General features: G+C 58.7%; 44 protein-coding genes and 7 pseudogenes (2 of these 51 running past the window's edge). 31 read left to right on the forward strand and 20 right to left on the reverse strand.

The genetic code is table 11. The annotated features are described in order from the left end of the window. The 4 genes and pseudogenes from KUF59_RS06405 to istB all read left to right on the forward strand — a co-directional run. Positions 1 to 1,616 carry the 3' portion of a prolyl oligopeptidase family serine peptidase gene (locus KUF59_RS06405; protein WP_258768867.1) on the forward strand. 475 nt of this gene lie to the left of the window's left edge, so 1,616 of the gene's 2,091 nt are visible here — the last part of the coding sequence; its start codon lies beyond the left edge, outside the window; its stop codon occupies positions 1,614 to 1,616. 82 nt (positions 1,617 to 1,698) lie between these two features. Continuing rightward, positions 1,699 to 1,908, forward strand: coding sequence for a hypothetical protein (locus tag KUF59_RS06410; protein WP_258768868.1), 210 nt, complete (start codon positions 1,699 to 1,701; stop codon positions 1,906 to 1,908). Between the two features lie 643 nt (positions 1,909 to 2,551). Beyond that, the gene (locus KUF59_RS06415; protein ID WP_258768869.1) at positions 2,552 to 4,258 is read left to right on the forward strand and encodes an outer membrane beta-barrel protein; all 1,707 of its coding nucleotides are present in this window, start codon (positions 2,552 to 2,554) and stop codon (positions 4,256 to 4,258) included. A gap of 476 nt (positions 4,259 to 4,734) precedes the next feature. Then, positions 4,735 to 5,294, forward strand: a pseudogene (gene istB / locus KUF59_RS06420) (IS21-like element helper ATPase IstB); the annotation flags it as partial. A 229-nt stretch (positions 5,295 to 5,523) separates the two neighbouring features. On the opposite strand, the pseudogene KUF59_RS06425 reads toward istB, so the two are convergent. Then, positions 5,524 to 5,634 (reverse strand): annotated as a pseudogene (locus KUF59_RS06425) (transposase); the annotation flags it as partial. Between the two features lie 81 nt (positions 5,635 to 5,715). Next, the gene (locus KUF59_RS06430) at positions 5,716 to 8,445 is read right to left on the reverse strand and encodes a DUF5695 domain-containing protein (RefSeq protein ID WP_258768870.1); all 2,730 of its coding nucleotides are present in this window, start codon (positions 8,443 to 8,445) and stop codon (positions 5,716 to 5,718) included. Positions 8,446 to 9,272: 827 nt separating this feature from the next. On the opposite strand from KUF59_RS06430, the gene KUF59_RS06440 reads away from it, so the two are divergent. Next, entirely contained in the window at positions 9,273 to 9,779 is a 507-nt protein-coding gene (locus KUF59_RS06440; protein ID WP_258768872.1) for a GNAT family N-acetyltransferase, read from the forward strand. Between the two features lie 318 nt (positions 9,780 to 10,097). Here KUF59_RS06440 and KUF59_RS06445 read toward each other — a convergent pair. From KUF59_RS06445 to KUF59_RS06455, 3 genes and pseudogenes are all read right to left on the reverse strand, one after another. After that, positions 10,098 to 10,294, reverse strand: a pseudogene (locus tag KUF59_RS06445) (IS3 family transposase); the annotation flags it as partial. 629 nt (positions 10,295 to 10,923) lie between these two features. Beyond that, a pseudogene (locus KUF59_RS44230) lies at positions 10,924 to 11,260 on the reverse strand (IS481 family transposase); the annotation flags it as partial. A 295-nt stretch (positions 11,261 to 11,555) separates the two neighbouring features. Then, the gene (locus KUF59_RS06455; RefSeq protein WP_258768873.1) at positions 11,556 to 11,744 is read right to left on the reverse strand and encodes a hypothetical protein; all 189 of its coding nucleotides are present in this window, start codon (positions 11,742 to 11,744) and stop codon (positions 11,556 to 11,558) included. Positions 11,745 to 12,458: 714 nt separating this feature from the next. Between KUF59_RS06455 and KUF59_RS06460 the strand changes: the two genes are divergently transcribed. Then, a complete protein-coding gene (locus KUF59_RS06460; protein WP_258768874.1) occupies positions 12,459 to 12,770 on the forward strand; it encodes a hypothetical protein in 312 nt (103 codons plus the stop codon). A 360-nt stretch (positions 12,771 to 13,130) separates the two neighbouring features. Here KUF59_RS06460 and KUF59_RS44235 read toward each other — a convergent pair whose 3' ends face one another. Next, positions 13,131 to 13,271, reverse strand: a complete 141-nt coding sequence (locus KUF59_RS44235) for a hypothetical protein (RefSeq protein WP_408918069.1) — start codon at positions 13,269 to 13,271, stop codon at positions 13,131 to 13,133. 393 nt (positions 13,272 to 13,664) lie between these two features. On the opposite strand from KUF59_RS44235, the gene KUF59_RS44240 reads away from it, so the two are divergent. Beyond that, on the forward strand, positions 13,665 to 13,901 hold the full coding sequence (locus KUF59_RS44240; RefSeq protein WP_408918070.1) for a hypothetical protein: 237 nt from the start codon (positions 13,665 to 13,667) through the stop codon (positions 13,899 to 13,901). Between the two features lie 61 nt (positions 13,902 to 13,962). Here KUF59_RS44240 and KUF59_RS06470 read toward each other — a convergent pair whose 3' ends face one another. Continuing rightward, a complete protein-coding gene (locus KUF59_RS06470) occupies positions 13,963 to 14,784 on the reverse strand; it encodes a nodulate formation efficiency C protein (RefSeq protein ID WP_258768875.1) in 822 nt (273 codons plus the stop codon). Between the two features lie 1,571 nt (positions 14,785 to 16,355). Here KUF59_RS06470 and KUF59_RS06475 point away from each other — a divergent pair. The 3 genes from KUF59_RS06475 to KUF59_RS06485 all read left to right on the forward strand — a co-directional run bounded on the left by KUF59_RS06475 (position 16,356) and on the right by KUF59_RS06485 (position 20,721). Beyond that, entirely contained in the window at positions 16,356 to 17,375 is a 1,020-nt protein-coding gene (locus KUF59_RS06475; RefSeq protein WP_258768876.1) for a patatin-like phospholipase family protein, read from the forward strand. A gap of 3 nt (positions 17,376 to 17,378) precedes the next feature. Continuing rightward, the gene (locus KUF59_RS06480; RefSeq protein ID WP_258769958.1) at positions 17,379 to 18,833 is read left to right on the forward strand and encodes a GntP family permease; all 1,455 of its coding nucleotides are present in this window, start codon (positions 17,379 to 17,381) and stop codon (positions 18,831 to 18,833) included. Between the two features lie 1,120 nt (positions 18,834 to 19,953). Next, entirely contained in the window at positions 19,954 to 20,721 is a 768-nt protein-coding gene (locus tag KUF59_RS06485; protein WP_258768878.1) for an outer membrane protein, read from the forward strand. A 322-nt stretch (positions 20,722 to 21,043) separates the two neighbouring features. Here KUF59_RS06485 and KUF59_RS06490 read toward each other — a convergent pair whose 3' ends face one another. The 3 genes from KUF59_RS06490 to KUF59_RS06500 all read right to left on the reverse strand — a co-directional run bounded on the left by KUF59_RS06490 (position 21,044) and on the right by KUF59_RS06500 (position 23,246). Continuing rightward, the gene (locus KUF59_RS06490; protein WP_258768880.1) at positions 21,044 to 21,679 is read right to left on the reverse strand and encodes a response regulator transcription factor; all 636 of its coding nucleotides are present in this window, start codon (positions 21,677 to 21,679) and stop codon (positions 21,044 to 21,046) included. Between the two features lie 159 nt (positions 21,680 to 21,838). Beyond that, a complete protein-coding gene (locus KUF59_RS06495; protein WP_258768882.1) occupies positions 21,839 to 22,468 on the reverse strand; it encodes a response regulator in 630 nt (209 codons plus the stop codon). A gap of 280 nt (positions 22,469 to 22,748) precedes the next feature. Then, positions 22,749 to 23,246, reverse strand: a complete 498-nt coding sequence (locus KUF59_RS06500; RefSeq protein ID WP_258768883.1) for a sensor histidine kinase — start codon at positions 23,244 to 23,246, stop codon at positions 22,749 to 22,751. Positions 23,247 to 23,771: 525 nt separating this feature from the next. On the opposite strand from KUF59_RS06500, the gene KUF59_RS06505 reads away from it, so the two are divergent. After that, a complete protein-coding gene (locus KUF59_RS06505) occupies positions 23,772 to 23,978 on the forward strand; it encodes a hypothetical protein (protein ID WP_258768885.1) in 207 nt (68 codons plus the stop codon). A gap of 109 nt (positions 23,979 to 24,087) precedes the next feature. On the opposite strand, the gene KUF59_RS06510 is transcribed toward KUF59_RS06505, so the two are convergent. Further along, on the reverse strand, positions 24,088 to 24,459 hold the full coding sequence (locus tag KUF59_RS06510) for a hypothetical protein (RefSeq protein WP_258768887.1): 372 nt from the start codon (positions 24,457 to 24,459) through the stop codon (positions 24,088 to 24,090). On the opposite strand from KUF59_RS06510, the gene KUF59_RS44245 reads away from it, so the two are divergent. After that, entirely contained in the window at positions 24,346 to 24,729 is a 384-nt protein-coding gene (locus tag KUF59_RS44245; RefSeq protein ID WP_408918071.1) for a hypothetical protein, read from the forward strand. The genes KUF59_RS06510 and KUF59_RS44245 overlap by 114 nt on opposite strands. Positions 24,730 to 24,964: 235 nt before the next feature. Here KUF59_RS44245 and KUF59_RS06515 read toward each other — a convergent pair whose 3' ends face one another. Continuing rightward, positions 24,965 to 25,621 (reverse strand): nodulation protein NolW, encoded by a 657-nt coding sequence (locus tag KUF59_RS06515; protein WP_258768889.1) that lies wholly within the window; start codon positions 25,619 to 25,621, stop codon positions 24,965 to 24,967. A 189-nt stretch (positions 25,622 to 25,810) separates the two neighbouring features. Here KUF59_RS06515 and KUF59_RS06520 point away from each other — a divergent pair, with 189 nt between their 5' ends. From KUF59_RS06520 to KUF59_RS06570, 11 genes are all read left to right on the forward strand, one after another. Continuing rightward, positions 25,811 to 26,326, forward strand: a complete 516-nt coding sequence (locus KUF59_RS06520; RefSeq protein ID WP_258768891.1) for a nodulation protein NolB — start codon at positions 25,811 to 25,813, stop codon at positions 26,324 to 26,326. A gap of 9 nt (positions 26,327 to 26,335) precedes the next feature. Continuing rightward, complete coding sequence (gene sctJ / locus KUF59_RS06525; protein WP_258768897.1) at positions 26,336 to 27,202, forward strand: type III secretion system inner membrane ring lipoprotein SctJ; 867 nt, start codon at positions 26,336 to 26,338, stop codon at positions 27,200 to 27,202. A 181-nt stretch (positions 27,203 to 27,383) separates the two neighbouring features. Further along, the gene (locus KUF59_RS06530; protein WP_309500935.1) at positions 27,384 to 27,842 is read left to right on the forward strand and encodes a nodulation protein NolU; all 459 of its coding nucleotides are present in this window, start codon (positions 27,384 to 27,386) and stop codon (positions 27,840 to 27,842) included. Continuing rightward, on the forward strand, positions 27,839 to 28,462 hold the full coding sequence (sctL, locus tag KUF59_RS06535) for a type III secretion system stator protein SctL (RefSeq protein ID WP_258768901.1): 624 nt from the start codon (positions 27,839 to 27,841) through the stop codon (positions 28,460 to 28,462). Before KUF59_RS06530 ends, sctL begins: the two co-directional genes overlap by 4 nt. 44 nt (positions 28,463 to 28,506) lie before the next feature. After that, complete coding sequence (gene sctN / locus KUF59_RS06540) at positions 28,507 to 29,817, forward strand: type III secretion system ATPase SctN (RefSeq protein WP_258768905.1); 1,311 nt, start codon at positions 28,507 to 28,509, stop codon at positions 29,815 to 29,817. Continuing rightward, entirely contained in the window at positions 29,793 to 30,326 is a 534-nt protein-coding gene (locus KUF59_RS06545; RefSeq protein WP_258768907.1) for an efflux RND transporter periplasmic adaptor subunit, read from the forward strand. Before sctN ends, KUF59_RS06545 begins: the two co-directional genes overlap by 25 nt. A gap of 233 nt (positions 30,327 to 30,559) precedes the next feature. Continuing rightward, positions 30,560 to 31,438, forward strand: coding sequence for a type III secretion system cytoplasmic ring protein SctQ (sctQ, locus tag KUF59_RS06550; RefSeq protein ID WP_309500936.1), 879 nt, complete (start codon positions 30,560 to 30,562; stop codon positions 31,436 to 31,438). Then, entirely contained in the window at positions 31,431 to 32,096 is a 666-nt protein-coding gene (sctR, locus tag KUF59_RS06555) for a type III secretion system export apparatus subunit SctR (protein WP_258768917.1), read from the forward strand. Before sctQ ends, sctR begins: the two co-directional genes overlap by 8 nt. A gap of 2 nt (positions 32,097 to 32,098) precedes the next feature. Beyond that, the gene (locus KUF59_RS06560) at positions 32,099 to 32,374 is read left to right on the forward strand and encodes an EscS/YscS/HrcS family type III secretion system export apparatus protein (RefSeq protein WP_258768918.1); all 276 of its coding nucleotides are present in this window, start codon (positions 32,099 to 32,101) and stop codon (positions 32,372 to 32,374) included. Between the two features lie 11 nt (positions 32,375 to 32,385). After that, entirely contained in the window at positions 32,386 to 33,207 is an 822-nt protein-coding gene (sctT, locus tag KUF59_RS06565) for a type III secretion system export apparatus subunit SctT (RefSeq protein ID WP_258768919.1), read from the forward strand. After that, entirely contained in the window at positions 33,204 to 34,241 is a 1,038-nt protein-coding gene (locus KUF59_RS06570; RefSeq protein ID WP_258768921.1) for an EscU/YscU/HrcU family type III secretion system export apparatus switch protein, read from the forward strand. The genes sctT and KUF59_RS06570 overlap by 4 nt, the downstream gene beginning before the upstream one ends. A 42-nt stretch (positions 34,242 to 34,283) precedes the next feature. Here the strand turns inward: KUF59_RS06570 and KUF59_RS06575 are convergent, their stop codons facing one another. From KUF59_RS06575 to KUF59_RS06585, 3 genes are read right to left on the reverse strand one after another with little or no spacing between them, the layout of a single operon-like run. Further along, positions 34,284 to 34,949: a CpaD family pilus assembly lipoprotein gene (locus KUF59_RS06575; protein WP_258768923.1), complete on the reverse strand. Its 666-nt coding sequence runs from the start codon at positions 34,947 to 34,949 to the stop codon at positions 34,284 to 34,286. A 10-nt stretch (positions 34,950 to 34,959) separates the two neighbouring features. Continuing rightward, positions 34,960 to 36,426, reverse strand: coding sequence for a type II and III secretion system protein family protein (locus KUF59_RS06580; protein ID WP_408918072.1), 1,467 nt, complete (start codon positions 36,424 to 36,426; stop codon positions 34,960 to 34,962). 28 nt (positions 36,427 to 36,454) lie between these two features. Then, the gene (locus tag KUF59_RS06585; protein WP_258768925.1) at positions 36,455 to 37,144 is read right to left on the reverse strand and encodes a response regulator transcription factor; all 690 of its coding nucleotides are present in this window, start codon (positions 37,142 to 37,144) and stop codon (positions 36,455 to 36,457) included. A 2,656-nt stretch (positions 37,145 to 39,800) separates the two neighbouring features. Between KUF59_RS06585 and KUF59_RS06590 the strand changes: the two genes are divergently transcribed. Next, entirely contained in the window at positions 39,801 to 40,136 is a 336-nt protein-coding gene (locus tag KUF59_RS06590; RefSeq protein ID WP_408918073.1) for a hypothetical protein, read from the forward strand. Between the two features lie 170 nt (positions 40,137 to 40,306). On the opposite strand, the gene KUF59_RS06595 is transcribed toward KUF59_RS06590, so the two are convergent. Both KUF59_RS06595 and KUF59_RS06600 read right to left on the reverse strand, forming a co-directional pair. Further along, on the reverse strand, positions 40,307 to 40,873 hold the full coding sequence (locus KUF59_RS06595) for a peroxiredoxin (protein ID WP_258769963.1): 567 nt from the start codon (positions 40,871 to 40,873) through the stop codon (positions 40,307 to 40,309). Between the two features lie 256 nt (positions 40,874 to 41,129). After that, positions 41,130 to 41,335 (reverse strand): annotated as a pseudogene (locus tag KUF59_RS06600) (transcription termination factor Rho); the annotation flags it as partial. 3 nt (positions 41,336 to 41,338) lie between these two features. Between KUF59_RS06600 and KUF59_RS43985 the strand changes: the two are divergent. The 6 genes and pseudogenes from KUF59_RS43985 to KUF59_RS44250 all read left to right on the forward strand — a co-directional run. Then, positions 41,339 to 41,437 (forward strand): annotated as a pseudogene (locus KUF59_RS43985) (TIGR00701 family protein); the annotation flags it as partial. Positions 41,438 to 42,378: 941 nt separating this feature from the next. Next, positions 42,379 to 43,863, forward strand: coding sequence for a coproporphyrinogen-III oxidase family protein (locus KUF59_RS06605; RefSeq protein WP_258768926.1), 1,485 nt, complete (start codon positions 42,379 to 42,381; stop codon positions 43,861 to 43,863). 9 nt (positions 43,864 to 43,872) lie between these two features. Next, on the forward strand, positions 43,873 to 45,063 hold the full coding sequence (locus KUF59_RS06610; RefSeq protein ID WP_258768927.1) for a hypothetical protein: 1,191 nt from the start codon (positions 43,873 to 43,875) through the stop codon (positions 45,061 to 45,063). Positions 45,064 to 45,138: 75 nt separating this feature from the next. Beyond that, positions 45,139 to 45,648: a GNAT family N-acetyltransferase gene (locus KUF59_RS06615; RefSeq protein WP_258768928.1), complete on the forward strand. Its 510-nt coding sequence runs from the start codon at positions 45,139 to 45,141 to the stop codon at positions 45,646 to 45,648. Between the two features lie 545 nt (positions 45,649 to 46,193). After that, positions 46,194 to 46,841 (forward strand): hypothetical protein, encoded by a 648-nt coding sequence (locus tag KUF59_RS06620; RefSeq protein WP_258768929.1) that lies wholly within the window; start codon positions 46,194 to 46,196, stop codon positions 46,839 to 46,841. A gap of 361 nt (positions 46,842 to 47,202) precedes the next feature. After that, positions 47,203 to 47,672 (forward strand): annotated as a pseudogene (locus tag KUF59_RS44250) (MFS transporter); the annotation flags it as partial. Between the two features lie 1,150 nt (positions 47,673 to 48,822). Here KUF59_RS44250 and KUF59_RS06630 read toward each other — a convergent pair. The 3 genes from KUF59_RS06630 to cysD form a co-directional block, all read right to left on the reverse strand. After that, positions 48,823 to 50,988, reverse strand: coding sequence for an anthranilate synthase component I (locus KUF59_RS06630; protein ID WP_258768930.1), 2,166 nt, complete (start codon positions 50,986 to 50,988; stop codon positions 48,823 to 48,825). A 2,146-nt stretch (positions 50,989 to 53,134) separates the two neighbouring features. Beyond that, a complete protein-coding gene (gene cysN / locus KUF59_RS06635; protein WP_258769964.1) occupies positions 53,135 to 55,018 on the reverse strand; it encodes a sulfate adenylyltransferase subunit CysN in 1,884 nt (627 codons plus the stop codon). Between the two features lie 5 nt (positions 55,019 to 55,023). After that, on the reverse strand, positions 55,024 to 55,959 hold the full coding sequence (cysD, locus tag KUF59_RS06640) for a sulfate adenylyltransferase subunit CysD (RefSeq protein WP_258768931.1): 936 nt from the start codon (positions 55,957 to 55,959) through the stop codon (positions 55,024 to 55,026). A gap of 1,235 nt (positions 55,960 to 57,194) precedes the next feature. Here cysD and KUF59_RS06645 point away from each other — a divergent pair. Further along, positions 57,195 to 57,671: the start of an ABC transporter ATP-binding protein gene (locus tag KUF59_RS06645; RefSeq protein ID WP_258768932.1), read on the forward strand. 1,326 nt of this gene lie beyond the right edge of the window; 477 of the gene's 1,803 nt are visible here — the first part of the coding sequence; it begins with the start codon at positions 57,195 to 57,197; the stop codon falls past the right edge of the window.

Genomic DNA, 57,671 nt, shown 5'->3' on the forward strand with positions numbered 1-57,671 from the left:
AATTCGACCGTGACGCTAAGGCCTTCGTCACGATCGGCTTCGATCTTCCGGAGGGAAAGCAGGACGTCAGCTGGGTAGACGGCGACACGATCCTAATTGCACGAGATTGGGGCGAAGGGACCATGACGCACTCCGGTTACCCTTTCGTCGTGAAGGAGCTCAAGCGCGGTCAGTCGCTCGGTGAAGCGCGCGAGGTTTTTCGCGGCGAACCGACCGATGTCCAAGCCGCGCCATTCGTGCTGCGCGACAGTGAAGGAACAATCCACGCGACCGGCGCCGTGCGCAGCATCAGCTCGTTCGAGCATGAGTATGTGCTCTTTGGGCCAAGGCTGCCGATTAAGCTCAATCTGCCGAGAAAGGCGATCATCGGTGGCATTGTCAGTGGCCGCCTGCTCGTGATGCTAAACGAAGATTGGACGCCGCCTTACGGCGACACCAGCTTCGCAGCTGGCTCGTTCATCTCGTATGACTTGGCCGAATGGAAGCGGGATCCGCTGCGTGCCAGCCCCACGCTCGTCTTCAAACCCGGGCCTCGGCAGGCGCTCGGCGGGTTCGGCGTTACCAGGAACCTATTGATCCTGACGATCCTCGACTATGTTCAGAGCAAGGCGTTCGTCTACAAGTATGATCAGGGCGCCTGGCGAGCCACGCCGATCCCACTCCCGGAGAATGCGAGTGTCGGTCTGACCGCCGCATCGAATGAATCGGATAAGATGATGTTCAGCGTTTCCAGCTTTCTGATGCCGGCGTCGCTCTGGTACTTCGACGCCGCGACCGAACGTCTCGAGACACTGAAGGCGACACCTCCGAGGTTCAACGCGTCGAAACATGTCGTGGAGCAGTTCGAGGCAACTTCGCGCGACGGCACCCGCATTCCTTACTATCTGGTACGGCCCAAGAGCGCGAAGCTTGACGGATCTACCCCAACCCTTCTCTATGGCTATGGCGGATTTCAGATTCCGCTTTTGCCATCTTATGCGAGCCTTATGGGACGACTCTGGCTCGAGCAGGGCAATGCATATGTCGTCGCGAACCTGCGCGGCGGTGGCGAGTTCGGTCCGCAATGGCACCAGACCGCCCAAGGGGCAACGAAGCAGCGCACATGGGATGATTTTATCGCCGTCGCGGAGGACCTGATCCAGAGGAAGATCACTTCTCCCCGCCGGCTGGGCGTATCTGGCGGCAGCCAAGGAGGCCTGCTGGTGGGGACCGCAATCACCCAACGGCCCGACCTCTTCAATGCCGCCGTAGTGGAGGTGCCGCTGTTCGACATGCTTCGGTTCACCAAACTGGCCGCGGGGGCCTCCTGGACCGGCGAGTATGGCGACCCCGCCATCCCTGAACAGCGAGAGTGGCTCGAGGCCTACTCGCCTTATCAGAAGTTGGTGTCGGGCAAGACCTACCCGGCCCCCTTCATTCTCACCTCCACCAAGGACGACCGTGTGCATCCAGCGCACGGCCGTAAGGCAGCCGCGAGGCTCGCTGAGCTAGGTCAGCCTTATTTCTATTATGAGAATATTGACGGGGGACATAGCGCCGCCGCCAATCTCATCGAAGATGCACGAAAGGCGGCCCTAGAATATACCTATGCATCCCGGCGACTTGTCGATGAGTGATGACGAGAAAACAAAATCTCACCTCACATGATCGACCTTCGCGGCGATGCCCATCGGTAGCGTCATCAGCAAAGCGCCGACGATGGGTACTCGCTTCAAGACGCGCATAGTTCTCCTCCTCATTCATGAGGTCGTGGCCGATGTCGACGGTACGGCCTCGGAGATCGTCCTCTTCGTCCATCGGGAAGGTGCCCTCAACGAGTTGCGCTTGCCGATACGTTGGCGCGGCGAGCGCAATAGCACCTCCGCCGTCATCATCCAGGCGATGCGCAAGACGCGAGTCGCAGTTTAGATCTGACTTGGAGAATGACAACGAGAACCGGCGTCGCGGCGCGGAGCGCCTGAGACTAAGCGCGCGAATGTGCGATGGCCTAGGCGACGATCACACGATTGCGACCCTCGAAGGGTTCATTTGGAAGCCAATTAGCCGGGTTGTTTTGCCGACTTTTGAGCCGTTCACGGTTCAAGCAAAGACCGAAAATGCCGCCGCGAGATATGCGGATGGTGCGCGGTCCTGCGATCCCGCGCAGGCTCGTCCCGTCGGTAGGGCTAAGTGAAAGTTTACGCGACACAGCACTGAGGACACGAACAGAAGACTTCCGTTGAAATGACATCGGCGGAGTCTGCAAGCCTCAAGCGCGCCCACATTCAGCACGAGCGGGCCACTCTCGGGCACTGGCTGCGCCTTCTGTCGGTATTGAGACCAACGTCAGCAACGTGACGCTACATGCCGCGACGAAGTGCCTGCAGAGCCTGCGAATTCACTTCGGCACGCGACTTGCTCTCTTTGCGGCATCATCACCAATCGCAGTGCGATGGTCTTCGGGGCGGACTCGGCGCGCGTCGCTGTTAGCGTCTGGTCCGCCCCGACGGTTTACTGCGGCGATAATTAAGGATGCTCGGTTATGCACCGAGAAAATGCAGGGAAGTGTTGGATGCGATCTAAAGTTCTTCTTTTGGGGGCCACGACAATTGCGCTCGTCGCAAGTGGTGCGGCCAATGCGGCAGACCTTGAGCCAAAAGTGAAACTGCCGCTGGTGGTTTGGAACTGGTCCGGAGGCTATATTGGCGGGCACGTCGGCGGTGGGTACGGCAGAACCTCCTTCAGCAATCCCTACGGTCCGTCAATCTATGGCGGTGTCGTCGATACCCCAGTGTTCCTCGCGGGTGGACAGATCGGCTACAATTGGCAGAAGAATGGCTGGGTGTTCGGTGTCGAACTCGATGCTAGCGGTGCTGTCTCCGACGGCACAAATACCTGCCTCGCCGCCTCCGGCTTTATCGTGAGCGCAAACTGCAAGGCAGGTCCCAACGTCTTTGCCACCGGGACTGGCCGCGTCGGTTACGCGTTTGGCGCGCTGGGCCGCACGCTGGCCTATCTCAAGGGAGGTGTGGCTTGGCAAAACAATCGGGGCGACGTCCTCAACAATAACGGGTTTGGATTCTCACCGGAGAAAACCCATTTCGATTATGGTCGCCTCGGTGGCATCATAGGGCTGGGCGTCGAGCAAGCGCTTTCGCCTGCATGGTCGGTCAAAGCTGAATATGACTATCTGCATTTCGGCGGGCCGAATGTCGCAACGCCTTCGACGGTGCAGCTTCCGCCGTTCGCGCTTCTTCCGGCGAACACAACCAGCCTGTCCAGCAACTATCACGTCGGAAAGATCGCCCTGAACTACCATTTTGGCGCCGACCCGTGGGCGGCGCATTGGTCGGATGCGCCGCTGTACGCGAAAGCTCCGGGCGGTGCGCCGCCGATTGCTTACACGGCCGGTTGGTCGTTCGAAGGCGGATCGCGGCTCTGGCTCAGCCGGGGACGATTCCAATGGGACCACAGCGCAGTGCCCTATGGCGGCCTTGAAGCCCCCAGCACGCTCCTGTCGAGGCTCACCTATTACGGGCTTGACGGACTGTCCGGAGAGCTGTTTGGCCGTGTTAACAGCCCGTGGGGAGTGTTCCTGAAGGGCAACATTGGCCTTGGGCGCTTCGACAAAGGACACATGAACGATGAAGATTGGGGCCTTGTCGATGGCGGCCTCTCCTATATCAACACGATATCAGGACAGGCAAACGGGAGGTTCACCTATTACACGGCCGACGTAGGTTACGATTTCCTGCGCGGCGCCAACTACAAGGTCGGGGGCTTTATCGGCTGGACCTACTACGAGCAGAGCTCCGACTCGATCGGATGCGTGCAGATTGCCAACCCCCTCCATACATGCCCGGCGAAGCCAGACACTGTCGTTGGCAGCCAGAATTCTCAGTGGAATGCAGCTCGTGTCGGCCTAAGCGCCGAAACCATGCTGACCGAGCGCTGGCGCTTAAACACCGATGTCGCCTACCTGCCTTGGACCGATTTCAAGGGGCGTGACAATCATCTCTTTCGCCCGACGACCACCTTCATTGAACAACGCGGCAGTGGTGGCGGCGGTGTCCAGCTCGAAGGCGTGTTGTCCTATCTCATCACCAACAACTTCAGCGTCGGTGTCGGCGGGCGCTATTGGGCCATGTGGACAAAAAAGGACAGCGAAGACACATGCACAGGCTGTGTCGGCCCGAGAATCATCGGTGGGACTGGATTTGCGAAGTTCAGTATGGAACGCTGGGGCACGTTCTTTCAAGCGTCCTATAGATTCGATTGAAAAGATCACACCTCCAGCCAAGCTCTAGGTCTCTTCGACACCATTCTGAAGCTTTGGCAGTGACCATCGATGTCGGCGCCGATATTGGTGCCAACATCATTCGGAAGTGGTTAACCTGGTCGCGCGAATGACGACCGCGAATTGCGAGCGGCATCGCCGCCCCGGGTCCCGAGATTGACAGCCATCATCGGCGCGACATTGGCGGCACTGCACCAGTCCATGAATTCAGTGGTGCCGAAGCTGTTCGGCTCCGTACTGAACCACGCGAGACCGAGGCCGCCGGCCTCGTCTCCACCGGCCCGACGACGTTTTCCCAATTGTATCCGGACACGAAATTGCCTCCGGGATACCGAACGAGCGGGGTGCAAGCTCCTTCACCAGCCTCGTCCTTGAAAGCACTTCTCGTCGGCGGACGGATGGCAAGACTCGTAGATACCCGCATCGGCCTAAGTGCTCGATGAATGCTCCGAATAGACGAGGGTCGATCGATCAAATACCAGCTCACCATCGCCAAGCTGCCACTTGCCAAGGATATCGCCGACTTCCAGTTCGACGGCACGTCGATCAACCAGACACTCGTCAACGATCTCACCGGCGGCGGCTTCATCGCCCAACAACGCAACGTCGTGCTGGTCAGCGGTACCGGGACCGGCAAGACCCATCTGTCATCGCCATCGCGAGAAGCTGCATCCGCGGCGGCGCCCGGGGACGATCTTACAACGTCGTCGACCTCGTCAATCGGCTCGAGGCCGAGACCCGCAGCGGACGGCAGGGCCGGCTCGCCGAACATTTAACCCGGATGGACTTCATCGTCCTGGACGAACTTGGCTATCTGCCCTTTGCCCAGTCCGGTGGACAGCTTCTGTTCCACCTCATCAGCCGGCTCTATGAGCGCACCTCCGTCATCGTCACCACCAATCTTGCCTTCGGCGAATGGCCGAGCGTGTTCGGCGATGCCAAAATGACGACCGCGCTGCTCGACCGCCTGATCCATCACTGCGACATCGTCGAGACCGGCAATGACAGCTGGCGCTTTGCCGTGACGACGATCAAACAACCCGCGCTCGCGCCGTCTCCGCAACTCCGACCAGCTCCGACGACGCGAGCGCTACCAGCAGAGCACGCTGATCAAAGGGACCCTTTTGGACGCCGATGGGGGTCCCATTCCAGTGCCGATTGACAGTCTAGAGGCGATTCTCCCGGGAGAGGGCGGCCACGGCATTCACTTTTTCCATATTTCAACGATTATTGAATTTGCCGCCGATGCCACCCGGCACGATCATGTGGATGTGCGGATGGTGGGTCACCGCCGAACCCGAGGTATGCAGCACCGCGGTGATGCGGATACGTGCGCCGAGATGCTCGGGATTTGCGGCGATGATTGTCATCGCCTCGGAAAGCCGCGTGGAACAGCAGGCCATAAGTGCTGAGCCGATCGCACCCGATAATCGGCAACATTAGCGAACCTGAACCCGCGGTAAGCGCGCCGCAGGCAAGCGGACGACGATCTGGCTGTCCGTGATGTCGACGACTTCTTTGCGCTTCCTCCCGTCATCGTACCGCAATTCGAACGTCACTCCCGATGCAGATGGGGCAAAGGGCTCAGGCGTAAGGCTGATCCACCCTTCCCCCAAATTCAGAATGATCGGTCCATCCGCCCGGAATCGGGCGTCAAGCAGCACCAAGTCCAATCGGAGAGACTGGAGCCGCACGTTGAGCCGTCGCCGCACGCCATCACGTGGCCAGATACGCAGGGTGTGAGCGAACGTCTCCATGATGCCACCGTGACAAACCTGCCCAAAGATGGGATCGTCGGCAACGATCGTCGCAGCAGCGCGGACCGCCCCACAAAATCCCAGGTCGATCTCGCACGAGTAATACCACGTTCCACGGTGATGCGGCTGACCGAGCCATGTGGTCCCGCTCGGCGCCGGCTCGAAGCCGCCACCGGCCGCGCCGTCATTCTCCTTGCCCGGATACCAATAGCCATGACCGGCCGACGCAGGGCCGCTGTTCAGCAAAGCCCACGCGCTGAGTTGTGACGCATAGCCGAGACGAAGGAGCGGATGCGGGTCGTCTGCATCGTTCAGCGCATGATCAAGCAGCGCCCAGCCGCCCATCTGCGCCATGTAGGTCAGCGTATAGGCGTCGCCCGCAGTCCCGCGATAATCGCTGCCCAGGTAGTAATAAGCAGGTTCCAGCCAGCCACGGCAGAACAGGTTTGCAGCGATCTGACGCTCCGCGAAGGCACGGGCTGCCGCCTTCGAAACCCCCATGGCGACAGGGTCGTCAAGGGCCGAGCGCGCCAGTGCCTGCGTTGATTCGAAGCCTGTGGAATCGAACGGATATTCCGACCCGAACAGGTCCGCCTTCGGATCGACGAAGGCGCGCACCTTACGCGCCCAGTGCGCCTCCAACGTCGCCGCCTCGCGCATCAAGCCCGCCGTCGTGAGCGCCGAAACCAGTTCGGGGATCACACATTCGTTGTAGAAGCCGGTGCGGTAGGCAGACCACATCACCACGTGCATTGGCACCGTGAACATGGCCAGCGCCGTACCGTAGGCGCGTACCAAATAATCTCGTGCGCTCTGGCGGGTGGGTATCGCGGGATGGTCACGCGCGATGCGGTGCATGGCCAAATACATCGCGAAGATGTGCGGATAGTCATAAGGCCGCCAGATATGCAGGCGGCCATTTGGGCCGGGATCGCTGCTTTCCCGGTTCTGCTTCCAATCGGGTATGCCGTAGAGGCCGTAGGCGTATGCCTCCTGTGTGGTACGTTGCAGCCCGCCCCAGACGAACGTATCGATATACCGGTCCAGCGCCGCCACTTCCGCCGCATCAGGATGCTCGGCATTCTTGGTCGCGAGGTAAGCGGGCTTGCTCAGCCCGGGATCGTCGCACGTCACCTCGTAGATGCGCCAGCCCTTGATCCGGTCGTAATTGTCCGGGCCAAGCAGGACCTGCGTCTCCATGTTCCACTCGCCAAACAAACCGTCGTACCATTTGGACGGGTCACGATGCTGCCGCTTCACGATAAAGGTTGCGCGCTTCTTCATCATCGTCTCGACGGGCTCGGTAGCGAAGAATTCAAGAAAGGTCTGGCGCGCACCCGGCTGGTGCAGGGTCAGCCGGTTCTCGCCCAATCGCGAAAACCGGACCCGCCATAGTCGCCTGCCAGCCCGATCCGGCAACCGTTGCACCACCGTGTCGCCGGTAAATTCCGCTTCGATTCGCTCCACCGGAATGGAGGACGCGAGCGCGATGTCGACATGCAGGTCGTTGGGAACCGTCATGCCCGGCATTACTTCCACGTCCACCAGACCGGCGTCCGCGATAGCCCTGCGCGCCGCCTCATAATCGGCAACCCACTGGAAGCGGAGACGGTAACGCCGTTCCTCGGCCGGCGACAGGGACAGGGAATGGGTCGGCTGTCGCCAGCGAGTCCCGCCCGCTACTGCCTCGCCGGCGGCCGCCCCGCCCAAGATGTAGGCGCACCACGTCCCGCTGGCTTCGGCCGAATCCTTGTGGACATCCCAATATTCCAGTGACGTGTCCGCTTCCGGTAAGAGCATGAGGAAGGGACCGGTGCTGTTGCCGCGAATCCAGAAGATGTGCGATCCATGCCCCGAGACGAAGCTGTGCTTCAAAACAGCCATCGACACCGGTTGCCCTGCCGGAAATTCGGTGTTCATCGGCATGGGCAAATAGAGGTCGCCAACCTCCGCGCTCGCCATGCCGTCGTTCCGCAGCATGATCTCCCACGTCAATCCAGCCTTGTCGACTGCGAGGCAGGTCGTGAGAAGGACGCCGGCATCGCGGGCTGCTAGTTCAAGGGCCGCGCTATGCATCGGCTTCGTTGCATCAACGCCGGTTCGAAGCGTATGCCACTCGGATCCGGCACGCCGAACTCTAGCGTGAGCCGTCCCCAGCACGGCTCCAGGCAGGACATAATCCGTGTCATACGTATCGTTACGATAACGCAACGAGGTAATGCCGTCTTGTGTGCACCCAACGACGAAGGGAGAGTCGGCCGCCTTCAACACCATGGCAACCTTGCGCTGCGGCCGATTGGGTGTAGGCACCGTAACGCCCCCGAACAACGCGCTACCCAAGAAGCTACTGCCCAACAGCATCGTACGACGCGTATACGTCCAGACTTTAGACATGCCTTTGGTCTTCGTCATCAACCGTATCCGGTATTGCCCCATACGGATGATCAAGGCGTGCCGTTTCCCGCCGTAAACGTCAACGCGACAAAGCGACATACGTTCTCAAGTACCGAGTGTTCGGTCGGCAGCGCTTCGTCACCATCGGTCCTCACGGTGCCCTTGGACACCAGACCTTGCACGCAAGGAGGCCAAGCGGCTTTTGGCCCTGGTTGCCAATGGCAAAGACCCGGTCGACGACAAAGCCACCGCGCGCCTGAGGCGTCCATATAAGGACTATGACCCAGCTTCAACCCAATCACACTGAAGCCGCCAACGACGTCGATTATCCAATCCCCCTAGGCGATTGTCTTGCCATCCGCGCTCGCGCCGTCTCCGCAACCACGACCAGCTCCGACGACGCGAGCGCTACAAGCAGAGCACGCTGATCAAAGGGACCCTTTTGGACGCCGATGGGGGTCCCATTCCAGTGCCGACTGACAACCTGGGGCTAGTAACAAGATTGGCAGGTGGCTGCCACGGCGCGAAGAGAGGACTCAAGTTTCGTGCCGACCGTCCGCATTTACAGCGACTTGCTTCAGCGCGATAAGGGAACGGCCGAAGCAGCGCCATGTCGCTATTGGACTATGCATTGGGTGCGCGGGTATCGCGACCGCTCCGACCCTGAAGTTTCCGCCGCCTGCGGCGAATAAAACCAGTCTGCCCAGCAGCGCAGCGCCGGACGATACTTAGGCTAAATCACGATTGGCGGTCGAGGGGCTGAGACGGCGGCAAAGATAGTTTTCACTGCGTGCATCGTCGAGACGGAATAAACTGGAATGCATCAGACTGAGCAACGGACCGATATGAGCAAGCCAAATTGGCGTCCCGCGCGCGCGTCGGACCTTGCTGCGATCAGCGCGATCGCGGCGCGCATCCATCCTGATCTGTTCGAGCGCCCCGAGGTGTTCGCGGAAAAGATTCTGCTTTGTTCCGATGGCTGCCGCGTGCTCGCCGCGGACGAAGCGATCGTCGGCTACGGGCTCGCTCATCCCTGGAAGCAGCATTGGATCCCGCCGCTCGACACCTTGCTCGAACGATTGCCCGACGATGCGGACTGCCTGTACGTGCACGACATCGCGGTGTTGCCCCATGCACGCGGTGGTGTGGCACGCGACTATGTCGCGACGATCGAGAAACTCGCGCGCTCGTCAGGCGTTTCGGCTCTCGCGCTCGTCTCGATCTACGCCACACGGCCGCTATGGGAACGTTTCGGCTTTCGGCCCGTCACGACGAATGCGGAATTGAGCGCAAAGCTCGCATCCTACGGCAAAGGCGCGACCTACATGCTCAGCGATCTTGTCGCGACCTAATATCCCTCCCCGCGCGGGGCTCACGGAGCGCTCCTGATCACCGTCTTTCTCCACGGCACTAATCGCGTGTCCCGCGGCCCGCTCCTTGAGCCGAAGGTCGACCCGGTTACGACCGTAAACCGCTAGCTCGAAGCGAGCGTCGGGCTCGATCCTATGGTGTGGTTTATAATCCCGTCACATCATCAGAAATGCGGGCTAACGGACATAGCATCTGCCATCAGCATCACCATCGCCAACTTTAGCTGGCCCTGACCTGCCGCTGTGTATCTCCTCCCGGCCGGAAGTGATCTGAGACCGGCAAACTGGACCATTTTTTGTCTTCAGCTTGCCGCTCTCCTCCTCGAGTTTCTTCAGCCGACGCATCTCGGTCGGCCACAGACCGTCATACTTCTTCTAATTGAAGTAGGTCACCTGGCCAACACCGGCCTTACCGCAGATCTTCGGCACCGCGACCTCGTCACTGCCCTGCTTCAGGGTGAACGCCTATGGGCGTCCGAAAACTTCGAGGTCCTCATCGTCAGTTGCTCCTCCCAGCCTAGGGGATTCAGCAGCGGGCTGGCGGCCACACGATCGAATGAGACCTGGGCGACGGACTTTCTCACGGTCAGCTGGCGACCGGTCGTAAGCTGCGCGCGCTTTACGATCGAAGGTGGATGGCGTGAAAACGTGACCACAAGGCCAATCGCTTAGCCAATTAACGTCATTGCGTAATCAGCTACCTTCACTCGCATGCTGTCTCGTTGTGAAGTATTGCCTGCCCATCTTGAAAAGCTCGAGAGTGTACCGCACGCATACTCAGCTTTGAGCGTCGCTGTGCTAAGCTAACAATGTGTTTGAAAAGTTTTCGCAAGCCTGCATGAGCGAGAGCCTTGATTCAGGAAGATCGATTGCGTGCCTAGTGTCAGACGATCAGGTGAAGTTAGCGGCGACGTGACTCGGCGGTCCGCGGGCCCACACACGATGGGGAGCGCTGTCCCTACCACGCGGCGCTAGTTTCAAACTTAATTGTACGCAGCTGACGAGCCTCACCCGGCCTAACGCGAAAAGCGCCCTGTGTGGGCGCTTGCGATCCGATATCGCGGGAAGCAATCGCCTCGAAACCGCCGTGAGTTTGGCCCCTTGGAAAACGTAGGTTTTCCCTGGAAGCCAAGGCCGATTCCTCTTGCTCTACCTTGAGCAACAAATTCGTATAACGCCGGATCTGGGAGAACGGTAGGCGCGAGGCGTCGTCGATCGCGGCATGGACGAACTCGGGCGCCGCGGCTTTCGCCTTTCTGGTGATCCCGAATGATGCGGTGGCCGGGCCTCACGACCTGCCGAGTTTCTTAATATCGATCTGGATGAGCTCGCCGGAATGCTCGTAGCGGCGCACCGGAGCGGCCGGTTCCAGTGCCTTGAGCTCATTGAGGCCGAGGCGATGCAGCTCCCGGCTCACCGTCGCCGCCGACCACCCCGACCTCCCTGGCGATCGATCTCTCAGTCCTCTTACGCTACCGATCAATCCACTTTTCGAGCGGTCCGCGGGCAGACGCCTGCGACTCGTGCGGCGGCCTCCGGCGCCTGCCCGCTCTGCACCAGCCGAACAATGCGCTCCGACCTCGCGGCGTAAGCCGAGCATTCTCATGGATGTCCATTCGGTTTCTCTTGTGGATCGCTAAAGCTTCGACACCTTCAGCGTCCCCGATCGGAACCGAATGGATGAAACGTGATGTCGACAAGCGGCGCACCGTGGCTAGCGGTCAATCAACGTCGGACGAATGCCTTCGAACCACCTTCTCATTCGGTCGCGCTTGCTCCGGCGCGGTCGATGACCCAGGCCACCATGTGGCCCTTGGCCTGCTCGGCCTGCACGTGCCGGAGGGCCTCAGAGTAGGTCAGTAGGGGCTCCTGCGCCGGATAGACAACGCGGTCGGTCGGCGTGACGAAGTGGTGGCAACACACGCGGTAGTTTTTAGCCTCGAACATCGAAATCCTCCTCTCGCCTCTGATTGCGCTGCCATACGCTCACGCCTTCAAATCCTGCTTATCACTGAGAATGCGGCGTCTTAGAGGCCGCGTGTTTCTTTCAACTGCGCTCCCAATGGCGATTTAGGATCCATGCGTCAAGATTGTTCGACCCACCATTTCCCGTAGCTGGGGGAACGGCCCTTCGTGTGCATGATGATGCCGTCAGATCGAAGGAAAATGCTGCCAATGCCGAAGCGCAATATGAAACGGATTGCCCTGCACGTCCCTCAGGACAATACCGACGCCGTGATCACGGTCGATGATGACAAACTGAGGGTCGAATACCTCAAGGGCGGCCGCGAAGGGCGGAAGGACTCCGAGGCTGAGATCCCGCGGGCTGAACCGATCAGGACTTGGCCAAAGTCATCTCGCTTTCGCGAGCGACCCGCAATTGGCCCGCGTGCGAAATTCCGGCGCGAGACTTCGGACGGGCGTTGCTGTATCGGTTTTGGAGGGGCCAGAAACCGGGCGAGATGTAAAACGGACGCACGGGACCCCGCGCTCGAGGCTCCTTGCTAAGCGAGATGAGCCCGGTTGCATGACTAAGCGATGCGCTGGAGTTATCACAATTCGGCTTCCGTGCTGGCTGAACGGCTTCCCCAGCGCCAGATCCCGCTGCGAGGAACTCGGCGGCAGGCACCTCAAGTTAAATCTTGGAGCGGCGAGGGGGAGATGACCGCCCGATCGTCCCGCGAACGGACCCTGATGCGCCTGCAATTCCATCGTGCCGTCGAAGACATGGAGATATGGAGCGCAAACGGCGACGGCTATTCGTTCGTGATCAGTTTTGAGACTCCCACCGGTGCCGGCTTTCGCGGAAGGCTCGGCTACGTCGCGTCATGGCGCCCGTTTGACCAGCGCCGTTGCGCGATCAGGGTTCTCGGCTCGCCCTTCCAAAGCCTCGCTGAAGCCGAGCACGCGTGCAATATGATGCTGAAATATCTCAACGATCAAACAGATTGCGTGCGCCCCTGGAAAACTTGAAGCACGCGCTAAAATGCAGCAGCCGTTCGCGTGCCGACCAGTATATCCGTGGCGGACCGACTAAACCAGGCTTCGATCAATGTGCAATTCTAGAGTGTCAATACCGACCAAGATTTGATCCGGACCCTATTCCGCGTGATCAATCCCTGTAGCCCGATTACGGGGTTCGCTGCTACCACCAACATTGTGAAAGTAATGCTCATTCTCCGATCTCAAATCGCCGCGCGCGCCGATTCGAACGCTCCGAGGAGACCGGCCAGCACGATCACGGCGACAACACCCAGAAGCTCGGTGACGATGCCCGCCAGGACGAGATCCCGATAGCTCTGCTGTGGGCCATCCCGCAGATTGAAAGCAGGCTTACCACCGCGCCGTTGTGCGCAGGACGTCGAGCGTGCCCAAGCCGATCACCGCGACGCGATGCATGAGAGCGGGGTCGATGCCCATCCGCGACTCGATGACCATACAGGTGTGGCTAAGCGCGTCGAGCGCGATCGTCAAGCCGCCGGAGGCTGAGCCAGTCAGTGCGACAAGAATGTTCGTGGCGACAGCGAGCGAAACCAGGGCCGCCTTCGATCGCCGGCACCCGGTCTCGCATTGTTTCGAAGGCCGGCAGCGCGGCAACGCCGGCTAAACGGACGCATTGGCTCCCGCGTCCATGGTCTGCCGCAGCGCCGTCAGCCGCGCGCGGTTGAAGAGGATGGCGGTCGTAATCGCTGCGCTGAGTGCAAGCGCCACTGATCACACACGGTCTCGGCCGATAGCGACGTGTTGCCCCAGCGTTCTTTCCTAAGAAAGAGAAAACAAGCCGCGGCAGCACAAGGAGTGACATCGCGAGGCGACGACCACGATCAGCTGCAGAATGGTGCTGAAGATAGGGGCGGGAGCTTCGATGTGGCGGCCGTGCCGGAACTCGGCGCCGAATCCAATCTGCGGGCCGTCGCTTCCGCCCGGCGAAGCCACCAAAATCCAATGCTGATCATGAAGATCGAGGCGACGACCCCCAGCCTGCGCGCCGCAGACGGCATCGTGCCCAAAAATGGCATCGGCATGGCGTTCTGTATCGATTGCGTCTCTCTGCGCATGCGATGGCACGCATCAGACTATCGCGAGTCTATTCGTCTTCGCTAATCATGATCAGGCCCCGCACCATTCATGATCGGGCCCCGCACCGCGAGTTTGCTTTCTGCGTTCATCTTGCCAACGCTTTCCGAGCCGCCTCGAACGCTTCCTGATCTTTCGGGTCTGCAAGATCAAACCAGGAGCCCGGGGCATAGGTCTCGATACGCTTTGCCAAGAACGATTGCGGCTCCCAATCTTGGCCTTCGCGCTTCTCAAAAATGATGACGTCGCGGGTAAAATAACTAGGCCCTGAAACGGCGCAGTCGACCGAAAGCTCCACGCGCCACAGGCTGCCCTTGGCGGGCGGTTGATCGTCTAGCTTCGGCAAGTAGTGCACTCCAACAGGATCGCCGATACTGCAACGGCCACGCCGCAGAAGATCGCCCAGCTTGCCTTGCGCTGTCGTCACGAAGTTGAAATTAGCGGGATCATGTAAAAAGCGGCGGTTCACGCCCCTTTCGTTGTTTGCGTTTTCGTCAGCAATAAGCGAGAGTGCGAACGCCCGCCAGCCTAGTTCAATCGGTTTTGCATACGGCGTCACAACCGTCACTGTGCCATCGGGTGCCACCTCCCAGGTGACTGTATTGTCGTCCTCTGTTTTATCAGCCCGGTGTTTGGCCCATGAAAAGACAACCGGATCACCTGTGTCGGTCTTTCGGCCAAGTTCCCATCCCCTGGGAACGAAGTGTGTTACCGTCGAGACTTTGGCGAAGATTTGCTCCGCTGTATCACCATCCTGCGCCCGCCAAGTTGATTTAACTTTGTCGATAACGGCGCTGTCATCGGCACGAACGTCATTGTTGCTGCCGGCCAGCCTACCCGCCAAAACGAGCCATAGACCAAAGCAGAGGACGAGACCGAAACCGAACCAAAGCACGCGCCTTTCAGTCATTTTTTCTCTTACCCCACGCAGCTGGGTCGTTACATCGGCGGATCCTATCCTCCAAGAGACCCGCGGGGTACCTACCAGAAAAAGCCACCTACCAGGATTGGTTGGCCAGAAGAAGCTCGCAACCCTGACTCTGCATTTGTAACGTGTGAAGACGATGCTGTTCCTGCCGAGCCCCGGCTAGCATTCGTTTGAATCTGCACAACTACAGCGAAATTCGCGGCGACGTGATTCTGCGCGCGCGCATTCGCACGAAGCAAGCGACGACCAGCGCTCAGCATGCGGGGGCTCCTGCCGTGGAAGGGTACGGGGTATGCCGGGGAGCGCATGCTTTGTGCCATGCAATAGGCCGACAAGTCACTCGTCTTGACGTCCGGCGTCCCGACTTGCTCCGGTCTGATATTTTCACGGAGATGCGAAATCCCTGACATCTGTCTGGAGACAATATAGTTCTTCCTGCACAATAATGTTCTTTCGGGCCAGTTTAGGTTGGGTCCGCATTGAGGGAGCAGACACCGGTGCACCGTAACGGCCGGCTGCTACTGCCCGATTATCTGGACGACAATTGGGCTCGACTACTTGTACTGGGACAGCGCACTTGGTCCGTGATCCTGTTGTGCTGCTTGTCTGTCGTGGGACTCATAGGAGTGTCAAAGGACACATTCAGAGTGTCACGTTTTTCGGCCTTCGCCGGGCTGAATTTTACAACCTGAGATCATTGAGAACACGGAATCCTGCGGAAATTGCCGGAATTTTCGCGATTCCGGCTTGCATGGCTCCATCATAATCTTCTCCGTGCCAAAACAGGAGACACCAATGAAGGCCGAGCAACTGGCGGCCTAGTTCGGCGAGAAAATCGCTAAGCCTATTCCATTCGGTGTCTGCGTGGAGACGCCGCACCGTTGTGTGTTGACGACGCACGCCGGAATTGACATCCCGCCGTACACGGCGCTGAAGCTCGCTTATTCCCAGCTCGTAATTACCGAGATGCAACAATTTTCGTCGACCACCAACGTTAGTAGTTGATCCGATCAAAGACGCAGGTCACTGACTGGTCGATGAACCTCACACAGATCAAGCCTCGCCTGCGGGTGTTCCGAATGGAACATCAACCACAATCCGTTATTGGCAGCGGCCCCTCTCATCGTCGGCAACGCCGACGATCCCACGGGTTTCTGCGACTCTGGTCTAGAGAGATCAAGGGTGCCAGAGAGAATGGCTCCCTAATATGGGGCGAGCTCGAAGAGCCGTCCTGTGAGAGGCCATTGCCGCGCGGAGAGGAAGCGGGCCCGCTCCCAAAGATGGCCCCCCGATCGTCGGGCGACTACCTGGTCAAGAACGGATAGTCGTTGCCGTTACGCATGCAGGTATCACGCTTGCACCATATGTAGCGCCAGTACTCGCGGGGACAATTGCAAGGGACGGATCATGTGAGGTGCTTGGCGCCTTTCGACCCGAGCGCTTCAATCAGCCGATAGATCGAAACAGAGCCAGTAGTTCCTGCTCACCGTCGATTTTTCGGAGCCGACGATATTTCTGCTCCAACTCTAGCTAACTTCGAGAGCGTGAACGCCATGGACCGAGATGCCGTATTGATCGATCTTGCGCTGCAGGGCGGGGGCTCGCACGGCGCGTTCGCTTGGGGCGTCCTTGACCGTCTCCTCGAAGAGAGGTGGCTTGAGATCGCAGCGATCTCCGGGACCTCCGCAGGCGCTATGAATGCCGCAGTTCTGGCCGACGGGTGGGCGGCGGACGGAGCTCAAGGTGCCCGCGAGGCGCTCGACCGATACTGGCGACGCGTAGCGCGCGCCGCGGCGTTTAGTCCCCTGCAGCGTTCGCCGCTCGACAGGTTGTTGGGCCGTTGGACGCTCGACACATCGCCCGCCTACGTCTTTGCGGACCTAATGTCACGCCTGCTCTCGCCCTATGATCTCAATCCGCTCGGCTATAATCCGCTGAGCAAGGTTCTGGCGGAGAGCGTCGATTTCGAACGCCTTGTCCGTTCGCCGATCAAATTGTTCATAACCGCAACGCGGGTACGAACTGGCCGTGGACGCATTTTTCGCAACGCGGAGATCACAGCCGACGTTCTGCTCGCCTCGGCTTGCCTCCCCACCATGTTCCCGGCGATCGAGATCGATGGTGAGCCCTATTGGGACGGTGGCTTCGCCGGCAACCCGACCATTACGCCGCTCGTTCGCGAAAGCGACGCACACGATACCATCCTGGTGCAGATCAATCCGACGGAGCGGCTTGACGCGCCGCGCTCGGCACCAGACATTCTCAATCGGCTCAACGAAATTTCCTTCAACTCGCCGCTCATGAAGGAATTACGCATGATCGCGCTGTTGCGCCAGGCGGTCGATCCAGGACATGGCGAGGGGGCGCGTTGGGCCCAGATGCGCACCCACCGGATCGAGAGCGACATGCTGGCTCAGCTCGGTGCGTCGTCCAAGCTCAATGCGGAATGGAAGTTCGTGTCGATGCTGCGAGAGGAAGGACGGCGCGCGGCGAGCGAATTCCTCGAGAATCACGGAGCAGGTCTGGGCGAGCGCTCCACCGCTGACCTCGATGTCTTGCTGGGCGAGTGCTGAATGATGGGATTCCTTGGCATTCTCGTAGGACTCGGCCTGCTTGTTCTGTTCGCTTTCCGCGGCTGGAGTGTTCTGTTGCTGGCGCCGACTGCCGCGCTGGTTGCGGCGCTGTTCAGTGGAGAGCCGCTGTTGGCCAACTGGACGCAGGTCTTTATGACCAGCGCCGCCGGATTCTTGGCGCAGTTTTTTCCAATTTTCCTGCTCGGCGCTGTCTTCGGCAAGTTAATGGACGATAGTGGCGCGGTCTCGTCCGTGGCCGCCTTTATCGCCCGATGCCTGGGCAAGCACCGCGTAATGGCGGCGGTCGTGCTGGCGGGCGCGCTGGTCACCTATGGCGGCGTGAGCTTGTTCGTGGCGTTTTTTGTCATCGTCCCCATGGCGCAATCGCTGTTCCGTGCGGCGTCGATTCCCCGCCGCTTGATACCTGCTGCGATCGTTCTGGGTACATCGACCTTCACCATGTCGGCCATGCCTGGGACTCCATCCATACAGAATGCGATCCCAATGCCGTTTTTCGGCACAACGCCGTTCGCAGCGCCCGGGCTCGGTATCATTGCATCCATCATCATGCTGGGCATAGGATTGTGGTGGCTTCAAAGGGCAGAGGCAGCGGCAAGGCGGGCCGGCGAGGGATTTGGTGAGGCGCCGCACGACGCGGCTGAACACGCCGTGGTCGATGAACTATTGCGCGAACGCGCCACAACGGCTCGCGAATTCGATCCCGCCGAGATTCGGCATGGACAGCTTAGCAAGGGCCCGGCGCCAGCCCTCAATGCCATCCTGCCGCTGATCGTCGTCGTGGCCGTCAATCTCGTGATGTCGCTCGTCGTGCTGCCGCGGCTTGATCTCGCGTTCCTGGGGGAGGAACGCTGGGGCGGCACATCGATTTCGAAGGTGGCCGGTGTGTGGTCGGTAACGGTCGCGCTCGCTGCGGCGATCGCGACAGCCATCCTGTGCAATCATAGGCGGCTGCCGGCGTTACGGCAGACCATGGACGCCGGCGCCAACGCATCGGTCCTGCCGGTGCTAAGTGTCGCAAGCCTCGTCGGCTTTGGTGCGGTGATCGCCTCTCTGCCCTCCTTCGCGACGGTGCGAGACTGGGTGCTTTCGATTGGAGGCGGTCCGCTGGTGTCGCTCGCTGTTGCCACCAATATACTAGCCGCTTTGACCGGTTCAGCCTCCGGCGGCTTGACCATCGCGCTCGATGCGCTCGCTCAGACCTATATGGAAATCGCTTCGCGGACAGGCGTGGACCCTGCTCTCATGCATCGCGTTGCGGTGATTGGCTCGGGCTCGCTCGACCTCCTGCCGCATAATGGGGCGGTGGTGAGCCTGCTCTCGATCTGCGGATTGTCGCACCGCGAGAGTTATATGGGAATCGTCATGGTCGGCGTCGTCAGTTCGCTCTTGGCGCTGGCTGCCGTGATCGTTCTCAGCGGCGTCTTGGGATCGTTTTGAATGGGCTCGCGTCGATGACCTGGCCGCCCGCCAGATGAGTGCTGCTTCAAGACCCACAATTCGAGGATCCAGCCGCGCGGAACGGCTGCACGTCTGTCGGCCGATTTGAGGGCCTCGGCGTTCGCCTGCGGCGCATGGCCGAGAAGGCGCCTTGGACGTAGGCCTCCTGTACCACCGCGGCGAGCGTCCTGTCACGATCGAATTCCTGCCAAGTCGGGTCCAAATGTTTGAGCAAGTCCGCCCAAGCGCTTAGGCGGGCTTGCTGTTGGTCCCGCAGGAGAATCATGAATGACCGCGCCGGGGCGGTAGAGGGAATGATCCGCGGGAACGAACTTCATAGTGCCGGATGCCGGCCAAAGTAGATCCCTCCAAGCCTCACGCACCGCCGGCACTCCCAAAAGTCTCTGAACGGCGCTGGCGGAGTTCGAACGGCCGGAGCAAAGGGCCTACTCGATTAACTATCTCCGACCGAGAACTCAGACAGAATTGCGCGAGTTTGAGGCTGGTCGCGAAATTTGCAAATGCAAGTTTTGAGGCTCCCGTGGCTGGTGTGCCTCGGCCTCATTTGGGCGAACGTGCAGCACCTCATTCTAAGGAGACGGATTGGTAGTCGCCACGTTGAAGCGGTGCCAAGCTGAGCTACTTGGCGCTATTACCCCCCTCTGGAGGCTTGAAGGAGCAACTCCGCCCGATAGCGGGCGTCCGGTCTCTCGCTAAACTGCATAGGGCGATAAACACGATCAGTATGCGCGCGATTGCTAGGCCGCCTTTTTCAGCACGTCGCTTGCAATAATGGATATCAGCAATGGATATCAGCCCGTCTCGGAGAGAGCTTCGAAGCTTTGAAGCGAGCATTCTCGCGCAAAGAAGCTACGCCTTCGGGAAGTGCATTGCACTCGGCAACGGTATCCAATCGGCCCTTTTGGCCGCTTAATCGGCAGTCGGCAGACAGCATCGCTACCGGCCAGTAGCTACCGGCCCGGCATGCACTTTCGTCCTTCGACACGACCTCTCAGGGAAGGTCCAGTCAACTACCAACGTTAGCACTTGATGGAGACGATAGACGCATGGCACTCGTGCGCGACAAAGCTGTTAGGGAATTCGAAACTGGGTAAGAAGAATGAGAAAAGTCCTGCTGGGCATGGTCATCATTGCTCTGACCGCTCCTGCCACTGCCGCTGATCTAGCCCCACGGCCCTACACCAAAGCGCCCTCTGCCGTCATTCCGATCTACGATTGGGCTGGCTTCTACGTCGGCCTCAATGGCGGCGGCGGCTCGGCCCATCAGTGCTGGGACGTGGTCAATGCCGGCGGTGTCGTCATCGCTCCGCCCCTCGCAATGGGGTGCCAGAATGCGACCGGAGGGACCGTCGGCGGTCAGATCGGCTACCGCTGGCAGATAGCGAACTCGGTGTTCGGCCTGGAGGCGCAGGGCAACTGGGCCAATTTCAAGGGCTCCAACGCGAATCTCGCTTTCGCAGGCGTCCAAGACGAAACCAAACTCGATGCATTCGGCCTGATGACGGGCCAAGTTGGCTACGCTTGGAATAATGTGCTTGTCTATGTAAAAGGCGGCGCTGCGGTTGTCCGGGACAAATACCGTGTCTACGATTTTGCGACCGGGCTCACCCTCAACAACGGTAGCGAAACCCGCTGGGGCGGAGCGGTCGGTGCGGGCCTTGAATTTGGCTTCGCTTCGAACTGGTCTGTCGGCGTGGAGTACGATCACTTGTTCCTGGGCCATCGGGACGTGGACTTCTTTTCAACCGGAATAGTGGGTGTTCCGGTGGGTGCTTTTGCAGGAACGGCCCGTATTGGTCAGGACGTCGACATCGGTATGGTCCGCGTGAACTATCGCTGGGGTGCCCCTGTTGCCGCGACATATTGATCTGCAAGAACAGATGCTGGAGCTTCGTGTATCGCTCTCCATCTCGCTTGACTTGGTGAATGGCGGGAAGATTGCTAATGGCCCGCGCTCGGGCGCAACCTCGAGCTCGCCGCTGCAGTTGCAATTGCCTTGATCTGCTGGATCTGTCTGGCGGGGAGGACCTCATTATGGCGCGCCGGAGCGAGGATCCATCTCTCGCAAGCGACCTTGGGCCCACACGCGAAGAGAGCGCCCTCGACAGCAAGCTGTCGATCTGTCGAGGCTGCTGATCGCACTGCCAGAGGCACCATCATCGAGATGCGGCTTCTCCGCAGGTCGCGCATCACGGGGCAACCAGTCGCTTGCGAATGGCATAGCGAACCAGCTCAGCCGTCGACGACATCCCGAGCTTGCGTATCGCCGATGCGCGATGCGTCTCGACCGTCTTCACGCTCAGCTTCAGGATGGTGCTGATGGACCTGTTGGTATGTCCTTCGGCAATGAGCTGAACCACGCTCTGCTCGCGCGACGTGAGCAGCATGGCCGACTTGTTCTGCTTGTTGAGCTGATAGTCGTGGAGTAGCTTCTCCAGCAGCAGGCCGGTGAAGTAAGGCCTACCGTCGAGCAGCGCCTCGATGGCGGAAATCAGGTGGTTCCTGGCATCCGACTTGAACAGGAACCCGCGGACTCCCACCAGGATGGCTTCGGTCAGCAGCTCCTCATTCTCGTGCATCGTCAGGATCAGCACTTCCGTGCGCACATGCAGCGCCTTCAGACGACGGCTGACCTCCAGTCCGTTCATGAGCGGCATCGAATAGTCGACGATCACGGTATCGGGCCGCGTCTCCAACGCCAATGCGACCGCCTGCTCGCCATTGGTGGCCTCTCCGCTGACGATCCAGTTGGAGCGGGTTTCGACAATCGCCCGCAACCCGGAGCGCACGACTTCATGATCATCCGCAATCACGATGCTCTTCACGACGTCGTTCCCGTATGCCGGCCCGCGAGCCCATCGGGCGATCGATGGAGGCGACCGGCAGAAAGATCCAGCGATCATACCGGCCACTGTAAGGCGGGTTATCCCACAAAACCCTGAAATCCCTCGGCGATTGTACTCAAGGGCCTCATACCTCGGGCCTCATACCTCGATCAGCCCCGCCCGCACCGCGTAGCGGACCAGTCCGGCTGTCGAGTTCACGTCGAGTTTGCGCATCGCGGCCGACCGGTGCGCTTCCGTCGTCTTGACGCTGAGGTCCAGCATGGAGCTGATGCCCTTGTTGCTATAGCCCTCCGCAACCAGCTTGACGACGAGCTGTTCCCGCGGGGTGAGCGCCTGCCTGTTGTCCGTGCCGGGGATCAGCCCGCGATCCAGTTCGTTCTGACAGCTTCTGGTACAGAACGGCTTGTGCGCCAGAAGCGCCTCGACCGCCGCCAGCAGCAGCTTGTTGGCGTCGGACTTCAGCAGGAAGGCGCGCGCACCTGCCTGGAACGCCTCCTGCGCGAGCAGGCAGGAATTGTGAACCGTGAAGATCAGCACTTCGGTCTGGAGCGGGTATTCCCTGATCCGCCTTGCGACTTCCACCCCGGTCATGCGTGGCATGGAAAAATCGACGATGGCGACGTGAGGTTGGTTGGCGATTGCAGCGGCAACGGCCTTGCTGCCGTCATTCGCTTCGGCGACCACCTCCCAATCCGCCCGTTGTTCAAGCACGGCCCGCAGGCCCGATCGCACTGCCTCGTGATCGTCCGCGATCAGAAACCGTTTCATGGCAGAGCACTCCAAAGTTCCTTGACACGGCGGCAGCCCAAAACGCCAAGCGCGAAAAGGCGACGGCGGCCTGCCCCGGTGATCAGTTTTCTTCTCTCACGATGTGCCTGCGTGGGCCCTCACGAGGGTTGTGGCCTTCCTGTTACGTTCGCTCTCGACGAAATCACGCGGGAACACCGCCAGCAATGTGGTGCCGGAGTGGCGCGCGGTCGAGTCGGACTGGATATGAAGCGTGCCTCCGATCTGCTGCAATCTGGCCCGCTTGGAATCCCAACGCCCATCACGGCCTTCGTCCGGATCTCGCACGGTCAGGCGGAAAGCCCTGCCCGTTGTCGCTGACCGTCAGTTGAAAATGGCAGCCGTTCGAGGCGACGGCGATTCTCTCCTCCGTCGCCTTCGCATGACGAAAGACGTTCGTGAGAGCCTCCTGGATGACCCGGAGCACCGAGTGCTCCTTGTCACGCGACAAGCGATCGATATCCGACGAAAACCTGGTCGTGACGTGCAGGGATGTCCGCGCGCCAAATCCCCGCGAATAGCGTTCGATCGTCGCCTTCAGACCATCGACGGTCAGATTCTGCGGGTGCAGCAGATAAGCAAACGCTCGGATCTCGCGCAGCGCTTCGTGGATCGAGGCATCGATCTTGTCACATAGCCACGCCGTACTGGCCTGGTCGTTCAGGCAGGTGCGCAGGCGCATCGAAGGAGATTCAGTTGGCTGACGAGGTCTGCAAATCCAAATCGCATCATCCGGTCGAGCATACTCTTCAAGGGACACTACAACATGGCCTTGCGTCAGCCTCAAGCCAGAATTGCCTACCAATCTTGTGAGTCTCGGCGGTTCGCTTGTGTGGTCCTGCAATAATCCGCGACCTCGATGAGAGTTTCTTGGTAGCCTCGTTGTTGTATTCGTTCGTGTACGATTTAGTCCGAAATGTACGCCACCTGACGAGAGAGTGCGGACACCTGCAATCGCAAACTCGGTGAGGCACGACTTTTGCCCGGTTTTCTGGCACGGCGATTGCTGCGGACACACTACGAAAAAGATAGCGGACAGAAGCCCATGGACGTCAGGCGCGAGCCTTGTCCGAGGTGTGGAAAGCCGTTGACTCAGTTTCTGGATTAAGCAGCAGGCACGCACCGATCTTCAGGTGCTTTGACTGCGACATGGTAGATGATCCTTTCAATCCACCTGATTGAGCTTGGATTGAGAGCAATTCTTGAGGCCGCTAAGCGACGAGCAAAATAACGCAGGCGCCATCCAAGGTGGCTGGCGCATCCATAGACATCAGGTTATCCGACCATGCTGACAGCTGACGAATGTCGTGATTTCTCAAGTCACTATAAGGCTCTGGCAGGAGCAGGTGACATTTCGCCAAAGCGATTGAGCGCTCTGATTAACATCTCGAAGAGCTTTGCAGGGTTGGCCAAGCAGCTTGAGCTACTTACAGACATCGTCAGAGAAGAAGATCGCAAGGTTCTGCCGTTTTTTAGGCATGATGGCGGCTAGGAACGGCAGGCCCGACCTGTTGCCGCAACGTACTGGTCTTCAACGGGGACGCACATAAGAGAGCCTCTAATGTCCCGAGCCACAACTTCGCAATCACAGAGACGCGTTGCTATGCCAAGGATGGACGCAAACAGCCACCGAGTGTCCAATGGCGGTCCAGCAACTTGCCCCCCTGATATTGAGCGATGATGAGCGGGCCGAACTGACGTCGCTGACGATGCGGCGGAAGACGGCGCAGGCGCCGGCTCTGAGAGCCCGGATCGTTCTGACCTGTGCGGTAGGTAGTCAGAACACGGAAGTGGCGGCCAAGCTCGGGCTGGGCCGGCAGACCGTAGGCAAGTGACGGCGGCGTTTTATGGAGCAGCGTGTGGCCGGGCTGCGCGACGAGCCGCGTTCCGGCGCGCCGCGCACGATTGACGACGCCAGCATCGACGCCGTGATCGTGAGGACGTTGGAGAGTTGTCCTGAGAATGCCACTCATTGGAGCCCCCGCGACATGGCGAAGACTAGCGGCCTGTCGGTATCGACGAGCAGCGTATCTGGCGGACCTTCGGGCTCTACCGCACTGGATGGAGACGTTACCGACCCGAACTTTGTGGCCAAAGTGCGCGATGTCGTGGGCCTCTACGTCTCACCGCGGGAGTACGCCATCGTTCTGTGTGTGGATGGGAATTCCCAAACTCAGACGCTTGGACCACAGCCAGCCGATGCTGCCGATGCGTGCCGGCCAGGCGGCCCGAAGGAGCCATGACTACAAAAGGCATGGCACCACATCGCTGTTCGCCGCCCTCGATATTGCGGCCGGACTGGTCATTGGCAAGTGCTACGGGCGCCACACACCGCCGAGTTCCGCAAGTTCGTGGACGAGATCGAGGCTGCCGTACCGCGCGAATTCGACGTCCTCTCCTTATGGAGTGCGCTGTAGGAGTTCGACAACTAGCCCTTAATCATCTCTGGCCTAGCGCATGCGCGGGCATGAGGCCGTCCTAGCGCGGGCTGTCGAAAGAATAGGGGCCTTCCGGTCGTCCATCCCGAATGATCATCATAGAGGAACCGCGAAATAACATCAGCACAGAGTCCCGCGGCGGCGTCTCGACAGCGCGTGGTCGCGCTTGCGCCTGCGCAACCAGCCCATTGAGCGTCTCATCCACGAGTGCAATGAAGCGGGGTGGACCGGACGCCAGGACCAGGCCATTTCCGGGCGCCGGTCTCATGATGTAGCGCTCGTCGGAGATGTTGAGCTCATCGATGGCCGCCGTGAACGCGTCGAAGCTGATCGGCCCCAGTAGAAGCAGACGAGTTTGCGCTTCCTTTGCGGCAGACACGTAAAGCACGAGTCCATCGTAGTACCACTGAAGATTGTACAGGCTCGTCAGATGGTCGAGGAATTCGCGCGGTGCCAGATCCGGCATGCGCCCGCGAATCCGACCCTTCACCTCGGCGCTGATGCTGACTCTGATATTGAGGTTGTTGCCGAATTCTTGCAGCGCGGCAGGAAGCTCCTGATCCACAACTAAATAGTGATAAGGCGTCGAGGGCAGCGACAGGGGAGCGCCGAGCGCCACCTGTATTCCGGTCGTAATGACAACCCCGACACACAGAACTGCGTTCAAAACGCACAGGATCATGGATCGCATGAGCATTCACGCTTTCTTTGACTTAGCCAACGGGAGTGAAGTCACGCAAACTTGGAGACCAAACGTGATCTTTAGATGACGCTGGACGGGGTGAACTCGTCAGCTTGTCGTCAGCTCGCCTCCCTAGGACATTGGGCTGTTAATGGGTCTTGAACGGCCGGTCTTATCACGTCTCGAAGAGAGCAAGGTCCCTCCATGATGATGTTAGGCGCTGCGCCCATTTCACCCACTCTTACCGAAGGTCTGTCCAAGACCTGCACGCCAACAGCGGTCTGCGAGCAGGTCCAGTTCCAGCAGAGCCTTTTGCAGGCGGCTTCGTTTCAAGACGTTACGCCTCCAGTGACAGAGGTAGCGCCTGTTCCCCCGACATCCGAAGTTTGGCGAACAACAACACAGGCCAGTTCCCTGGGCGAGCGCATCCTCCAGAATCTTTCCTCGCTGTATCGGGTCAATGCAGTTCCTCACGTCGCGGCCGGCGGTGGGGCCGCTCTTCCGAAGGCTGTAGAGCCTGGGCCGGCGTCGCAGCCCCTTTTGCGGCAACCGGGCGCGGCGGAAACACGTCTGTCGAGCGCCCCTCACAGCGTAGATAACTTCGAGGCAATGATGACGAATCTGAAGGATGTTTCTGACAGCGTCATCCAGGTTACGCTGATTTCGAACGGCATTGGCAGTATCAGTTCATCACTGAACAAACTGATATCGGCGGGCTGAGCGGGGCGAATGACTGGTTCAATCCGTCGCGAAAGCGGTCATGGTCGCCCATTCAACAAGTGGTTTCGCGGCCTGGCTCTGCTGCCGCTCCTTCTCCCCCTTATTGGTTGCAAAGCTGATCTCTACACCAAAGTACAGGAGCGTGAGGCGAATGAGATGCTTGCGGTGCTCCTTAAGAATGGGGTCGATTCGGTCCGTGTTGCGGCCAAGGACGGGACCAGCACGATCCAGGTCGAACAGAGCCAGATTGCCCTTTCGATCGACCTGCTGAATGCCGAAGGCCTACCGCGCCACTCTTTCAAGAGTCTCGGCGAAGTGTTCAATGCCGCGGGCCTGATTGCTTCGCCGACCGAGGAGCGCGCCCGTTACGTTTATGCCCTGAGCGAGGAGTTGTCGCGCACGATCAGCGATATCGACGGTGTTCTGTCAGCGCGCGTCCATGTTGTTCTGCCCAAGAACGACCTGTTGCGACGGGACGCCACGCCATCTTCGGCGTCGGTTTTCATCCGGCATGACTCCAAGGCCGATCTCTCAATCTTGCTGCCGCAGATTAAGATGCTCGTTGCCAACAGCATCGAGGGCTTATCCTACGACAAGGTGGCCGTGGTGTTTGTGTCGGTCGAGCGGCCTGCGCTCGAACAGCGGCCTGCGCCGGTGGCTGCATTCGCTCAAGCGCCTGGATTGATTTCAATGCCATTGCTTGCAGTTGGAGCGGGTCTCGGCGGGTCGGTATTCGGCGTGCTGTCTTACGTTTTGCTGAGCGCTCGTGTACGCCAGCGCAGGCAATCATCTTCCAAAGTAGCCGCCGTTGGCGGACGTTCGGCGGCCTCCGCTATAGAGGTCGTGCGCAAAGCGATTAACCCTAATGCGGGCTAGGGTAGCGTTCGCCATGGAGCCATCGAAGTCGTCCGCCGAGCGGCGTCGTTCATCACCATCGGTAAGTGTTGGCGAGCTCGCTGCCTCGATTCATCCGACCCGCCTTGCCGCACGACTTGATGCGAACCTATCGGCTGCGACGTTGGTACAGCTGCAGAAGAGCCCTAGGTTGCAGACAAGGATGGCAGGGTTGCTGCTTGACGATGAAGTGGACCTGAACGGACCCGTCTCGGGCCCGGACCTTCTGCGCGGACATGATCCGAAGCGGGCCGCTCTGCTCGCCGGCAGTATTTGGCATGCCCGTTCGCTGATAAAGCTGATCTCAAAGCAGGATGTCGCCGTGCTGATCGGGCGCGTCGGTGCGGAAGTGCAGGCTTTCGGTATCCGACATGCCGCGCATGCGGTTTCAACCAGCGTCATTGCCGATCCACAACAACTCGCGCAAGAGATTGATGACGATGGGCATGCCTGTCTCGGCGCCTGGCTCGACGAAGTGTCAGCGCCTGACCGCAGCCGCGTGCTTCTACGCTTAGCAGTCGGAACTACCGCCGACCATCCAGCAAACGAACATCGCGAAGCCGCAGGCCGATTGTTTTCCTTGGTTTTGGCCCATTTGGCGACGGAAGGCCAGGTGTTATGACAGCCGACGATTCCGCGCCGCCCTTAGCTCCGCACATGCGGCCGCTTGGCCCGCTCATAGAAGCGAGGGATCTCGAAATCTGGCAGAAGGCCGTGGATGCGCGAGCCGCAGCAGAGCGGCATCTGCAGCGCGTTCGCGGCTGGGCGCGCAGAGCTTATCAGCTGGAGCGAGCGCGCGGCCGTGCCGAGGGGGTGACGGCCGGCGCCGAGGAAATGGCGCAACTGGTCGCGCAGGCGACCTCGGAAGTGGCACGGAGAAACGCTGCTCTAGAGGAGGAGTTGCCGCAGCTCGTGATGGAGATCGTAACTGATCTGCTGGGCGCCTTCGATCCCGGCGAGATGTTGGTGAGAACGGTTCGTCACGCGATCCTGCGAAAATATGGCGGAGCCGAACTTTCTCTTCATGTGTCGCCCCTAAATGCCGATGCACTTGCGCGCGAATTCGCCGCGTGCGACGGACGGGAGGGCCGGCCGACCGTTCGAATTGTTCCGGATCCGGCGCTGCCCTCGCATGAATGCGTGCTGCGGAGCGAGTTCGGCAATGTCGATCTCGGACTTGCCGCACAGCTCCGCGCGCTGCGTCGTGGGCTTGGCTTACCTCCTGAGGCAGGCGAACTGTGACAGCGCGGGGAGCAAACCATGACAATCCCGATGGCGAGGGAAGCATGCACGCGGCGCTATCGCGTCTGCGATCGACAGCAAGACATGTCGACACGCGTGCCGTACGCGGACGGATCACGCGCGCGATCGGCACGCTCCTCCATGCAGTCTTGCCGGATGCGCGTGTTGGAGAGCTTTGTGTCGTGCAGGATCCGCGCACCGGATTCTCGCTTGAGGCCGAGGTGATTGGTCTATTGCCGGATGGCGTGTTGCTGACGCCGATTGGGGACTTGCTGGGCGTGTCCAGCCGCGCAGAAGTCGTCGCGACCGGACGAATGCATGAAGTGCCGGTCGGGCCCGATCTGCTTGGCCGGGTGATCGACAGCTTTGGCCGTCCTCTCGATGGCAAGGGCGCAGTCAAGGCCACAGAAACTCGTCCGCTGCGCGGCCAAGCTCCAAACCCAATGACGAGGCGCATCATTGAGCGGCCATTGCCACTCGGCGTCCGTGTCTTGGACGGTCTTCTGACATGCGGCGAGGGCCAGCGCATCGGCATATATGGGGAGCCTGGTTGCGGCAAGTCGACCTTATTGGCACAGATCGTAAAGGGCGCGATCGCCGACGTGACCGTGGTTGCGCTGATAGGCGAGCGTGGGCGAGAGGTGCGTGAATTCATCGAGCGGCATCTAGGGGAGGCAGCCCTTCGCCGCACGGTCGTCGTCGTTGAGACCTCCGATCGCTCGGCGATGGAGCGGGCGCAATGTGCCTATATGGCAACCGCGCTCGCCGAGTATTTTCGCGAACAAGGCCTGCGCGTCGTTCTGATGATGGATTCATTGACGCGTTTTAGCCGCGCGATGCGCGAAATCGGGCTTGCTGCAGGTGAGCCACCAACCCGGCGGGGCTTTCCTCCCTCTGTCTTTGCCATGCTGCCGGGTTTGCTGGAGCGTGCGGGCATGGATGAACGCGGCTCAATTACAGCCTTCTATACCGTGCTTGTAGAAGGTGAGGGTACGGGCGATCCAATCGCTGAGGAAACGCGCGGCATTCTCGATGGTCATATCGTTCTGTCACGCTCTATCGCGGCGCGCGCGCAATTCCCCGCTATCGATGTGCTGTCGAGCCGCAGCCGCGTCATGGATGCCGTGGTATCTGCGCCGCATCGCAATGCAGCATCCTTCTTCCGCGATCTGCTCTCACGCCACGCAGAGTCCGAATTTTTGGTCAAGGTCGGCGAATACCAGCAAGGCAGCGATCCGCTGACGGACCGGGCTATCGCCTCTATCGATGACCTGCGCAAGTTCTTGCGCCAGGGCGAAAACGATGCCTCCAGTTTTGAAGAAACCGTCACATGGATGTGCCGTCTGACCGCATGAGTTGCATTCACGCTTCGAGATTGCGGCACGTAAAGGAAATACGTGAGCGCAGTGCTCGGACTGAGTTGTCCAATATGGAGGCTAAATGCCGCATCAAGGCCTTGGCCGCGGAGCGCGCAGGGCGAGAACTTGCAATTGCAGAAGAACGTCGCGCACAGGCGGAAGTGGAGGTTTACGAGCAGCTGACATCGCTCGATACCGTTTCTGTTGTTGAACTCGATCGTCGCGAACTCATCCTTGAGAGGCTCTCAACTGAGGTCACGTCGAAACGCCAGGCGCTTGAGGACGCGCGTAGCGCTCAAAAGCAGGCCGAGACAGCGGCATCCGAAGGGCGGGCGCACTGGGCCAAATGTTCCGCGGCGACTGACAAATGGCGACAAATCGAGACCGACGTCCGGCGGGCGGTCGATACCCATGCGGAGGTTACAGCCGAGATAGAGGCCGATGATGAGGTCTCGCTTCGCTATGGGCGGGCTTTGCCCCACAAAGTGGCAGACGGTTCAATCTGATGAGCGCTAGTTCTCTTGCATCGCAAACGTGCCGTCTTGTAGACGTGCCTCCTGCAGATCCTGCGGACGAATACACGACCTACGAGCCATCACTCATTCTGACCCATACATTTGTCTCGTGGCTCAATAGCATCGCCGGACCCAGCACGCCTTTGCAGACGAGCCTTGGCGGTAAGCCGCTATCGGTGCGATTGGAACGACTTGTCTGGCAGGTGGAACCTTCCGCTATATCGATGCTCGACTGCGTTTGGGGCGTCGGAGATGAAGCGATCGTTTTGTCGATACCCCATGCACTTGCCGAGGCGCTACTCTCGGCAGTACAGAGCGGCCTAGCGTTGCCTTCCGAACCAAGTCGTTCGCTCGTTCTCGAACTTGCACTCGAACCGCTGCTGGCTCCTCTGGAGAATCAGATTCAGCAGGGGCTGCAACTGCTCCGTGTTCGAAAGGCCGAAACCACAGGGCCTTATATTGAATTTGGCATTATCTACGGTCCGGTCAGCAGCAAAGGTCGCCTGTTTCTTTTCTCGCCTCTTGATGGAGCGATACCGCCGGCGTTCCAGGCTTTAGGCGAGCTCTTCGGCCAATTGCCGCGAGAAACGCGCAAGCTTTCCAAAAAGCTTCCCATCATAGTTGCAGGAGAAATGGGGGCGCTCCGCGCTACGGCCTCGCTTCTTCGCAAAACGAATGCAGGCGACGCACTATTGCCAGACGTAATGCCATTTGCCCGTGGTGAGATCACCCTCACTGCGGGCCGGCTATGGACCATGGCAGATGTCGCCGGCAACCGCCTGATCCTGCGGGGACCATTTCGGTCGGTACCGCGACCTCTGGAGAACGCACTTATGACAACACCACCCGAACCGCAGCATCCGCCCTCGGAAGCCGACCTCGACGACATCGAGGTCAACCTCGTCTTCGAATGCGGCCGCTGGCCGATCACGCTGGGAGCATTGAGGAGCGTCGGGGAAGGACATGTGTTCGAACTTGGCCGGCCGGTCGACGGCCCGGTTGAGATCCTTGCAAACGGCCGACGTATCGGCACGGGTGACATAGTACGTATCGGGGACGAACTCGGCATCAGGCTCCGTGGCAGGTTAGCGGGCCATGACTGACGTTCAACCAGCAATCCTGGCGCTTCTTGCCGTCACGGCCGGGCTCGGCTTGTTGCTCTTCGCGGTCGTCACGACCACGGCGTTCATAAAGGTGTCTGTCGTTCTTTTCCTCGTTCGCAATGCTCTTGGGACCCAGTCGATACCACCGAACATCGTTTTGTACGGCGCGGCATTGATCCTCACCGCCTTCACCAGCGCCCCCGTCTTTGAGCAGAGCTATAATCGAATCGCCGATCTGCAGCTCCGCTATCAGACGCTCGAGGATTGGTTAAGTGCTGCGAAAGAGGGACAGGAGCCGCTGCGAGGCTATCTCAAGAAGTTCACCAATGAAGATCAGCGAGGCTTCTTCCTGTCTTCGACCGAACGTGTCTGGCCAGAGGAGATGCGCGGCAAAGCCACAGCTGATGATTTTGTCATTCTCGTCCCGTCTTTTCTCATCTCAGAACTCAAGCGCGCCTTCGAAATTGGGTTTTTGCTCTATCTGCCTTTTATCACGATCGATCTGATCGTAACGACAATCCTGATGGCCATGGGCATGTCAATGGTATCTCCGACAGTGATTTCTGTCCCATTCAAGCTCTTTCTATTCGTGGCGATCGATGGCTGGTCGCGTCTCATGCACGGGCTGGTGCTGAGCTACACAACACCGGGAGGTTGAGCATGGACGACACAACTATTCTCGCCCACATGAGCCGATCGCTCGTGCTTTTCATGATCTGGGTTCTGCCTCCACTCATTGCAGCGGCGGTTGCCGAAACCATCATCGGCATCCTCCAGGCGGCAACGCAGCTCCAGGACCAGACGTTGCCTCTGACTGTGAAGCTTCTCGTCGTCGTTGCGGTTATCGCTCTGTTTTCTCCGGTGCTGAGCGCCCCGCTTATCGAACAAGCCAAGCAGATCTTCACTGAGTTTCCCGGACTCACGGCGAGTTACTAGCAGTCGTCGCGATGTCTGACTTGTCAAGCGCCGAGACGCAAAGCCTGATCCAGGCGGCCATCGAACTCGTCGTTGCTGCCGGCCTTGGTGCAGCCCGTCCCGCGGGCATCATGCTGGTCCTTCCTGTATTTACGCGTTCGCAGATTGGCGGACTGATCCGCGGCTGCGTGGCCGTTGCGATCGAACTACCGTACTTGGCGCAAATCGGCGATGGCTTGAAAACGCTAGATCCGGACACACGTCTGGTCTGGATCACGCTACTGGGTTTGAAGGAGGCGTGTGTCGGCCTGGTGATCGGTGCCCTGCTCAGCATCCCGCTATGGAGCCTCCAGGCTGTCGGGGAAATCATCGACACCCAACGAGGCATCACCAGCGTGGTCGCGCCCGCCGATCCGGCGACACGCAGTCAGGCTTCGGCGACCGGACTGTTTCTCGGTATCACGGCGATCACCATCTTCGTCGTATCGGGCGGCCTGCAGACCATGATCAGCGTACTTTATGGCAGCTATCTGATCTTGCCAGTGTACCAGTTCCGGCCCACGGTGAGCGTGCAAGGAACCATTGAATTGTTCGGCGTGATCGACGGCATCATACGTACCACAATTTTGGTCTCTGGGCCTGTGGTGGCTTTCCTGTTGCTTGTCGATATATCAGCGATGTTACTCCAACGCTTTGCGCCGCAATTCAACCCGAAGGACCTGTCTTTGACGATCAAGAATATCGGCTTTGCGATCGTCATGGTCACCTACACCGTTTATCTCATCGAATACATGCAATCGGAGATCAACCAGTCGAGCCGCGAGTTGGAGAGGATCGAAAGGCAACTTAAATGAGCGATACGAGCGAAGAGAAAACGCTCCCCCCCTCCGACAAGAAGCTAAAGGATGCGCGCAAGAGAGGACAGGTTGCGCACAGCACCGATTTAGTGAGAGCCGTCAGCGTTTGCGGAGGTCTCGGCTATCTCTGGTTGGAAGCCAGTTCCATCCAGGACAAGTGCCATCAAGCGCTCATGCTAACTGATAAGCTGCTGGATAAGCCGTTCGATGTTGCGGTCCAGCTGGCAATGGGCGTCTTGCCCGAACTCGCTCTGGGAATCGTTGGCCCGTTCCTCGCCACTATTGTCGTCGGGGCAATTCTGACGACAGTCTTGGCCAATGGTGGAATGATCTTCTCCTTCGAGCCGGTAAAGCTGAAATTCGAGAACGTTGATCCCATTCAAGGATTGAAGCGCATCGCTTCCATGCGTTCCCTCGTCGAGCTTGGGAAGACCCTGCTCAAGGCCCTCGGCCTCGGTGCGATCTTCTTCGTCGTTGTTGTCGGCGCGTGGAAGACACTGGTCTATCTGCCGGCTTGCGGCATGGGCTGCTTCGGCTTCGTCTTCATGGAAGTCAAACTGTTGATCGGGATCGCCTGCGGTGCCTTTCTCATCGGTGGATTGATCGATCTTCTCATCCAACGCTGGTTGTTTTTGCGCAACATGCGCATGACCGAGAGCGAGGCAAAGCGGGAGTCCAAGGAACAGCAAGGTAACCCGGAAGTGAAACGGGAACACCGTCGTCTCCGGAGGGAGCAGGCGCGCGAGGCTCCGCTCGGGGTGAATCGGGCAACCTTGATCTTGACCGGGCAGGAGATGCTGGTCGGGGTACGCTACGTTCGCGGCGAAACCGGCGTGCCTGTCGTGGTTTGCCGCGGCGAGGGAGAAACCGCTTCAAGGCTCTTTGATGAGGCGCGGGCCCTTCATCTCACTATTGCTAATGACCACGCCGTGGTCCGTGAGCTGATCCGCAGCGCCAAGCTTGGTAACCCCATTCCAACCCAGTATTTCGAGTCTGTCGCAAGAGCTCTCCTTGCCGCCGGTCAAGTCTAGATCATATTGTGAATGAGATCGCATTGCAGAAGGACGTCGTCGCTATTGTGACGGCTGTCCGGCCGTAGTACCGGCTGACGAAAGATCTGATGGCGACTTGTTGTTAGCTGCCTGTCCCAAGTTGCTGTTATTGCCCGTCGCGAAGCTCTTGTATGTGGCAACGGGGATCGCCGCACGATTGCCGTCGCTCGGCATGACGGCCGCATTGTCAATCAAGTCACCGGGATCGTTGACCATGATAGCAAGGTTGTTGCGGATCGAGCAGCCAAGTGTCGGGTCGAAAGAATTGTCGTTCACGGAAGGACCGACGATCGACATCGACGGACAGACGGGAGGGTGCGCCTCATACGTAATCGCCTCGATTCGCGCGGCAAGGCGATCGCGCTGGGTGATGAGTGGGCCGTACAGGCGGATATTGTAAGCGGCAACGCCCATTGCGCGGGCTTCACTGGCTATCTGAGCTCCGAGCTGAGGCGGGCCGGCGATATTGAGATGGAGCGCGTCACGCCGACCGCGACTGGTACTTGCTATGAACTCCCGCAGGCGCTGCCGTCCGGCCCCTCGAAGGCTCTGTAACAGCAAAACGTTCTTCTCCTCTCGAACCAGGGTCGCTTGCGCAGCCGGCTCGACATAGGTCGGTGCACTGCTTGTGCAGCCGGCTAGACCCGCCGCCAGAGCGATCAGGGGGCATACGATGCGAAAGGTCATTGGCTGATCCTCATTCGGTGTTGTCGCCGGCGCCCCTAGTCGCGCTCGGTACGCTGGTGGCGGGAGCACCGCGACCGGGCGGCCGAGTTGCCAAATGGTTCGTCAGACTTCGCGCTAGATCTGAGGGCGGTGCGATGCGGTCGGTGGGGGCACTCATCGGCTTCGTGTTCGATCTTGGCCGCACAACGTAAGGCGTCACGATAATCACGAGCTCCGTCTCCTCCCGCTGAAACTGGGACGAGCGAAACAGCACACCAAGAATCGGTATGTCGCCGAGCCAAGGAAAAGTCGTGATATCAGTGTTGAAGTTGCGCCGGATTAGCCCTCCGATTGCAAAGCTTTGGCCGCTTGCGAGTTCGACGACCGTATTGGCACGTCGGGTGGAGAGAGCCGGCACGGAGATGCCGTTGACGGTGACAGCGCCTTGTGACGATAGTTCACTGACTTCAGGCTTCACGCGGATATTGATCTGATTATTGCTAAGAACGGTCGGTACGAACTCCAGGCTGACGCCGAAGTGGCGGAACTCGACGGAGACCTGCCGATTGTCCTGCAAGACCGGAATAGGAAATTCGCCGCCGGCCAGGAAGCTTGCGGGTTCACCGGACATTGCCGTGAGGTTCGGTTCAGCAAGGACGGAAGCAAGGTGTTCGCTTGCCAGTGCATCGAGTACAGCGCTGACGTTGACACCGCCGGCGTTCAATCCAATCCTTGCCGTACCGCCGCCCTGCGCCGCGCCGTTACCCCCACCGCTACCACTGACCAAGCCGAGGGTGAAAGGACCAGCTTGACCGAAAGCGGAGAGGTTGACTCCGAGCTCCTTCATGGCGCTCCGGGAGACCTCCGCCACGCGCACGCTCAAATTGACCTGCAAGGATCCAGCCACCTGGATCTTATTAAGGACGAGTGCACCCGAACCGAGAAACTGCTCAGTGACTTTCACCGCGCTGTCGACGATCTCAGCATTGGGCGCCGTACCGCTAAGGATGGCGCCGCGTGGGGTATAGCTGACTTGGATCGGATAGTCGCCGACCTGGGCTTTCAGCGTGGCACGCAGATCCTCGATCGGCTGCGAGACGACAACGCGTAGCTCAGCAAGAGCCTCCCCGTTCTCGTTCAGTGCGAACAGGCTGGTTCGTCCCGATTTCTTGCCAAAGACGAAGATGGTCTTGTTCGACGGCGCCTGATAATCCGCTATCGTAGGATCTGCGACAAAGATACTCGCGGCCGGCGCGGGCAGATGAATTGTCTTACCGAGCGAAGAAGAAAGGTTCAGCGTCCCGCTGATGCTATCAGGGACTGCACGCGGCGCCCCACCTCCATCATCGCGCTTGATCTGAGCTACGGCAGTAAGTGGGGATAGCAGTACGACCGCGCACAAAAGATGCGATAGATAAGGCAGAAAGTTCGACGAGAAGGCGTTGGCAACGATCGGTCCACCATTGGCGCCAGCATGCTTATCAATAATGACGTTCAAGATGGTCTTTTCTTTCAAGTTCGATTGACTACGCGGCCGACGCCGCGGATTTCAATTCAAGAATGTAGCCGATCCCGCGCGCGGTCTTGATCCGTAGCGTTGCACCGGACTGACTCAAATGACCGCGTAAACGATAGATCCCGACCTCAAGCGCGTTGGTCGAGACCTCGTTGTCAAATGCGTAGAGGCCATCTTCCAATGCCGCGCGCGCCACGGTGCGCCCTGCGCGGCTGAGCAAATGTTCAAGAATGCACACTTCGCGGCGCGCAATCTTCAGCGGCCGACCATTGACGGATGCTTGCCGACCGATGGGATCGAATCTTAAGTTTCCAAAAGTAACCACGGGCGACGTCATTTGCGTTGCTCGGCGCAGAGCGGCGCGCATCCGGGCAATGAGTTCATCAGGAGACACGGGTTTGGGCAGGAAGTCGTCCGCACCGCCATTGAAAATCGCGATCCGCCTACCGAGCTCGTTAAAGCTGCTCATCATCACCGCGGGCATCGAATACCCGTCGCGCCTCAACTGCTTCAGCCATTCCAAACCGTCTCCATCCGGTAGAATCAACTCGAGGAGGAGAATGTCATAGCGGGCACAACCAAAGGCGGCGGCTGCCTCGTCGAGCGTGCACGCCATGTCAACGGCAAAACCACAATCGGAGAGCGCCTGGTGTACAACACGCGCTGGCTCCGTCTCATGATCAACCAGTAGCGTTCGCATTTCATCCCCTCTTCTCAAGTCATGCCAAAACCACTGAGCACGTCATCCCGAACGTGACCCGAGCGAAATTGAAAAGTCCGGCTTGCACGTAAACCTTGGCAGCCGGAATAGACGAAGAAGAGCAGTGCTGGCCAATCGAACACTTGATCCGATCCATTGCAGTTCGGTTCGCATTTTCGATCTCCCGGTGTGGCTCACATGCATCTTGGTGACGTCCAATCTGGTCTTGCCACAGGGGCATAGGCGGCAATCAATCAAATGCATCGAGTGGCAGCACCCCCGCTTTTCGCTGCGACAATTTGGGAAGTTGTCACCGACATCATGAGGTATGATTGCGAGAGCACGATTGGTGAAATCGATTTTTTGGATGAAATGCATTTACATCGCGGATCGGTGACAATGGGTTCCCGGAGTCTCGATCTAAATCTCCTCATGCGGTTGATGTCCCTGATGACCGATCGCAGCTTTACTGCGGCAGGTTTGATGGTTGACGAGCGATGATTTAGGCGGTGTGCATCGCCGCCCGCCCGATTTGCCGGCCTCATGTGGCTGATAGACGTTCCGTGCTGAACCAGCGGACTCACCCATTCGGCCTCGAGCCGAGAACGCGAGCAGCTAGATCCCGCCAAAAGTCTCGATCGCCGCGTAGACGATCGGTCGTCACGTGTGCAGGCCGCAAATTTGCTTGGTCCTTATCGTGCTGCTACCCAATGACTCTGGCTGCGAAGCACAGGCCGCCCCTCGATGGGGGCCGAACGCCGGCAGGCCCGACCTTCAGTCACGTCCGATGGGATGGCGACGGTGCACCCGCCGGGCGCGCCGAACCACTTGCGGGCACATCCCGCATCGGCGTTGTGAAGCATGCGCCTTAGGCGGTTTAGTCGCCCGCATTGCGCCGATTCTGACGAACGGCCGCGAAACGATTGGATATCGAGCCTTGATTGTGCGGCTTGCCCATCCGGGAACGACGATGCGAGGAGAACGAGCCCTGGCGTCGAACCATTCCTCCTGTTCCAACCGCAAGTGGGCCGGAGCTGACACGCCGTCAGGTGTGCATAGATCACACTAGCAGTGGGAGTTGGAGTGGGGTTGTCGAAGAGCGTGACGGGGTAGAGCGAGGCGAGCTTGGGGTTTTGAGACATTCTGTCTGTCATGAGTTTTGAGTCGAAAGACCGTCGCGACCTTTCTGGAAACGTATGCGACACTTGTCTGGAATCGTACAATCTGACGCAATGTGCGATTCAAGTCCCTTCGAAGTGCTCATAGCTTAGAATTAATCGAACTAGCGGGTCTTGGCGGGACGGTGCAGAAACCGGAAAGAGCGCCGGGATTTCGAAACGCATCTTGTGCGAACCAGAGGAGCCTTCCCTGCGGCGGTGAGCATCACATCTCATCTCGATGGAAGACAGATGATGGTCGTGATAGCCGCTTCAGGAGAGACGGCAAGTTCACGAACGTTCGATGTCTTTGCAGTCGCAAATCCGGTGACCCATCCGCGCGGCGCGACGCGACTACTGAGCTCGTGCGTTGTTGACCACAAGGGAACCTTATGCCGGCAGCCTGCGTCAGTTCGCTTGCGGTATTGACGTTTGCCTGCCAATCGGTTGGTCATCGAGTTTTCGAGTTGGGAGTCGGCAATCTAACGCTACGTCAGAGGGTGAGTTTCGATGGTGGCCAACGTACGGCTGAACAGTTGCGTAACGCCATGGCTTGCGAGCAGCGTTCTCTTGAAGCAAGTCGCGTCGAATCGGATGCGGCGCTTTCGGGACGACGCGAGCACTTCAGGCAAATGCTTGTATTTGTTGCCCAATCAGTGAGTACCTGGCCGGCACAAGACGTCAATCTCGCCTGCTCTATTCGAAGCTTCCGCATCGGTAAATCCGGAGAACGCCGTCTGTGCGCTGCGACGCAACCAGTGTCCTCGTTTACGCGTCGCCCTAATCAAGTGATCTTCTTCTCGACAACATTAGGCTTGAGAGGGTGGGCAAAGACTTCGTAGTTTTTTTCACCGGCAATACATGGCATGTTCCATCCGAGCGGCTTGCACGTCAGTTGACGTCACGAAAACTTGTTTTCCAGCGCCGCGCATAGACACGGGGTGTGCCGGTCGATAAATCGCCATAAGGAGTGATGTCAGAGCCGGTCACGTAACCGCGCTCATCGTTAAGCAGGAACAAGCGTCTTGAGAGACTTCCTTTCGGCTTTTTCTTGCCAACAGACTGGTAGTGTGGTGCCACGGAGCGAGTTCGTCAGCATCAAATCGCTCCTTTAGCTGTGTCCCGCCTTGGAGCTAACTCGATATTTGTAGGTTAGATCGGCGAATGCCCGCGGTAAAACTGGTCTGCGAAGTGTCGGGCGCCGACGCAATTTGGTCCGAAGCGGCCGCCCTGTAATCTGGCTGGCAAATTGACGCGGACTGTCGGATTCCAACGACAGGTCCCTTCAACACCAAGCATGTTTGACCTGCGCGATGGCTAAGCTCCAGAAACTGTGTGCCCTACCCATAGCGGGCTGGAAACGCCAATCGGTATCTAACGGCGAAGCGACCACTACCCAAATTGGTTGGCCCTGGCCATCGGACACGACCGCAGAGTTGCGGCACGAGTGGTCTTCGTCATTATGGCTAGAGCTCAACAAGGCTTACTCAAGAGTGCCTTTGAAAGATCCAGCTGCTGTAGCGGCAATCGTCTCCATTTTGCGGCGCGTTCATGGCGACGACATTGCGCGTGCACTACTGGCAGACGGCGTAAGGTTGGCGGCACTGATTGATGCGGCGTTCTCGTTGCCAATCAGCAACAGTGACGCTGTCCGTATGATCGCGAGAGCGCTGGAATCCGGTGATTTCAGGTTCACGCCCGACATTGGGCCGCTTTGGCACGTACGGTACATTTATGAAAATCGGCGCGCATCGATGAGGGTCGTCGACATGGAGATGTTAACGCCGGATAGGGCCTTCGCGAGCACTGATATTTCGTTGCGATTATTGGTATAACGCGAAGTGCAAGCTGACTTTCATTCAAATTGTTTGTCAATAGCCCTACTATTCGAATAGTGCGACGCCTGATCTGCGAGCGGGACTGAAGTCTTGGAAGGCCGAAACATAGGCCCGTCGACATGTCGGCGGCGGATGCGAAGCGCCCGCTGGACATTCACCTCCTCAGTTCATGGTATGACGCAGTCGGTCTTCAGCGTTTCCCCGCCAATCTCGCGATTGCACGGACAGAGCTCGTTGGTCTGCAGCGCATCCAGCACACGCAGGGTGTCCTTTGGGCTGCGGCCAACATTCGGGTTGGTCGCATAGACATGCTGTATGCTGTTGTCGGGGGCGACGATGAAAGTATAGCGATCGGCGACGCCCTCGGGCGCTCGAACGCCAAGTCCATCAACCAGCGCGCCCTTGGTGTCCGCGAACTGCCATATGGGCAGATGATGCAGGTCCTTGTGCTCGCGCCGCCAGGCTAGCTTGCAGAACTCGTTGTCGGTCGAGCCGCCCAGCACCACCGCATCACGCTCGGTGAAATCCTTGGACAAGCGGCCAAACTCGGCGATTTCTGTCGGACAGACGAAGGTGAAATCCTTAGGGTAAAAGAAGATGATCTTCCATTGCCCGGGGAAGCTCCTTTCAGTCAGCGTCTCAAACGCGCTCTGACCGTTCTCTTCCTGCGCGTGAAAGCCCGGCTTCACGCCGGTAATTTCGAACGACGGCAACTTCCTTCCAATTCCAAGCATTCTGTTCTCACATACATTCTTTGAGAAGGGGACGATTCGGGCATCAGCGAAGCAAGCCATATGCCATTCGTTCGCAAGACTGGTGTGTACCCAGGACCGTGGTTGAGTGAATCTGCCAGCCCTGCATTCAGCCTCTGCGCCCGAGACGCGAACAAATCGCGATCGCGCTTGGCGGCCGGCCTGACGACAGTGCAAAAATAGTCCGGTCCCACGGATGCATGGCCTATTTGTCTGCGTGCCCGCCAAAACGCACATTGCGCCGGAGCACGTACATCTTCTTCAGCACCTGCGGATCGGTGATCAGCTCCTCCTTGCGGGTGCCGGAGCGCGAGATGTCGATCGCCGGGAAGGTGCGCTTGTCCGACACCTTGCGGTCGAGGATCACTCCGAGTTACCGGTGCCCTTGAATTCTTCGAAGAAAACTTCGTCCATGCGGCTGCCGGTATCGAACAGTGCGGTCGCAGACTCTATCTCGCGTGGTCTGGCCATTGGTTCACCGCGCCCTGGTTGCTCGTAAAACTGGCGCTGGTGCTGGCGATGTCCGCGGTCCACGGCTTTTTCGCTGGTGCGTCGGCACCTCATTGATAATACGATAGAATTTCTGGATCCGCGGGCGCCGGTCGGCCCTTGCCGAGGCCAGGTTGGGGGACTGACAAGACGTGCAAGATATGAGTGCACGTTCATCAAGCGCAGCTATTCTACCAAGTCTTCTGCAAATCGTCTCTTGTGGACGCCGCATTCCGAGCGTGATCGCGGTGTGGCGGCACGAGGTGATCATGCGCAGCGCACGCGCCCGTTCGGTTCGGCGGGCGCTGGCCGTTCTCCATTAGCTGATGCCCGATGAAGCGAAGCTTCGTCTTCCTGCCAGGGAGCGGAGCGGAGAAAATCGCCTACAAGAAGGGAGCACTAAGCTCGTAAGCTCGCCGTTGTAGGCACATTCTCGAGCAGAACGCCCGAGTCCGGGTTGGGGGAAGACCGTCATCATTGGATATTCTTCGTCTTGTCGTGTCAACAATGTTCGGTTCTAGGCGCTTATGTCCGGAGTTGAACGCGTACATGCAAGTCTGTGTCGGTGCGGTGCGTCGGCAGATAGTTTTCGCTCATCTTTAAGCAAGAGTCGCGGGCCGGTCTTTGATGGCACGGCAATTGCTGGACACCATCAGGATGCGCAATATGTAGTGGTCTCGGTGTCCAGGATTTGAAATGAGTGTGCTCGACTGGTCGCAAATCAATGCGAGGGGCGCTGCACCGTGAGTGCGATTCCTCTGGAGGTTCGCTCCGGCATGCGGGTGCCGCTGTCGTTAGCCGTGACGATCTTTGCCCCTCGCCTAGGTGTCGCAAAGAAGATGGCAACGCAGGATGCAATCTGGGTGGAGCGGGGGGCAGCGAATCCGAGCTGCTCGAATTGCGCGGCGCCCATATCGACCCCGAACAGAAAGTCGCCCCTCTGACGCTTGTGTGTCGTCGCGCCCTGCCTTCACACGAAAGCAAAAGGAGTCCAAAGAATGCGCGCGCCGAGCTATTCCGAAGCACTGGAGTTCGCGATCGACCGCTCGTACGAGATCAACCTCGACATGCTGAGGTCGCGAAAACTGCACCTTGATACCTACAACGATTATCTTGTCGGCACATATCCACCTCTCAAAGCAATGGGCGAGCTGAATGCCGAAAAATTGTTGGGTGAGATTACGTCTTCAATTGATCTCTACTTTCACATCCCCTTCTGCAATCAGTATTGCACATTTTGTCACTTCGCCAAGGAAATCAATCCGCGTTCCGGACGTGTGGAGCGTTATCTGGCGGCCCTAGACAAAGAAATGAGTTGGTCGGACGCTGCGCTTGCCGGCAGGGCTATTGAGACAGCTTTCTTTGGAGGTGGCACCCCCTCAATCTTGACCAATCCACAACTCAAAACGCTATTTGACATGATCAAGCAGCGCTTTGATCTATCGAAGTCCGAAGTGAGTTTCGAATTGCATCCCTCTCTTGGAAAGCACGTGGACGCAGCAGATCGCATATCCACTCTGCTCAGAAGCGGCGTAAATCGCTTTGTACTGGGGGTTCAAAGTCTTGATCGAAAAATTTTGCGTATATTGAACCGCGGGCACGGTGTGGACGAGGTGAGGCAACTGGTTGAATTGCTGAATAAGATGGGTGTTCAGAATCTGTCGCTAGACCTTATCTATGGGTTGCCGCAGCAAACGCTTCGAAGTTGGTATGACTCGCTCATCGGTCTTTTGGATATGGGAGTGGAGAAGTTCAATATCTTCCCATTGTTGTTCAAATCAACGGACCCCGTAGCTCGCCATTTGAGCGGAGGACGATACCAATTCGCTGGGGCGAAGGAGCGTATCATCATGCATTTCATGGCTGAGCACATCCTCACGAGGCTTGGCTATCGCCATGGCCCCATCTTCTATTGGACCAAGAAGTCGCAGCCGCACTCTGTGCAGCAGCGCCGCAAATACGATTCCTGGAACGACAATAATCTGATCCCGTTTGGGGTTGGCGGGTTTGGCTACATGAGTCAGTGCCAATTCTACAACGAGGCAGATTTAGATCGCTACTTACACAGGGTTGAGTCTGGCGCGAAGCCAGTGTGGAAGGGTGTCGTCCTGACGCAAGACGATCTGATGCGCAGAACGGTGATGCTCGCGTTGCGAAGTAGTGGAGTGCCGCTCTCCCGCTTCGAGAGGGAATTTGGAGTGTCCATACAACAATACTTTCGTCGCGAGATCAAAAAACTAACTGAGGCGGGACTCGTCAGCATTTCAAACGAAGGCGTGCTGACGTTAACCACCGCTGGCATTATCAATTCGGGAGCGGTTTCGCTGCAATTTTTCTCCAACGAGGTGCTTGAGCGGGTCGCGCGGACCGATAGCAGGATCTTAGATAAACGAACTGATCTCATCGAGAAGCACGACTACTCACCGGCCGCCCGATACGGGGCGACTACGGAAATGCAAGCTATTTTTGGCCAGGGCCGGTGAGTGCTCGCTATGGTCGCCAGTCTTTCCCCTTCTGCTCAAGAGCCGCCGCGCAACTGCGCGCAAGACATATTTTCTCATGTGACCGATCGCATTGATGGTCGACAACGAAAACGACCGCTTGGGCGATTGAGCGACTTTGTCGTCGATGAACTGCCACAGGATATTGCGCAGATCAAATGCAGTGAGCGGCCGGATGAAGCGGTTAGGGCCCTCGGTCGCAGTATCCGCGCGATTGTAGCGGACACGGACTATGATGCGCTGTTGCGGGGGCTGCCGCACTCCGAGTTCGAGGTTGCCAAGACAGACATCCAATATCTCACCAATTGTGCTTATCACATGTCCGCGTTTGCCGGCCTCCATCCCAGGGATGCCGAATTGACGGTGGGGGAGGGCTTAAGTCGTCTTGCCCGCTTATCCCGCGAGCGGCAGCCCGGCATTGAGGTCCTCTCCTATGAGGATATGATACTGACGAATCCGGTGCAGACCGATCCGCGTGTGTACTGCCTTGGAGTGGCCGGGGTCGAGGAACGAGATTTTTGCTTAGGCCACCAACTCATCGAAGGTGAATTGCAGTTGGCGATCGACGCTTTACTCGAGTTGCGAGATGTGGCTGACGCTGACGCGCGTCAATGTCTTGCGCTGTGCATGAAGCACCTTGAGACGGCGAATCATGTCCTGACGCGCTTTCATGAACATATGTCGCCGGATCTATTTGGCCAGTTCCGCGTGTTTTACGGAAAGAATCCTTACAAGGATAGGCTTGGCCCGAGCGGCAGATTCTCTGGCCGTATTGTGGCTGCCTCAGTGCTGCTGATCGGCGAAGAGCTTTTCCTCCAGAAACCGCAATTTTTTTCCGATCTATATCGGCTGTCCGAGTACTACCCGCAAGCGTACATTCATGAGGTATTCCGCTGGTTGTCGCCGGACAAGAAAGACACGCGGCTCAAGCCAGATTGGCTAGAAGGAAAAGCGGACTTCCCTCGATTTGCAACCATTTCACCCGTCATAGAGCACGGCAACAGTGAAATCCGGATGCTGCGGGCCTCCTGTGTTCGTACGCTGGATCGGTTTACCTTGATGCACCATAGTACGGCTTTGAAGTACACGGTTGAGCCCGGTCGACCGCTTGTCGGAGTTGAGGCATCGGAAAGTATCGACGCTGTCCTTTTGCAGAGACTGTTGCCGACGGCGCCTCAGTAAGCATGGGGGTGCTATTTGCGTAGGAGAAAAGATGATGACGGCAGAGGCGGAGGCCGTCGAGGCCAGTTAAAGCCGATGCCGATGCCTCAAGGCGAGGTGATCTTTCGTCGGTTCGAGTTAGGAGATGCCGATGATGTATGGCATCTGCATAGAGCCGCGTCGGAGGATGGTGGTGTGCGCGGCCCGGAAGGGGCGTGGGAGGATGACTTGCGCGCTATCCTGGAAGTATACATCAAGCCGGGCGGTGACTTCTTACTTGCCCATATCGGTCCTCGACTCGTCGCCATGGGGGGATTGAAGGCTGTCGATGCTGATGTCGCGCAGCTGAAGCGCATGCGCGTCGATCCGGCCTTTCGAAGGCGAGGGTTTGGAAGGAGACTTCTTCGTGAACTCGAATCGAGAGCCGTTGCTGCGGGGTTCAAGCGGATCGTGCTGGACACGACAATGATCCAACTAGGTGCTCAAAGGCTTTATGAGATCGCGGACTATGTTCGCTGCAGGGAAGGGACGCTGCACGGATATGCAGTGATCTTCTACGAGAAGCGGCTGGCAGACGAGGCTGGAGCTCTCCACTTGGCCAAGTGAGCTCGTGCGCATGGGGCAGCTTCATGGCAGGCTAAAACGACGTGAGGTGCTCCTTTTGTCGCGCGTGTCCCACCTAGAGAGAGAGAAAGCCGCGCACCGGTTTGATAAACGAGACGGTCACCTGGAAGATGGTCCCTTATTGGCGCGATCAAGCTTGTGACGCCCACAAGGCCGATGGAAATAGGCTGGCACTTGCTTATTGCTGACGAGGTAACAAACAACGAAAGCGCCCAGACCGTTCGCTTTTTATATGATCCCGTTTCCACTTCGTGGCGACACCGCGAAGCAAGCCGGGCAATCTTCTGCGGCGTAAGTGTTGCAAGATCGGCGATCCTGTTGGTGCGCTCTTTGTCGGAGGTAGACGAGCAGAAAACCGGAAAGGACCTATGGCGCGTTCAGCTTTTGGATCCGCGGCTGCGATGTTGGGCCCGCGGCGTTACATTTTCGAGAAGCCCGAAGGCCACGATTGGATGCCGCAGTCGTTAGCCAGATATGCCACGGCCTTGGTTTGATTTGGCCGACGTGAAAGATCAAGAAGGATTCGAATGGCGCAACGACATTGGTTCGCGCGATCAACAAGGTGGGGCACGACGGTGATTGACCGTAAAATCGCAGCGTATCTGCTCAACCTGTTTCCTGCCGACCAAACCAGCGGCGAGCTGGCGCAGAGGTTGACGAGTTTAAATCTGCCGATGACGCCATTGCAGATCATCAACGATTGGTTCGAAACACAAGACGCGGAAGTACAAGCGGAAATCGCCGGCATGGCGGCGTTTTTGATCTTCGACGGTGCTGACGTTCTCGATCGCAGCAACCGAGAGCGGGTGGAATTCGTCCGGCAGTGGTTGAGCGAGTCGGGATTGCAAACCAATACGATCGTTGGTCGAGCCTTGACGTTCCGGGCCTGCTTTGAATATTTCAAGGACAGCAGGTTCACGGAGTCCGGGTGGAAACGATCCGAAAAACTCTTTTGTGAAGATTTCGGAGATGCTGCGCGCGACCCAAATTCAGACGCTGCGCCTGCTTCGAATGCACAGAAAGTGCTTGACGATTTGGCTGCCCGCAAAAGCAAGTGGATCGAAGTCGGGAAGTCTTGGAGAGAACTGGCCGATGCCTGCCTAACGTCCAGCGCTCTCAGGGATTGGACCACCCTCGCAGGCGAGCCTGCAACAACTGCTAAGCGAGCTACTTAGCCAACAGCAAATTTTGCATCTCGAGGGGCTATCGCCAAGATGAGCTAACCACGCTGATCAAAACCGTTTGCGGGCGACACTGCTGTAGGCAGGCCTCTCATGCCGCTCTCGGAGACTTCCAGTCCGTTCACGACTTTATTCGGCAGGCGGCCGCAAATGTTGGAGTCAGATTGCGATGGGCTGTCGAGACGCGAGGTCGCCTTCTTTGAGATCGACACGCTGCATGGTTGCCGCCCCACGGTGATCGTGCCGATCAATTTCGGCGGAGCGGCGGTGGGATCAAAGCCTGTTTGAACCTGATTCCTGCTGGAAGTTCTTGCATGTTCTGCTCAACCCTCATTGAGGGGGCTATGATTGAAGTGCCCTGCTACTTGTGGATCGTGGTCTTGTCCCGAAGGCGCAGAGTGGGCTTGGCTTCATGCTGTTCTTCATCGCCATGACTGCCGGGCGTCTTGGTGGCGATTCCGTCGTGGTACGGCTCGGCGACCGCACCACACTGGTATTCGGCAGTCTGTTGGCGGTTGCGGGGTTCGTCTTTGTGCTGGGCGCCCCACGCGCAGCTTTCGCCATGGCGAGCTTCCTGCTCATTTGCCTCGGTGCATCGAACTTGGTGCCGATTTTGTTCGGAGGGCCGGCACCCAGAACGCGATGCCTGCCGGCCTCGCGATTGCGGCGATCACCACGGTTGGTTATGCCGGAATCCTCATCGGACCCGCGGGCGTCGGCTTTCTCGCCGAGCTGGCAGGATTGCCAGCCGCATTTGCGATGTTAGCGGCACTCATGTGTTTGGTCGCGCTGATGGCGCGCAGTGTGACCATAGAAACACGGTGAGCAGGCCACAGCGTGCTCGGTGGCCGTCGAGTTAAACGATTAGAGCGGCGAGGCAGTTGAGCGGCGATGACGGTCAGGGATTCCACCGGTCGCGCTTCCAGCGGTGCCAAAGGTGCTGGAACTTCGTTACGCGAGGTGTCGCGACGGGACCCTGGTCTTGGAGCGAGGTGCAGAAACCGGAAAGCACGACAATTTCGAACACCATCTTGTGCGAACCAGAGGAGCTTTCCTAGAATCACATTTCGCTTTCATCCGTATGAAAGAAAGAGGGCATCGGTGATGCACAAACGCTTGAGCGGCATTCTCCGGGGGCAACTTGCGCCGAACTGGATGCGGCGCCTTGAGCGAGCCGCGAATTCGGCACTCGGCGTGCAGTCAAGTTTATGTCAGGGGTGCACCCAGGTGCGGCCATTGCGGCTACGAATAGTCATCCGAGTTCCGCTTATTTCGCCAGAAAAGTTAACGTGTCCTCGTCTCGCTGCGCAGGATGCCGGTGTTAGATAGATCATCGGCAACCTTGCCGCACACCATTAGCTTCGTACGTGGCACACGTCGAATAGAGCTGCCAGCTTTAGCGTAGCACGCGGATCTTTGACGATGCCGGTGCAATCCACGGCGGCGCCGACTTGTATGTCGAGAGGAATAGCATTGACTGTAGCATCAGTATTGGTGGACTCATTGGCGGTCCAGCTAGCAGGGTTAGAGTTCAAGCTTCAACAGGGTTGATAGTGGAGCTAGATACTGATCGAAAAGCTTCGCAGCGACGTCGCGATGGACATTGGCCGCGATCTGCGGATGTGATCAGTCACCTATCGCATTGGCCGTGGCTGAGCAGAATTGAATGCGGTTGTCACAGGGCATTGCTACCAAGTTCATCTTCTTACGCCATGCGCGACTGAAACAATCTTTGCTCCTCCAAGGGTTTACTGTTTATCAGCGCGACCCGAAACAACGAACCGGACGGGCGCAGGCATTGCGAGCTGGGCTTGCAGCCACGAAACAGACGTAGTCCAAGCCGACTTGAACACCCTGAGGTCAACAGAAAGCCAATCCTCATTCTGGAGCCGCGCAACTGCCAAGCGCCGATGAGAATTAGGATTTTCTAGATTACGGGGCAGCGTACGGGCGATACGGTGGTAGGCACCCATGCTCAATAGACCGCCTCATTCAGCCGAAACGCATTTTCGACCATCCGCTGGCCCACCTCGTCGCCCAGCGACATCAAAGATTCCGGATGGAACTGGACGCCACCGACCGGCAAACTCTTGTGCTCGACTGCCATGGGCATGCCGTCTTCTGTGCTGGCCGTGACCGTAAGTGCCTCGGGCATGCTATCGCCTTCGAGGTAAAGAGAATGATAGCGGCCAATTACGATCTCGCTCGGCATGCTTTGCATCAACCGGCCGCCCCGCACCTGAATACGGGAGGGCCGGCCATGTGCGGGCTGTGGAAGTTGGCAGAGCCGGCCGCCGAAGTACTCGCCGATCGCCTGCACGCCGAGGCAGACGCCGAACACCGGAAACTTCTTCTCCAGCGCCAGCTCAATGATCTTTTTGATTCCGAAATTCTCAGGTCTGCCCGGTCCGGGCGACAGCACCAGCAAATCCCACGTCTTCTGCTTGAGCATGTCGAGCGCATGCACGTAGCGGACCACGGTGACGCTGGCGCCGACCTGGCGGAAGTAGTCGGCGAGCATGTGCACGAAACTGTCGTCGTGATCGATCAGCAGCACCTGCTTGCCCGATCCGATTCCATTGGGCGCAAAGGTCGACAGCGGCTTCGACGGATCGCCGCGCAGCGCCTGGAACAGCGCCGCCGCCTTCACCTGGCACTCGCGATCTTCGGCGGCGGGATCGGAGTCGAACAGGCAGGTCGCGCCGACGCGCACTTCGGCGAGGCCATCCTTCATGCGGATCGTGCGGATGGTCAGGCCGGTGTTGATGCTGCCGTCGAAATTCACCGCGCCGATCGCGCCCGCATACCAGCGGCGCGGCGAGCGCTCGTGATCCTCGACGAACTGCATCGCCCAGAGCTTTGGCGCGCCGGTGACGGTGACGGCCCAGGCATGGGTAAGAAACGCGTCGAGCGCGTCGAAGCCGGGACGCAACATGCCTTCGACGTGGTCCACGGTATGGAAGAGTTTTGAATAGGTCTCGATCTGCCGCCGTGCCAGCACCTTGATCGTGCCGGGCACGCAGACGCGCGCCTTGTCGTTGCGGTCGACGTCGGTGCACATGTTGAGCTCGAACTCGTCCTTCTCCGAGTTCAGGAGTTGGCGGATCTGCTCGGCGTCGCCGATCGCGTCGGTGCCGCGCGCGATCGTGCCGGAGATCGGGCAGGTCTCGACGCGCCTGCCGTCGGAGCGCACGAACATCTCGGGCGAGGCCGACACCAGGAATTCGCCGTCGCCGAGATTCATCAGCGCGCCGTAGGGCGACGGGTTGATGACGCAGAGACGCTGGAACACTTCCGCCGGCGAACGCTCGCAGGGCTCCGCGAAGAGCTGCCCGGGCACGGCTTCAAAGAGATCGCCGCGGGCAAAGGCCGCGCGTGCGGTCTCCACCGTCGCCTGATATTCGCCTGGCGCGTGATCGGCAAAGCCCTGCCGCGGCGTCTTGAGGTACGGGCTGTCGGCGGTCTCGCGCGGCAGGCCCTCGGTCGATCGGCCCTTCCAGGTGAAGTCGTAGCTCAACACCACGCCGCGGCCGGTGGCGCGGTCATAGGCGAGCAGGCGATCGGGCACATAGAGCACGATGTCGCGCTGGTCCTTTTCGCGCGGACGCTTCTGGACGAGATCCTCGATCTGGAAGACGAGGTCGTAGGCGAAGGCCCCGAACAGGCCGAGCAGCCCGTCGTCATTGGCGGAAAAGGCGGCGACGAGATCGCGCACCAGCGACATCACGCTGGCGCGCCGGGTGCGCTGATCCTCCTCGACCGGTGCATCGCCGCGGATGATGTGGCCGGCAAGCCGCGAGGTCGTCCTCTCGGAGATCACCACGCAAGGCTCGCGCAGGACGTCGGCGAGGAAGGCGATCAGCACCTGCCCGCGCTGGTTCAGCGCTTCGAGCTTGAAATTGACGCCTGATGTTTCGAGCTCGAGCGGCGGATCGGAGAAGCCGAGGTCAAAGCTCTCGTAGCGGCCGGGCACGGTCGTGCCCGACGACAGCACCACGCCAGGGCGGCGGTCCAAGAGCTCCGTCAGCTCATCCAGCCGGTCCGCCGGGCCGCAGTAATACTGTGCGTTGCGTGTAATGAACAAGCCGCGATGGGTGCTAAATTCACTGCGCTCCGGCACGGAGAAGACTGTCCTGTTCATGAGATCCTCCACCAAAATTGTTCAAGAAATGCCGCACGAGAGGTGAACGGGCCGCCGCACCTGGTACGCGCCTCTCTCTGTGAGGCCGCCTTCTCGCGCTCCATCCAGAGCGTCCATTTGGAACTTCGTTTTCGATTGTGCAGCCCCCACGTGACGCGCCATCCAAGTTCCGATCGAGCGTCGCAATCTGCTGGGTGGGTTATCGATTGGGAGGAGAAAGCTAAATGCTGTGAACAACGCGAGTAACTGTTAACGCAGATCTGGATGCTGATGATCCTACAAACTGACGTCGCGTCACCTTCAAGCTATTAATCAGTCGTAATGATGTTCCACAAACGGAGGGGTCCCGATGCCAAGGTTGTCGAGGGGCTCTTCGAGGTCGACTTAGTTCTCCATCACGCCGTCGTACTTCTCCTCAACCGCAATCAGTTCGGTAACGGCCGCACGGGCCGGCCTGACTGCTCGTGTTCTTGGTGATCTCAACGGCAGGCGTGGGCCCAAGATCCATTTTGCATATAACATAGCGCATCGGCGAAGACTCACTGCGGGCTGGGTCGAAGGGCGACCCGCCGCCAAAGGAAAGTTTCTGGCCCCATCCAGCCCGACCGTATCCCTTTCTGTAAACACCCTGCCCCAGTCTTCAAATCTGGGGCTTAAAGCGAGCAACCGCTGCCAGACCTACGACCGCAGTGTCTCCGTTCGGACTTGGTTGTGGGCAAACGGATAGGTCGGCAAGTGGCGGTGGTCGCCAGTCATTGCAGGGGGCTGATGTCCTCGTGTCGGGTCGTTCAATGTCCGGCCAAAGTGGGTGGCGCGACGCAGTATTTCGCTTTTGGACGCACTTTCCGCCCTTCAGACGTCGCGGATGGCTGCAATCAGGCTCGGTTTGCCGACGATGTTCATCACCCGCGTCATCATCAGGCAGGTAGGCGAGATCCTGCTTGCCGAACCGGCCCTCCGCCTTGGCCGTTCGACGTTATGGGCTTGGGCAAGGTGACTGCAACGCCAGCCTCTTCGCAGGCTAATATCCCCCCCGTCGAAGTAGCCAACGGGCGACCGCCTCGAGTTTGTCCACTTCGAGCACTTCTTTGGCTTGCTTCGACATCGAGCAAGCTGCCCACGGTCGTTGCCGACGTTTATGACCTCTTGCGTAACAATCGGATGGTGTTCGGTGTCGGCCGCGGCCTGGACATTGTAGCCGAGGATACCCGATCCGCGTCCGCTGGTGGCCACCCAACGGGCGTCCGGATCGGTGAGCGATATCTGTTAATCGGGCGGGTTGGCATCTGCGCGTCAAGCACTTCCAGGCGGCTCATCTCCTGCTTCAGCCGAGCAATCTTTTCCTTGATCCTCGTCCTGATGCTGATCGCGTCTGATGGCTTCTGCTGATCGGCGCTATCGAGTTGACGCAAATATCGACCGACGCTTTCCTCGACCTGCGCCGTCCGCCCGTCGCCATCTTGGCTTGCGTGAAGTTACGGTCGCGGTTGTTCACCGCCTTGAACTTGCTGACGTCAATCGCGAGTTGGAGTCTGCAACAGGCCCATTTGCCGGCATAGTGCGACGAACTTCGCACAAACATTCCGGACCGCCGCACCTTTCCGGAAATCGGCGATCGTCCTATGATGGGGGGCCTGGCCGCCGATCAGCCACATTATTGCAGCTTTGCAAGGCTCTGAGCGGGATTGCCTTTCCGCGTCCACTTGGCGTCACTTCTTCGGACCTAGCTTCAGTTCTCGATGCAATCCCTTGGGACCTGCTTGAGGTGTGCCGGCGGCTTGTGAAGCGAAAGAAGCTGTGGAAGAATTAAGTGTTCGGAGGCATTTTCGGCTGAATGGCTCGCAAAACCGCTAGATAGATGGGCCTAGAGTAATCTGGCAACCGACATCACCCCAGATACCCCGTGCCAAGCGCGATGTTGAAACATGTCAGCACGGGCGCTTTCCTTCCAAGTGCCGAAGTAAGGCAACAACCATCTTGAGATCCTACATTTGCGCTGATCGGATACTTGCGGTTGAGCATCTGACCAAGCTCTGAGACCTGGCGGTAGTCATCTTTCATATAGATGACCGAGGCCTCGGGTGATTATCGTCAGGACGGCTCATCTGGCAGGTTCGATCCAACTTGGCTAGTTCCTCAGATCGAGCTATGTCATGGAAATAATCCCTTGTGTGGCAAGCGCATCGAGAACCCGATTGGCCAATTGCTCCGGTGGCTCATCCAATGTCTTCAAATGCACCTCCGGTGTGTTCGGCGCTTCGTACGGCGCATCGACACCAGTGAAGTTCTTGATCTCGCCTGACTTTACCCTGGAATAAAGGCCTTTCGGATCGCGTCGGACGCATTCGTCTATTGGCGTATCTACGAAGACCTCTACGAATTCACGGTTCCCGACGAGCCTGCGCACCATGTCGCGGTCGGTCTTGTAGGGCGAAACGAACGAGCAGATGACAATCAAGCCGGCTTCCAGCATCAGTTTCGCCACTTCACTTGCACGCCGGATGTTCTCCATCCGATCTGCTTTAGTGAAGAGGAGATCACGGTTGAGACCGTGACGTAGGTTGTCACCGTCCAGCAGCATCGTGTGATAAGACCTCGCGAACAGCTTCTGGTCGACGATATTGGCGATCGTTGACTTGCCGGCACCGGAAAATCCGGTGAACCATATGATACACGGCTTCTGATGCTTGAGCGTCGAACGCTGCTCCTTGTCAATCGTCAACGGCTGCCAGGCGGTGCTAGCCGATCGCCGGAGCGGGAATTCGATCATTCCCGCGCCGACGGTCCGGTTGGTATAGCGGTCGATCATGATGAAGGATCCCGTGCGCCGGTTGACACGGTACGGATCGAAGCTCGCAGGCAGAACAGTGGCCACTTCGCAAAAGCCGATCTCATTGAAATTCAACGTGGCCGCCGCCACGGGCTCGCACGTGTCGACGTCGATCTTGTATTTGAAGCGGTTAATGCTGCCGGAGGCGATCGATTGCGTGCCAATCCGGAATGCATAGGAGCGGCCCGGCACCATTGGTTCCTCGTCCATCCAGATCAGATGAGCAGCAAACCGATCGGCGATTTCAGGCGGCTGCGTGGGGCTCGCCAACATATCACCGCGGCTGACATCGATCTCATCTTCGAGGGTAATCGTCACCGCATCGCCTGCTTCGGCAGCTGCAAGGTCACCATCATAGGTCACGATCCGCTTCACACGCGAGCTGCGAGCCGAATGTGCCACGACGATTTTATCGCCAACCGCGACGCTTCCGGAAGCGATAGTGCCAGCATACCCGCGGAAATCGAGATTGGGACGGTTCACCCACTGTACCGGAAAGCGGAAGGGCAGGCCGACCGTCTTAGATTCTACCTCGACACTCTCGAGGTAATCCAGGAGCGGCGGGCCGTCATACCAATCGGTATTGCCGGATCGCTTGACGATGTTGTCGCCGTATCTGGCGGAGATTGGAACCGGGATGATCGAGGTGAAGCCGAGCTCCGAAGCAAAGGCAAGATAGTCGTGTACGATGCCGTCGAAGACATCCTTGCGATAGTCGACAAGGTCGATCTTGTTTACGGCGAGGAGGACGTGCCGGATACCCAAGAGCGAGCAGATGAAGGAGTGGCGTCTGGCCTGCACCAGAACCCCTTTGCGCGCATCGATCAGGATGATGGCGAGCTGCGCGTTGGAGGCGCCGGTCGCCATGTTGCGGGTGTATTGTTCGTGGCCCGGTGTATCGGCGACCATGAACGATCTGCGCGGCGTCGTGAAAAAGCGATAAGCGACGTCAATGGTAATGCCTTGTTCGCGCTCAGCCTCAAGGCCGTCGACCAATAAGGCGAAGTCGATGTCACCGTCGGTCGTGCCTTGCTTGGCGCTATCACGCGTGAGCGCCTGCAGCTGGTCCTCATAGAGCATCTTGCTGTCGTGTAGGAGTCGGCCGATCAACGTCGATTTTCCGTCGTCGACCGAGCCACACGTGATGAAGCGCAATTGATCCTTGCTGTCGGCCTCGGCGACGAAAGGCGCGGCGTCCATATCCATCAAAAGTATCCTTCCCGCTTCTTCCTCTCCATTGAAGCCGCCTCATCCGTGTCGATGAGGCGCCCCTGCCGCTCCGAAACTCTCGCAACCCGCATTTCGGCGACAATGTCCTCGATCGTCGTGGCGTCCGACTCGATGGCGCCGCTTAGGGGATAGCACCCGAGCGTACGAAAGCGGATTCTCCGCATCTTAGGGGTCTCGTTGGGCAAGAGCGGGAGCCGCTCGTCGTCCATCATGATCAGGGTGCCGTTCCGATGCACCACCGGCCGGTGCTTCGCAAGGTAGAGAGGGACGACAGGAATTCTTTCGAGCATGATGTATTCCCAAATGTCGAGCTCCGTCCAATTCGACATCGCGAACACCCTCATCGTTTCCCCCTGTCGGATCCGGGTGTTGAAAAGCTTCCAAAGTTCGGGCCGCTGGTTGCGCGGATCCCAGACATGTCCTGCCGAGCGGCACGAAAATATGCGCTCCTTGGCGCGGCTTTTTTCCTCGTCGCGCCGCGCGCCACCGAATGCCGCATCGAATCCATACAGATCGAGCGCCTGCTTGAGGGCGTCGGTCTTCATAATCTGGGTATGTAGCGTGGAACCTGAGTGGATTGGATTGATACCTTTCGCGAGACCGTCCTTGTTGATGTGAACGATCAGATCGGCTCCGACGCGTCTTGCCGTCTCGTCGCGAAAAGTAATCATCTCCCGGAATTTCCAGGTCGTATCGATATGCATCAACGGGAAAGGCAGCTTCGCCGGGTAAAATGCCTTCAGCGCAAGGTGCAGCATGACGCTGGAATCCTTGCCGATTGAATAGAGCATCACCGGCTTTTTGAACTCGGCTACTACTTCCCGCATAATTTCGATCGACTCGGCCTCGAGCCGACGCAAATGCCCCGGCAACCTATGCGTTTCGAACCTGATCATGACCCTCGCGTTCATATTGAACATCCTCGAGATCTACAGCGGCGACGGCCGTTGCCGTGCCGGCATTCACGTCATATTTCAGAACTTGCCTATAAGATCAGTAATGACTCAGCCTCGATGCGAGCAGGATCGCGTGCTCCGCCGGTAGTCACTCGATGATCGATCCAAAGCGAATAGAGGTTGGCGTCACCATCGCCAAGGCACAGAATTGTGGGGACGAGCCCGCGGGCTGTAGATCACAGACTGACCGACAATTGTTCAATCTTGGTTGCCGCCTCGACATCACAACTGGCCCACCGTGGCGCAAAGCCGTTGCCTGCGGGCGGAAGCCGGGGCAGCGCGATCGGTCCATCTTGCTGAAGGGGAGGACATGATCACCTACATGCTTTTCGAGCAGGCGTCCTTGCCACCAATCATAGGCTGATGCGGAGCCGGCAAAAAACCCGCCTACAACCGGATTGCGGGCGTCCATTATGACGTACTCCTCGTAGTTTTCCCGACAGGAAACCTACCATGTTGCTCAATTGCAGGCGTTTTTCCTACCCGGCAGCACCTGAATTGGGGAAATCGATTTTTTGGATGGAACGCATTGACATCGCGGATAGTGACAATGCGCTCCTGAGATCTGGTCTTTATTCGTGGTCGAACGCGATGCGATGAGCGAACGCAGCCTCACTGGCGGCAGCTCTGGTGGTTTGCACGCGATGATTTAGGTGATTTGCATCGCGTCGGCACTTTTTTTGCGCGCCTCACGTGAGCGGCAGATGTTTTCTGCCGCGCCAGCAAACCCATCTGATGGCCGCTTGGCCCAGTACCGGGAGCATTTGGGATCCTGGAAATTTGAGGGCTCCATCGCCCCATGGGCGATCTCTTGTCAGGTCTGCTAGCCCCCGAGTTGCTCGAAACTCACTTGCGGGCACCCATATTTCTCGCCGCGAAGCAATGTCTGGTGCGCGGCCAATTTTAATGTTTATCCCTCTGCCCTCGCGCTACCGGCTATCCACGTATGGCTGGGTGCCGCCCAGTCAACTACCAGCCTTGGCGATTGATTGAGATGACGGTCACATGTCATTTCATGCGCGCCCTGCGTGTCTTCCGGATCGAACATAAATCTGGCGCCCCGAACCTGACGGGTATGCCGTCTACTCGCCTGTCATGAAATGCAATTCTTTCATCTCGATCACGCTCTTGCGACGCTGGTTCAATTCAGATGGAGCCGTTGTGCGCGCTGGGCATGACCGGATTTCGACATGACTGCTATGGATGACAAACGCCCGATCGCGATCTGGGCGGTGATGCAGTTCGCCTTCCGCCACTGGCTGCGCCAACCCTACCGTGCCGCCTTTGTACTGGTGGGCTTCCTCGGGTCAACGGTGGCCGACCTGTTCATGCCGGTCTACTCTGGCCATCTCGTCGACGCGTTGACGGCAGGCCCTTACAACCAGGCGGCGCGACATGCTGCGTTGGTCGCCTTCAGCGGTATCGTCGCGCTCGGACTAGTTTCGTTGATCCTGCGCTTCATAGGTCTGCGGGCAATCATTCCGTTCACGCTTCAAACGATGTCGGATGTGACGCGCGAGGCGTTCATGCGCATCCAATGGTTCTCAACCGATTGGCACGCCAACTCTTTCGCCGGTTCGAGTGTGCGAAAGATCACGCGCGGAATGGGGGCGATCGATTTGCTCAACAATACCATTTTGGTGTGCCTATTGCCGTCTTTGACGATA

The sequence above is a fragment of the Bradyrhizobium arachidis genome (genome assembly GCF_024758505.1).
GTDB lineage: Bacteria > Pseudomonadota > Alphaproteobacteria > Rhizobiales > Xanthobacteraceae > Bradyrhizobium > Bradyrhizobium manausense_C.

Coding starts and splice junctions, on each gene's coding strand:
- KUF59_RS06560 (WP_258768918.1), top strand. CDS start 32,099: ATGGACGACACAACTATTCTCGCCCACATGAGCCGATCGCTCGTGCTT.
- KUF59_RS06585 (WP_258768925.1), bottom strand. CDS start 37,144: ATGCGAACGCTACTGGTTGATCATGAGACGGAGCCAGCGCGTGTTGTA.
- KUF59_RS06515 (WP_258768889.1), bottom strand. CDS start 25,621: ATGCTCATGCGATCCATGATCCTGTGCGTTTTGAACGCAGTTCTGTGT.
- KUF59_RS06475 (WP_258768876.1), top strand. CDS start 16,356: ATGGACCGAGATGCCGTATTGATCGATCTTGCGCTGCAGGGCGGGGGC.
- KUF59_RS06455 (WP_258768873.1), bottom strand. CDS start 11,744: ATGTTCGAGGCTAAAAACTACCGCGTGTGTTGCCACCACTTCGTCACG.
- KUF59_RS06510 (WP_258768887.1), bottom strand. CDS start 24,459: ATGAGTGGCATTCTCAGGACAACTCTCCAACGTCCTCACGATCACGGC.
- KUF59_RS06570 (WP_258768921.1), top strand. CDS start 33,204: ATGAGCGATACGAGCGAAGAGAAAACGCTCCCCCCCTCCGACAAGAAG.
- KUF59_RS06605 (WP_258768926.1), top strand. CDS start 42,379: ATGCGCGCGCCGAGCTATTCCGAAGCACTGGAGTTCGCGATCGACCGC.
- sctR (WP_258768917.1), top strand. CDS start 31,431: ATGACTGACGTTCAACCAGCAATCCTGGCGCTTCTTGCCGTCACGGCC.
- KUF59_RS06530 (WP_309500935.1), top strand. CDS start 27,384: ATGGCAGGGTTGCTGCTTGACGATGAAGTGGACCTGAACGGACCCGTC.
- sctT (WP_258768919.1), top strand. CDS start 32,386: ATGTCTGACTTGTCAAGCGCCGAGACGCAAAGCCTGATCCAGGCGGCC.
- sctL (WP_258768901.1), top strand. CDS start 27,839: ATGACAGCCGACGATTCCGCGCCGCCCTTAGCTCCGCACATGCGGCCG.
- KUF59_RS06610 (WP_258768927.1), top strand. CDS start 43,873: ATGGTCGCCAGTCTTTCCCCTTCTGCTCAAGAGCCGCCGCGCAACTGC.
- KUF59_RS06410 (WP_258768868.1), top strand. CDS start 1,699: ATGGGTACTCGCTTCAAGACGCGCATAGTTCTCCTCCTCATTCATGAG.
- cysD (WP_258768931.1), bottom strand. CDS start 55,959: ATGAACGCGAGGGTCATGATCAGGTTCGAAACGCATAGGTTGCCGGGG.
- KUF59_RS06460 (WP_258768874.1), top strand. CDS start 12,459: ATGACCGCCCGATCGTCCCGCGAACGGACCCTGATGCGCCTGCAATTC.
- sctQ (WP_309500936.1), top strand. CDS start 30,560: ATGCTCGACTGCGTTTGGGGCGTCGGAGATGAAGCGATCGTTTTGTCG.
- KUF59_RS06630 (WP_258768930.1), bottom strand. CDS start 50,988: ATGAACAGGACAGTCTTCTCCGTGCCGGAGCGCAGTGAATTTAGCACC.
- KUF59_RS06620 (WP_258768929.1), top strand. CDS start 46,194: ATGGCGCAACGACATTGGTTCGCGCGATCAACAAGGTGGGGCACGACG.
- KUF59_RS06615 (WP_258768928.1), top strand. CDS start 45,139: ATGCCGATGCCTCAAGGCGAGGTGATCTTTCGTCGGTTCGAGTTAGGA.
- KUF59_RS06595 (WP_258769963.1), bottom strand. CDS start 40,873: ATGCTTGGAATTGGAAGGAAGTTGCCGTCGTTCGAAATTACCGGCGTG.
- KUF59_RS06505 (WP_258768885.1), top strand. CDS start 23,772: ATGCTGACAGCTGACGAATGTCGTGATTTCTCAAGTCACTATAAGGCT.
- KUF59_RS06495 (WP_258768882.1), bottom strand. CDS start 22,468: ATGAAACGGTTTCTGATCGCGGACGATCACGAGGCAGTGCGATCGGGC.
- KUF59_RS06485 (WP_258768878.1), top strand. CDS start 19,954: ATGAGAAAAGTCCTGCTGGGCATGGTCATCATTGCTCTGACCGCTCCT.
- KUF59_RS06440 (WP_258768872.1), top strand. CDS start 9,273: ATGAGCAAGCCAAATTGGCGTCCCGCGCGCGCGTCGGACCTTGCTGCG.
- KUF59_RS06480 (WP_258769958.1), top strand. CDS start 17,379: ATGGGATTCCTTGGCATTCTCGTAGGACTCGGCCTGCTTGTTCTGTTC.
- sctN (WP_258768905.1), top strand. CDS start 28,507: ATGCACGCGGCGCTATCGCGTCTGCGATCGACAGCAAGACATGTCGAC.
- KUF59_RS06520 (WP_258768891.1), top strand. CDS start 25,811: ATGATGATGTTAGGCGCTGCGCCCATTTCACCCACTCTTACCGAAGGT.
- cysN (WP_258769964.1), bottom strand. CDS start 55,018: ATGGACGCCGCGCCTTTCGTCGCCGAGGCCGACAGCAAGGATCAATTG.
- KUF59_RS06430 (WP_258768870.1), bottom strand. CDS start 8,445: ATGACGAAGACCAAAGGCATGTCTAAAGTCTGGACGTATACGCGTCGT.
- KUF59_RS06415 (WP_258768869.1), top strand. CDS start 2,552: ATGCGATCTAAAGTTCTTCTTTTGGGGGCCACGACAATTGCGCTCGTC.
- KUF59_RS06575 (WP_258768923.1), bottom strand. CDS start 34,949: ATGACCTTTCGCATCGTATGCCCCCTGATCGCTCTGGCGGCGGGTCTA.
- KUF59_RS06545 (WP_258768907.1), top strand. CDS start 29,793: ATGGATGTGCCGTCTGACCGCATGAGTTGCATTCACGCTTCGAGATTG.
- KUF59_RS06470 (WP_258768875.1), bottom strand. CDS start 14,784: ATGACTGAAAGGCGCGTGCTTTGGTTCGGTTTCGGTCTCGTCCTCTGC.
- sctJ (WP_258768897.1), top strand. CDS start 26,336: ATGACTGGTTCAATCCGTCGCGAAAGCGGTCATGGTCGCCCATTCAAC.